Source organism: Microcoleus sp. (assembly GCF_041354475.1).
Taxonomy (GTDB): Bacteria; Cyanobacteriota; Cyanobacteriia; order Cyanobacteriales; family Microcoleaceae; genus Microcoleus.
On record NZ_JBGJZU010000042.1, the window covers coordinates 11,659 to 52,730 of the forward strand.

Annotated in this window: 36 protein-coding genes, 1 pseudogene and 1 CRISPR repeat array; of the genes and pseudogenes, 15 read left to right on the forward strand and 22 right to left on the reverse strand. The window is 44.7% G+C overall.

Annotated elements, in window-relative coordinates; genetic code table 11:
* The first annotated feature begins 562 nt into the window (after nt 1–562).
* Nucleotides 563–1,867, forward strand: coding sequence for an aspartate aminotransferase family protein (locus ACBR23_RS16485; RefSeq protein ID WP_371116652.1), 1,305 nt, complete (start codon nt 563–565; stop codon nt 1,865–1,867).
* 203 nt (nt 1,868–2,070) lie between these two features.
* Nucleotides 2,071–2,574 carry a YbjN domain-containing protein gene (locus ACBR23_RS16490; protein ID WP_371116651.1) on the forward strand — a complete coding sequence of 168 codons (504 nt, stop codon included), beginning with the start codon at nt 2,071–2,073 and terminating at the stop codon, nt 2,572–2,574.
* A gap of 41 nt (nt 2,575–2,615) precedes the next feature.
* Here the strand turns inward: ACBR23_RS16490 and ACBR23_RS16495 are convergent, their stop codons facing one another.
* From ACBR23_RS16495 to ACBR23_RS16510, 4 genes are all read right to left on the reverse strand, one after another.
* Nucleotides 2,616–3,218: a Uma2 family endonuclease gene (locus ACBR23_RS16495; protein WP_371116650.1), complete on the reverse strand. Its 603-nt coding sequence runs from the start codon at nt 3,216–3,218 to the stop codon at nt 2,616–2,618.
* A gap of 236 nt (nt 3,219–3,454) precedes the next feature.
* The gene (locus ACBR23_RS16500) at nt 3,455–3,913 is read right to left on the reverse strand and encodes a divergent PAP2 family protein (RefSeq protein ID WP_341739150.1); all 459 of its coding nucleotides are present in this window, start codon (nt 3,911–3,913) and stop codon (nt 3,455–3,457) included.
* 14 nt (nt 3,914–3,927) lie between these two features.
* Nucleotides 3,928–4,854, reverse strand: coding sequence for a geranylgeranyl diphosphate synthase CrtE (crtE, locus tag ACBR23_RS16505; RefSeq protein ID WP_371119994.1), 927 nt, complete (start codon nt 4,852–4,854; stop codon nt 3,928–3,930).
* 274 nt (nt 4,855–5,128) lie between these two features.
* Complete coding sequence (locus ACBR23_RS16510; RefSeq protein WP_371116649.1) at nt 5,129–6,001, reverse strand: LysR family transcriptional regulator; 873 nt, start codon at nt 5,999–6,001, stop codon at nt 5,129–5,131.
* 345 nt (nt 6,002–6,346) lie between these two features.
* On the opposite strand from ACBR23_RS16510, the gene ACBR23_RS16515 reads away from it, so the two are divergent.
* The 3 genes and pseudogenes from ACBR23_RS16515 to ACBR23_RS16525 all read left to right on the forward strand — a co-directional run bounded on the left by ACBR23_RS16515 (nt 6,347) and on the right by ACBR23_RS16525 (nt 8,947).
* A complete protein-coding gene (locus ACBR23_RS16515; RefSeq protein WP_371116648.1) occupies nt 6,347–7,117 on the forward strand; it encodes a trans-aconitate 2-methyltransferase in 771 nt (256 codons plus the stop codon).
* 56 nt (nt 7,118–7,173) lie between these two features.
* Nucleotides 7,174–7,956, forward strand: a pseudogene (locus tag ACBR23_RS16520) (class II aldolase/adducin family protein); the annotation flags it as partial.
* A gap of 109 nt (nt 7,957–8,065) precedes the next feature.
* Entirely contained in the window at nt 8,066–8,947 is an 882-nt protein-coding gene (locus ACBR23_RS16525) for a TauD/TfdA family dioxygenase (protein WP_341739133.1), read from the forward strand.
* A 182-nt stretch (nt 8,948–9,129) separates the two neighbouring features.
* Here ACBR23_RS16525 and folD read toward each other — a convergent pair whose 3' ends face one another.
* A complete protein-coding gene (gene folD / locus ACBR23_RS16530; RefSeq protein WP_371116647.1) occupies nt 9,130–10,002 on the reverse strand; it encodes a bifunctional methylenetetrahydrofolate dehydrogenase/methenyltetrahydrofolate cyclohydrolase FolD in 873 nt (290 codons plus the stop codon).
* Nucleotides 10,003–10,247: 245 nt separating this feature from the next.
* On the opposite strand from folD, the gene ACBR23_RS16535 reads away from it, so the two are divergent.
* Nucleotides 10,248–10,577: a DNA-binding protein gene (locus ACBR23_RS16535; protein WP_371116646.1), complete on the forward strand. Its 330-nt coding sequence runs from the start codon at nt 10,248–10,250 to the stop codon at nt 10,575–10,577.
* Between the two features lie 108 nt (nt 10,578–10,685).
* The gene (locus ACBR23_RS16540; protein WP_371119988.1) at nt 10,686–11,129 is read left to right on the forward strand and encodes an NUDIX domain-containing protein; all 444 of its coding nucleotides are present in this window, start codon (nt 10,686–10,688) and stop codon (nt 11,127–11,129) included.
* Nucleotides 11,130–11,273: 144 nt separating this feature from the next.
* Here ACBR23_RS16540 and ACBR23_RS16545 read toward each other — a convergent pair whose 3' ends face one another.
* The 5 genes from ACBR23_RS16545 to ACBR23_RS16565 form a co-directional block, all read right to left on the reverse strand.
* Complete coding sequence (locus ACBR23_RS16545) at nt 11,274–12,359, reverse strand: fatty acid desaturase (protein ID WP_371119987.1); 1,086 nt, start codon at nt 12,357–12,359, stop codon at nt 11,274–11,276.
* Between the two features lie 460 nt (nt 12,360–12,819).
* Nucleotides 12,820–14,286 carry an amidophosphoribosyltransferase gene (gene purF / locus ACBR23_RS16550; RefSeq protein ID WP_371119986.1) on the reverse strand — a complete coding sequence of 489 codons (1,467 nt, stop codon included), beginning with the start codon at nt 14,284–14,286 and terminating at the stop codon, nt 12,820–12,822.
* Nucleotides 14,287–14,725: 439 nt separating this feature from the next.
* Nucleotides 14,726–16,138: a cytochrome c biogenesis protein gene (locus ACBR23_RS16555; protein WP_371119985.1), complete on the reverse strand. Its 1,413-nt coding sequence runs from the start codon at nt 16,136–16,138 to the stop codon at nt 14,726–14,728.
* A 222-nt stretch (nt 16,139–16,360) separates the two neighbouring features.
* Nucleotides 16,361–17,092: a cytochrome c biogenesis protein CcdA gene (locus ACBR23_RS16560; protein WP_341734219.1), complete on the reverse strand. Its 732-nt coding sequence runs from the start codon at nt 17,090–17,092 to the stop codon at nt 16,361–16,363.
* Nucleotides 17,093–17,254: 162 nt separating this feature from the next.
* A complete protein-coding gene (locus tag ACBR23_RS16565; protein WP_371116641.1) occupies nt 17,255–17,986 on the reverse strand; it encodes a pentapeptide repeat-containing protein in 732 nt (243 codons plus the stop codon).
* Between the two features lie 458 nt (nt 17,987–18,444).
* Here ACBR23_RS16565 and ACBR23_RS16570 point away from each other — a divergent pair, with 458 nt between their 5' ends.
* Nucleotides 18,445–19,101, forward strand: coding sequence for a tetratricopeptide repeat protein (locus ACBR23_RS16570; RefSeq protein WP_371116640.1), 657 nt, complete (start codon nt 18,445–18,447; stop codon nt 19,099–19,101).
* Nucleotides 19,102–19,159: 58 nt separating this feature from the next.
* Here ACBR23_RS16570 and ACBR23_RS16575 read toward each other — a convergent pair whose 3' ends face one another.
* Nucleotides 19,160–20,494 carry a peptidylprolyl isomerase gene (locus tag ACBR23_RS16575; RefSeq protein WP_371116639.1) on the reverse strand — a complete coding sequence of 445 codons (1,335 nt, stop codon included), beginning with the start codon at nt 20,492–20,494 and terminating at the stop codon, nt 19,160–19,162.
* A 130-nt stretch (nt 20,495–20,624) separates the two neighbouring features.
* Here ACBR23_RS16575 and ACBR23_RS16580 point away from each other — a divergent pair, with 130 nt between their 5' ends.
* On the forward strand, nt 20,625–21,176 hold the full coding sequence (locus ACBR23_RS16580; protein ID WP_371116662.1) for a peroxiredoxin: 552 nt from the start codon (nt 20,625–20,627) through the stop codon (nt 21,174–21,176).
* A 122-nt stretch (nt 21,177–21,298) separates the two neighbouring features.
* On the opposite strand, the gene ACBR23_RS16585 is transcribed toward ACBR23_RS16580, so the two are convergent.
* Nucleotides 21,299–21,793, reverse strand: a complete 495-nt coding sequence (locus ACBR23_RS16585; protein WP_371119984.1) for a phosphate-starvation-inducible PsiE family protein — start codon at nt 21,791–21,793, stop codon at nt 21,299–21,301.
* A 799-nt stretch (nt 21,794–22,592) separates the two neighbouring features.
* On the opposite strand from ACBR23_RS16585, the gene ACBR23_RS16590 reads away from it, so the two are divergent.
* Both ACBR23_RS16590 and clpS read left to right on the forward strand, forming a co-directional pair.
* Nucleotides 22,593–23,195 (forward strand): superoxide dismutase, encoded by a 603-nt coding sequence (locus tag ACBR23_RS16590; protein ID WP_340521726.1) that lies wholly within the window; start codon nt 22,593–22,595, stop codon nt 23,193–23,195.
* A 230-nt stretch (nt 23,196–23,425) separates the two neighbouring features.
* Entirely contained in the window at nt 23,426–23,719 is a 294-nt protein-coding gene (gene clpS, locus ACBR23_RS16595; RefSeq protein ID WP_340521737.1) for an ATP-dependent Clp protease adapter ClpS, read from the forward strand.
* A gap of 32 nt (nt 23,720–23,751) precedes the next feature.
* On the opposite strand, the gene ACBR23_RS16600 is transcribed toward clpS, so the two are convergent.
* Both ACBR23_RS16600 and ACBR23_RS16605 read right to left on the reverse strand, forming a co-directional pair.
* Nucleotides 23,752–24,249 carry a plastocyanin/azurin family copper-binding protein gene (locus ACBR23_RS16600; protein WP_341739142.1) on the reverse strand — a complete coding sequence of 166 codons (498 nt, stop codon included), beginning with the start codon at nt 24,247–24,249 and terminating at the stop codon, nt 23,752–23,754.
* 120 nt (nt 24,250–24,369) lie between these two features.
* A complete protein-coding gene (locus ACBR23_RS16605) occupies nt 24,370–25,485 on the reverse strand; it encodes a tocopherol cyclase family protein (RefSeq protein WP_371119983.1) in 1,116 nt (371 codons plus the stop codon).
* Between the two features lie 152 nt (nt 25,486–25,637).
* Between ACBR23_RS16605 and ACBR23_RS16610 the strand changes: the two genes are divergently transcribed.
* Entirely contained in the window at nt 25,638–26,219 is a 582-nt protein-coding gene (locus tag ACBR23_RS16610; protein WP_371116638.1) for an Npun_F5749 family FMN-dependent PPOX-type flavoprotein, read from the forward strand.
* 194 nt (nt 26,220–26,413) lie between these two features.
* On the opposite strand, the gene cysE is transcribed toward ACBR23_RS16610, so the two are convergent.
* The gene (gene cysE, locus ACBR23_RS16615) at nt 26,414–27,220 is read right to left on the reverse strand and encodes a serine O-acetyltransferase (protein WP_371119982.1); all 807 of its coding nucleotides are present in this window, start codon (nt 27,218–27,220) and stop codon (nt 26,414–26,416) included.
* 393 nt (nt 27,221–27,613) lie between these two features.
* Here cysE and mrdA point away from each other — a divergent pair, with 393 nt between their 5' ends.
* Complete coding sequence (gene mrdA / locus ACBR23_RS16620) at nt 27,614–29,437, forward strand: penicillin-binding protein 2 (protein ID WP_341739146.1); 1,824 nt, start codon at nt 27,614–27,616, stop codon at nt 29,435–29,437.
* On the opposite strand, the gene ACBR23_RS16625 is transcribed toward mrdA, so the two are convergent.
* The gene (locus ACBR23_RS16625) at nt 29,427–29,573 is read right to left on the reverse strand and encodes a hypothetical protein (protein ID WP_371119981.1); all 147 of its coding nucleotides are present in this window, start codon (nt 29,571–29,573) and stop codon (nt 29,427–29,429) included. The two genes, mrdA and ACBR23_RS16625, sit on opposite strands and share 11 nt — an antisense overlap.
* A gap of 3 nt (nt 29,574–29,576) precedes the next feature.
* Nucleotides 29,577–31,313: a DUF3352 domain-containing protein gene (locus ACBR23_RS16630; protein WP_371116635.1), complete on the reverse strand. Its 1,737-nt coding sequence runs from the start codon at nt 31,311–31,313 to the stop codon at nt 29,577–29,579.
* A gap of 186 nt (nt 31,314–31,499) precedes the next feature.
* On the opposite strand from ACBR23_RS16630, the gene ACBR23_RS16635 reads away from it, so the two are divergent.
* Nucleotides 31,500–32,108: a chorismate lyase gene (locus tag ACBR23_RS16635; RefSeq protein ID WP_371116634.1), complete on the forward strand. Its 609-nt coding sequence runs from the start codon at nt 31,500–31,502 to the stop codon at nt 32,106–32,108.
* Nucleotides 32,109–32,204: 96 nt separating this feature from the next.
* On the opposite strand, the gene ACBR23_RS16640 is transcribed toward ACBR23_RS16635, so the two are convergent.
* Entirely contained in the window at nt 32,205–33,509 is a 1,305-nt protein-coding gene (locus tag ACBR23_RS16640) for a cytochrome P450 (protein ID WP_371119980.1), read from the reverse strand.
* Between the two features lie 337 nt (nt 33,510–33,846).
* Here ACBR23_RS16640 and hpsP point away from each other — a divergent pair, with 337 nt between their 5' ends.
* On the forward strand, nt 33,847–35,025 hold the full coding sequence (hpsP, locus tag ACBR23_RS16645) for a hormogonium polysaccharide biosynthesis glycosyltransferase HpsP (protein WP_371119979.1): 1,179 nt from the start codon (nt 33,847–33,849) through the stop codon (nt 35,023–35,025).
* Between the two features lie 12 nt (nt 35,026–35,037).
* Here hpsP and ACBR23_RS16650 read toward each other — a convergent pair whose 3' ends face one another.
* From ACBR23_RS16650 to cas1, 4 genes are all read right to left on the reverse strand, one after another.
* Nucleotides 35,038–37,002, reverse strand: coding sequence for a TerD family protein (locus ACBR23_RS16650; RefSeq protein ID WP_371119978.1), 1,965 nt, complete (start codon nt 37,000–37,002; stop codon nt 35,038–35,040).
* A gap of 203 nt (nt 37,003–37,205) precedes the next feature.
* The gene (locus ACBR23_RS16655) at nt 37,206–37,613 is read right to left on the reverse strand and encodes a DUF4359 domain-containing protein (protein ID WP_341739413.1); all 408 of its coding nucleotides are present in this window, start codon (nt 37,611–37,613) and stop codon (nt 37,206–37,208) included.
* 469 nt (nt 37,614–38,082) lie between these two features.
* A CRISPR array of direct repeats spans nt 38,083–38,975; the repeat unit is 35 nt; unit sequence GTGCTCAACGCCTTACGGCATCAAAGGTTTAATCA.
* Nucleotides 38,976–39,242: 267 nt separating this feature from the next.
* Entirely contained in the window at nt 39,243–39,536 is a 294-nt protein-coding gene (gene cas2 / locus ACBR23_RS16660) for a CRISPR-associated endonuclease Cas2 (protein ID WP_340523593.1), read from the reverse strand.
* 9 nt (nt 39,537–39,545) lie between these two features.
* Complete coding sequence (cas1, locus tag ACBR23_RS16665; RefSeq protein ID WP_371119977.1) at nt 39,546–40,967, reverse strand: type I-MYXAN CRISPR-associated endonuclease Cas1; 1,422 nt, start codon at nt 40,965–40,967, stop codon at nt 39,546–39,548.
* Nucleotides 40,968–41,072 lie beyond the last annotated feature (105 nt).

Below are 41,072 nucleotides of genomic sequence, written 5' to 3' on the forward strand. Positions count from 1 at the left end.
GCTCTGCCTGGGAACCCATATCACTCTTGCTCTGCCTCGTCGTATACCGACTAAAATTGGGAGGCAGAGCCTCCGGATCTGCGTTACTAGGCAGAGCCTAGTAACGAGTAGAAGAGGAAGATATAGCAATCCTAGAAATAAGAAAAAGCTCTTTCTTTTCTTCCTTCGCGCTATGAGCGTCTTCGTGGTTCGTTCAAATATGTTATTTTAGAAAATAAAAGCATAAAAAAACCATGACAAATATGGACGCTTATTGGATGCCCTTCACCGCAAACCTACAGTTTAAAGCGAGTCCGCGAATGTTGGTTACCTGGTTACCTGGTTCCTAGGCTCTGCCTGGGAACCCATATCACTCTTGCTCTGCCTCGTCGTATACCGACTAAAATTGGGAGGCAGAGCCTCCGGATCTGCGTTACTAGGCAGAGCCTAGTAACGAGTAGAAGAGGAAGATATAGCGATCCTAGAAATAAGAAAAAGCTCTTTCTTTTCTTCCTTCGCGCTATGAGCGTCTTCGTGGTTCGTTCAAATATGTTATTTTAGAAAATAAAAGCATAAAAAAACAATGACAAATATGGACGCTTATTGGATGCCCTTCACCGCAAACCGACAGTTTAAAGCGAATCCGCGAATGTTGGTTTCGGCAAAAGATATGCACTTTACTAGCGATGATAATCGCTCAATTCTCGATGGTACTGCGGGGCTTTGGTGCGTGAATGCCGGACACGGGCGGGAGACAATTGCCGAAGCGGTTAAACAGCAGGTTTTAAACTTGGATTACGCGCCTCCTTTTCAAATGGGACATCCCGCTGCTTTTGAATTAGCAGAACGTTTGGTAAAAATGATACCCGGCAATTTCGATCGCGTTTTTTTTACTAATTCTGGTTCGGAATCGGTGGATACTGCCTTAAAAATTGCGATCGCCTATCACCGAGTTAAAGGCGAAGGAACACGCCAAAGATTGATTGGTAGGGAACGGGGTTATCACGGTGTTGGTTTTGGGGGAATTTCTGTCGGTGGGATTGGTCCAAATCGCAAGTCTTTCGGCAGTTTGCTGACAGGAGTAGATCATTTACCTCACACTCATAACCTAGAACACAATGCTTTCAGCCGCAAACAGCCGGAATGGGGGGCGCATTTGGCGGATGAATTGGAACGGATTGTGGCTTTGCACGATGCGTCGAATATTGCGGCGGTAATTGTGGAACCGGTGGCGGGTTCTACGGGAGTTTTGATTCCGCCAAAAGGTTATTTGGAAAGGCTTCGCGCGATTTGCGACAAGTACGGAATTCTGCTGATTTTTGATGAAGTAATTACAGGTTTTGGGCGTTTAGGTTCGAGTTTTGCCACTGAATATTTTGGAGTAATTCCTGATATCGTGACGGTGGCAAAAGGGATAACTAACGGTACTGTACCCATGGGGGCGGTATTTGTTAAGGAAGGTATTTATGATGCTTTTATGAATGCTCCTGAAAATACCATAGAGCTGTTTCATGGCTATACTTATTCTGGGCATCCACTGGCTTGTGCTGCTGCTTTGGCGACGCTGGATATTTACGAAGAAGAAAAATTGTTTGATCGGGCTGATAAAATATCCGATTATTGGGAAAATGCTGTGCATTCTTTGAAAGGAGTGCGGCACGTTATTGATGTTCGCAATTTGGGACTTGTGGCGGGGATTGAGTTGGAATCTATGGCTGGGAAGCCCGGTAAACGGGCTTTTGATTGTTTTTTAAAGTGCTACGAAAATGGGTTGTTGATTCGCACCACTGGGGATATAATTGCTTTGTCGCCGTCGTTGATTATTGAGAAAGAACATATCGATCGCCTTGTGGAAATTTTGACGGCGGTTTTGCAGGGGATGGAATAAATCCCCGCCACCAAAATCCCCACGCTAACCACAAGTGGGCCTGGACAAATAATCCCTAGGACTTCATTAACAAGTTTAGTATCAACTGCTACATTTTGCCCAAAGCTCCGAGAGACCTAAGAAATCTACTGGTTCCCAGGAAGAGCCTGGGAACCAGGAACCTGGTAAAATGATAGTGGAATAGTTTCCGTCAAATTACAATCATGACTACCAGCGAACCCAACCTAGAAACAGTTTCTCCAGAAAGCATTTTAAGTGAAAGCGCGATCGCCGATGCGCAAGTCGAAAAAGCCACAGCCGTCACCTATGCAGAAGAAATTGAAACTGTCATCGCCAGCATGGCTGTAGATCAAAAAGTGATGGTAGGTCAAAATGAGGCGGGCGGACATCTTTGGAAGTTTAAGTACGGTAGTGTCGAAGTGTTGGTGCAACTCACTGGCGAAACGGAAGATGATACTTTGACTGTTTGGGCTTTTGTGCTTCAGTTGCCGGCGAAGAATGAAGCTGAATTAATGCGCAAACTCCTAGAAATGAATTGGCTGTCTACTTTGGAATCTCATTTTGCGATCGTGGATAATCAAGTTGCGGTAATTTCGACTCGGACGATAGCCGAAATCTCGACTGGGGAAATTTCTCGCGCTATTACGATTGTCGCGACTATCGCTGATGATAATGACGATATCTTGCAAGCTGAATACGGTGAGTAGGCAGTAGGCGGTTGGTAGTAGTTATTCCAGCAGACAATGATTCACCAGATTTTTGCCATCCGCAAGACAAATCCTGGTAACTCTGGATCGCCGCTCACTGTTTCGGGATTATCCAAGATTTCCGGTTCTTTTTCGGGGCGGTATATGTAGACTTTTCGGTTTTTGCGATCGATCAACAAGCCGAGTGATGCACCGTTGTCAATATATTCTTGCATCTTGTTTTGCAATCCCCTGAGAGGATCGCTAGAAGACCGTAATTCAATCACAAAGTCTGGACAAATCGGTGCAAATGAAGCTTTTTGTTCTTCAGTTAAGGCATTCCAACGCTCTAGTTTAATCCATGAGGCATCGGGGGAGCGGGTTGCTCCATTGGGCAAGGTAAAGCCTGCACTGGAGTCAAATGTTTCGCCTGTTCCGTCTTGTTCTGCCCAGTTCCCCAGTTGTAGGGCTATCTTGAAGTTGCGGTTTCCTGTATCTGAAAAGGCTGGCGACATAATGATAACTTCGCCACTGGCAGTACGCTCAATTCTCAAATGGCCATTGGCTAGACAGAATTCATAAAACTGTTCAACAGTCATCGATTTGATAGCAGGGAGATTGACTGTCATGGGGACGCTTTGGGTTTGAATTAGCAGCGTCGTCATTGTTTTTCCTCAGTTGGTTTAGGCGTAAAGTAGTGACAGAATACCTTGAACTTATCCGAGCCTAACTGATAGGGGTTTTAGTCCTGACAACTTTTTTAAAGACCATCGATGGGACAAAAGCGCAATTGTGAACTTTTAGTTAAGAATTTTGAGTTATTTCAGAAGTAAAATAGTTAGAAAATATTGATTATTCCTAATTTTTTGACATTCACAACTTAAAACTCAAAACTCAAAACTTAATAAGCAGGCCCGGCCAACCACGAAATAGTTATTCCCAGCCCCAAACCGACAAACACTTGAAAAGGAGTGTGTCCTAGCAACTCCTTGAGACGAGCCTCATTCAAGTTGTGGTGTTCTTCAAAAAACTCATCAATAATTTGGTTGAGGATTCGAGCTTGTTTGCCGGCAGCTTGGCGGACTCCAGCAGCATCGTACATGACAATTATCGCAAAAATCGCCGCGATCGCAAACTCTGGACTCTCCCAGCCCAAGGTTTGTCCCACCCCAGCAGCCAAAGCACCTACAAAAGACGAATGAGAGCTAGGCATTCCTCCGGTTGTTACTAAATACTGAAGATTAAACTTCCGATTTTTGATTAATTCGATCGGCAATTTCAATACTTGAGCAGCCAGACAAGCGATTAGAGAAACCACGAGTACATGATTGTTTAAGATGCCGCTGCAAATTTCCTGCATAGTGTTTGGCATTTCTAGTTACTGCGACTGGTAATATAATCTGCGATCGCCAACAGCGGTTGAGCTTTATTCCCAAACACTGCCAATTGAGCCTGAGCATCAACAATCAATTGTGAAGCTTGACGCCTGGACTCCTCAATTCCCCACAAACTAGGATAAGTCACCTTTCCAGCTTGAACATCTTTGCCTGCGGTTTTGCCAAGTTCTTCAGCAGTAGCAGTAATATCGAGAATGTCATCAATAATCTGGAAAGCCAATCCAATATTTTGAGCGAAACGAGAAAGCCGCTGCAAATCCGCAGCCGATGCCCCAGCCAGAATTGCCCCACAAACTACGCAGGCTTCTAACAGCGCGCCGGTTTTGTGAGCGTGAATGTAGTTCAAAGTTTCTAGAGAAACATCTTTCAATCCTTCCGATTCCAGGTCAACCACCTGACCGCCTACGAGTCCAGCAGCCCCCGATGCCCGTGCCAAATGGGCGATCGTCTGCAATACCAGATGGGGGGGTACGTTCTCAGTTTTAGTAGCGATAAATTCAAAAGCATAGGTCAACAAGCCATCGCCAGCCAAAATGGCGATATCTTCGCCGTAGACTTTGTGGTTAGTCAGTTTGCCACGCCGATAGTCGTCATTGTCCATTGCCGGCAAATCGTCGTGGATCAGCGACATGGTGTGGATCATTTCCAAAGCGCAAGCTGTGGGCATTGCCATTTGGGAAGTGCCACCGGCGAGTTCGCAGCCAGCCAGACACAGGATTGGACGTAGCCGTTTGCCACCTGCTAGCAGGGAGTAGCGCATGGCTTCGTAAATTTTCTCTGGGTAGATGACCGGCAGCGCACTGTCGAGAGCTACCTCGATCGCCTTTTTTTGCTCGACTAGGTAAGTAGATAAGTCGAAAGCGGATTCCGGTTGGGACGAATCCATTTCTGTTGCCAATACCATCCCTTGCTCTCTTGTACTTAATGTGACGAAAGGATACTTTGATTTATGCGGGTCGATCGAACCAACTTGTACAGTGGCGATCGCCCGAAATCTGAATTTCATTTAATCATTCTATGGGTGTGATTGCACAGAAACTTATTTTGAATTTTCAAAACTTTCTCCCACACAACTGAGGCGCGGGTAATACAACAACCAGATTTCCAAATAAATGTTAAGAGTTGCCCTCCCTCAGCTTGACTCCCAACCCAGTTCCTGCATCAGTTTTAATTCCCAATCAACTCCTGTGTGTGGCGACTTCCAAAAACCGCAGCAGCACTGGTGTGGGATTGTCGCACCAAATCAGAGCGATCGACACGATCGGGCTTGGTTCTTGTAACTGTTTGTAAACAACACCGCTGCGCTGGAAATTTTGCATCGACTCCGGGACAATCGCCACTCCCATGGAGGCGGCGACTAGACTCACAATGGTTTGCATTTGAATCGCTTCTTGAGCGGCGATCGGGCTAAAGCCTGCTTGTTGACAAAAACTGATGATGCGATCGTACAATCCCGGAGCCAGGGAACGCGGAAACAGGATAAAAGGTTCGGCGGAAAGTTGTCTCAATTCTACCTGGGCGCGATCGGCCAATTGATGCGTTTGCGGCAAAGCCACGATTAACGGTTCCCGAAACACAATTTCCGAATTTATCCCCTCATCCACCGGAGGGCGAATGAAGCCAATGTCTATTTGTCCTTCTCGCAATTGATGTAACTGTTGATTTGTGGTCATTTCTCGCAATTCGAGCTTTACCGTTGGATGCAAAGTGCGAAAAGCCTGCAAAATGGCCGGAACCACATTATGAGAAGCAGAGCTCACAAAGCCGATCGTCAATTGTCCCAATTCACCCCGATTTGTCTGTTGGCCAAGTTGAATAGCGCGATCGAGTTGCAGCAGAATTTTTTTCGACTCCTCAAAAAAAACCTGTCCTGCTTCCGTTAGTGTTACCGTCCGTTTGGTGCGCCGAAACAATTGAAACCCTAACTCAGTTTCTAACTGCTGGATTTGTTGGCTCAGCGGAGGTTGAGCCATATGCAGTTTTTCGGCTGCGCGAGTGAAATTCAATTCTTCTGCAACCGCAATGAAATAACGCAAATGTCGTAGTTCCATAATTTTCCATTCATTAATATTTTAAAAGTATAAGTTGTTAATTAAACAGATATTGGACATTTTGATAATTAGCAATTGATAATTGGGGAATAGGTAATGGGGGAATTGGTAATAGGTAATGGGGAATAGGTAAGGGGGGAATTGGAAATAAGTAATTGGAAATTTAATGATTTAATTGTCAACTTGTGTTATCTAAAAAATGGAGAATTCAGAAATGGCAAACTTAGATATTAAGGTGAGAAGGGTTTGCCGAATTGAGGGGGAGGCAATTTCTATGCTTGCTGGTCAGTAATTTAGTAACGAACCGCGAAGGCGCTAAGGACACGAAGTGAAGAGGAAAGAAGGATGTTACAAGATTTTTGGAATTCGGGGCTTTATGAGGGAAATCATGGTTTTGTTTGGCAATACGGCGAATCGCTTTTGAAATTACTCGCTCCCAAGGCTGGTGAACGGATTTTAGATTTAGGTTGCGGTACGGGACAATTAACCGCAAAGATTGCTGAAAGCGGAGCTTTTGTGCAGGGGATTGATTCATCTTTGTCGATGATTGCTAAGGCTCGCTCTAATTATCCTCAGCTTGATTTTGCTGTGGCAGATGCTCGTGATTTTGAAGTTGTTGCACCGCTGGATGCTGTTTTTTCTAATGCTGTTTTGCATTGGGTTAAGGAAGCGGATGCTGTGATTAATTGCGTGGCAAAATCACTGAAACCGGGTGGGCGTTTTGTGGCTGAGTTTGGGGGTAAGGGCAATGTTGGGGCTATAGTTGGGGCAATTTTGAGTGTTTTGTCGGAAATTGGTTGCGAGTCGCCTGCGTCGCTTAATCCTTGGTATTTTCCGAGTGTTGGTGAGTATGCTGGGCTTTTGGAAAAGCAGGGTTTTGAGGTGCGTTATGCGGTTTTGTTCGATCGCCCGACTCTTCTCGAAGGTGGCAGCGCAGGTATGGTAAATTGGATTGAAATGTTTGCTGGTGGGTTTTTTTCGGGGCTATCTGAGGAAGTGCGATCGCAGGTAATTAAACAAGTTGAACATCGTTTGCGATCGACACAGTATCATGATGGTACTTGGATTGCAGATTATCGCCGAATTCGCGTAGTTGCTGTCAAAAATTCCTATTGACAAATATCTTGTCTCATATTTAAATTTTGTAGGAAGATCAAAATAATGTATCAGAAACACAATCTATGCCTACATTAAAAGAACTCCCAGTCATCTTTGAGCCTCCGACTTTTGCTACGATCGAGGAAGAACGCCGTCATCGCCAGCAGCGCCTGGCAGCGGCCTTACGTCTGTTTGGACACTTTGGGTTTAGTGAGGGCATCGCAGGGCACATTACTGTCCGCGACCCCGAATACCCGGAACACTTCTGGGTCAACCCATTGGGTAGGCATTTCAGTCTGATCCGGGTCAGCGACCTGATCCTGGTCAACCGTCACGGTGAAGTTATAGAGGGCAACAAGCCTATTAATACGGCAGCTTATGCCATCCATTCTCAAATTCATGCAGCCCGTCCTGATGTCGTAGCAGCAGCACACGCTCATTCAATTTACGGCAAAAGCTGGTCTAGCCTCGGTCGTCTCCTCGACCCCCTCACCCAAGATGCCTGTTCCTTCTACGAAGACCACAGCCTGTTTGATGACTACACGGGAGTAGTTCTCGAACTTGAGGAAGGCAAGCGCATCGCCCAAGCACTAGGTCAGAAGAAAGCCATGATCCTACGCAACCACGGTCTACTCACGGTGGGTCATTCAGTTGATGAAGCGGCTTGGTGGTTTGTGGCAATGGAACGTTCTTGTCAGGCGCAGTTGTTGGCAGAGGCGGCTGGCACACCCATCCTCATCGACTCCGACAATGCTCGTCTGGCGCAGCGCCAGGTAGGCTCACATCAGCTAGGCTGGTTTAGCTTTCAACCGCTTTACGAATTAATCGTACATCAACAACCTGAACTGTTGGAGTAAAGCAGGTTTGATGAATTTTGAATTGAGGACTATTTAGAAATCTCAAGGAATCGGCACTAATTTTTTCAACCACACTCTGTACAAAATAGAAAATAGCTAGGAGATAGAGATGAAGGTAAATACACAGCTTTTATCAGAAAATTTTTCTCAACAAATCATCAATAGGGATAATATCAATATTTTAGACCTGGACAGGGAAGAAATTATTAACCAGTTTAAATCTTATGGTTTCTTACTTTTTAGAGGTTTTGAAAATAGTGTTGACACTTTTACCGAATTCACTAACTCCCTTAGTAAAGATTTTATGGATTACACCGGCGGCGTGTTTAATCGCCGAATAATTAATGGGAATGCAACTATTTTAACGGTCAATGATTTTAAAGATGAGATTAAACTGCATGGAGAAATGTACTATCAGAAAGATATTCCGTTGATGCTTTGGTTTTTCTGCGCTCATCCAGCATCAGAAGATGGTGAAACAATACTATGTGATGGCAGGCAATTGTTTAATGAGCTCAGTAGTCCACTCAAAGAGTTATTTAGGAATAAAAAATTAAAATTTTTGGGTCATTTGGATAAGGAGCGTTGGCAGACACAATACAAAACTGATGATTTAAGAGTAGTAGAACAGACCTGTAAAAGCAATAATTTACTATTGCAAATCAACGAAGATGAATCAATCGATCTTCAATTTATCTCTCCAGCAATACACTCAAGTAGATGTGGAAAATATCCGACCTTTATCAACAGTTTATTGCCAGCAATACATAGATATAAAAACGTAGTTTGCTTTGATGATGATTCAGAAATTACTGATGATATTGTTTCTGAGCTTAATGAATTGGCGGACAGAATAACTACAGAAATATCCTGGAAAACAGGGGATATTCTAATGGTTGACAATACTAGAATCATGCACGGCAGAAGAGCTTTTTCTGATAATCAACGGGAGATTTATTTGCGGTTATGTTCTCCAGCGTTTCCATTCTAAATGGTATTTGGATGGTAGATTACCGCAGAATTCGCGTTGTTGTTGTCAAGCCGTAGGGTGCGTCGCCATCAACAATATTCAAATCCAATCTAAAATCTCACAGCGACGCACCCTACAGTGGTATAAGGTGCGTCGCCATCGATAATATTCCACTACGATATAAAATCTGACAGCGACGCACCCTACTTCTTGAGGCTGTAACTCGAAACGGTATTTTCCAAAAGCATCGCCACAGTCATTGGCCCGATTCCTCCCGGCACTGGTGTGATAAATTCCGCTACTGTTTTAACAGCATCAAAGTCCACATCTCCCGCCAACCGGCTAGTACCGTCTGGATTGACAACGCGGTTAATACCGACATCGATGACTACGGCCCCTGGTTTGACCATATTAGCTGTAATCATTTCTGTGCGCCCGACGGCGGCGATTAAGATATCGGCTTGGCTGGTGATGGATTCTAGGTTTTTCGTCCGCGAATGAGCTACTGTCACTGTACAATCGGCTTCTAATAGCATTAGCGCCATCGGTTTACCTACCAAAATACTCCGCCCCAAAACTACGGCATTTTTTCCTTTTAAGTCAATCTGGTATTCTTGCAACAGTCGCATGACTCCGGCGGGAGTACAACTGCGTAAACCTTTTTCTCCCCGTACCAGGCTGCCTAAATTTACAGGGTGGAGTCCGTCTGCATCTTTGGCGGGGGCAATTTGGTAGAGTAGGGAAATTGCGTCTAAGTGCTCTGGAAGTGGGAGTTGTACTAAAATCCCGTCTACTCGATCGTCCTGGTTGAGTGCATCAATTGCAAGTTCGAGTTCGGCTTGAGTTGCATTTGCGGGATAATGCTGACCAAAGGAAGCTATGCCAACTTTAGCGCAGGCTCGTTCTTTGTTTCGCACGTAAGCTGCGCTGGCTGGGTTGTCGCCCACCATCAGTACCGCAAGTCCCGGAGGACGCCCAATCTGGGTTTGTAGGGAACGAACTCGATCGCTCAACTCGCTTTGAATCTTTGTTGCTAAAGCTTTGCCATCTAGTATTTGAGCAGTTTTGGCTTCCATTGTAGGCTGTGGGTTAGGGGCTGACGATTTTAGATTTTAGCTTAACCGTCGCCAAGGACTATAATGTCGAAGTTGCTTAGTTTCGATCGATTCTCAGGATTCTGGTTAAAGTTGAGTCGTATCTCACATTTCAAATCATTTGAAAGATGACTAATGCAATCAAGGAAGTTTGCCTTCAAAAGTTGTCCATGGGTTGTTTATTCCTCGCGCTCACTAGCGGTTTACTAAGTTGTGCAAATTTGCCGGTGTCTAAATTTAATTTTGGTTTTAATGTTTCCAAAATTAGTGCTATTCAAGAAAAACGGCAAGTGGATACGGAGGTTTATCTCCAGGGAAAGGTGGAAAATCGCGCTCCTTTTGTGGGGAATGCCGCTTATCAACTTCAAGATGCTAGTGGTAGTATTTGGGTTTTAACGAAGCAGGCTTTGCCACAGCTAGGAGATGAAATCATGCTCAAGGGGCAAGTTCGCTATAAAAGTATTAAGCTGAAGGGTTTGGCTGAAGATTTAGGTGAGGTTTATATTGAAGAAGTTGAACTGCTTGAACGTACTCCTGCTGCCGTAAAGGGGAGATAGTTATGGGAAACTAGCGTTACTCTCGGATTGGAGGCAGAGCCTCCTGATATGTATTCCCAGCCTGTTCCTGGGAATAACCAATAACCAATAACTAATAACTAATAACTAATGACTAAAATTCACGTTGCGATCGCTATTTTGTACCGAGAGGGCAAGTTTCTGTGCCAGTTGCGGGATGATGTGCCTCATATTAGATATCCCGGACATTGGGCTTTGTTTGGTGGCCATATGGAACCGGAAGAAACGCCTGAAGTTGCTGTCCTACGGGAATTGAAGGAGGAAATTAGTTATGCTCCTCCCAGTGTTGCTTTTTTTTGTGGGGATGTAGAAGGAGATGTTATGCGCCATGTTTTTCATGCACCACTTGATGTCGGTGTCAATGATTTAGTTTTGCTTGAGGGTTGGGATCTGAAGTTGTTGACACCGGAGGAGATTCGGGCTGGAAAATGCTTTTCGGAGCAGTCAGGAGATGTGCGACCTTTGGGTGTTGCTCACCAACGTATTTTGTTGAATTTTATAGCAGATGTTGAAGGAAGAAGTCAGAGGTCATAATATAACTATTTTAAATATAAAAAATAATATCAATTCCGATGTAGCCGGAAACGATATAAAAAGCCCGGTTTCTTCACATTTTTATCAATTTGAAATGACAAATTTAGGTTCAGAAACCGGGGTTTTTGGTAAGTCCTAGTGGATTTACTTCACTTGGGTAGAACTCCGACTGTTAGGCGATTCGTAGTACACTTTAGATCCTGTATCGGAAACAAAATGACAATCCCAGTAAGAGCGAATAAAGCTCTTCCAAATTGGCTCGCTTGACTTGCGATAATAATCGCCCAACACTGGCTTGATGGCTTCGGTTGCTTCCTTCAAGTGATAGTGTGGCATTGTCGAGAAAATATGGTGGGCTACGTGGGTGCCGATGTCGTGATGGATAGGATTGATGATGCCATAATCCCGATCGATCGTTGATAAGGCACCTTTCAAGAAGTACCAATCATCTCCACGATACCAGGGGATATCCGGCTCAGTGTGGTGCAGGAATGTTACCAAATCCAACCACATCACGAAAATTACATAGGGAACCAAGTAGAACTTGAGTAAAAACAGCCAACCAAATTGATAGGTTAACGCACCCAAAAATCCGACCATTACTACTAAGGATGCTGTGCTGGTTAATACATCCCATTTTTCGGAAGGACGGAAAATCGGGCTACTGGGCATGAAGTGAGAACCTACCCGATCGGGCGATCGACGAAACAGATAAATTGGGTAGGCAAATAACATCAAATAAAAGCGTCCGAGCTTTTCATACCAGGGCATTTGATTGTATTTGCTCTCGGACACTGGATACCAGCTTTCGTCAGTATCTAAGCTACCTGTATTGGCGTGGTGGGTTCTGTGGCTGATCCGCCAACCGTGGAAGGGTACGAGAATTGGAGCGTGGGAAAGGTGTCCGATCAGGTTGTTGAGCCATTTGCTCTTGGAGAAGGAACCGTGTCCACAGTCGTGGCCGACTACAAACAATGCCCAAAACATGGTTCCCTGCATTAACCAGAATATGGGATAAAAGAACCAGGAATCAAGGGTATAGGCGATCGCATATAAACCTGCGATGATTCCAAGATCCAAGAAGAAGTAAGCAAGGGATTTCCCAACCGAGGGTTCAAAACAATGGGCTGGAATGGCTGATTTGATATCAGCAAGAGTAAAAGGTAACTCTGTTGTACGAGAGGATGAGCTTTTATCGCTCGGCTGATTGAGAACTGTATTTAATTGCACGAAGTTTCCGATTTAAGCTGACTTGAGAAACCGCATTTCGTTACTTATCAGTCACTTTGGCTCCAAGGAGCCATAATTTATACTCAGTAAGGGTTTCTAAAGTTATTTAGTTCGCAGGAAATCATCCGTCGGCGATTCTCCAGCCCAGTGGCTTGGGGAATGCTGGTAGGGGGAAAATTTGTGCGATCGACCCTGTTATCTGAAAAAATCTCCTGTGCCCGTTGGAAGTGCGAAATGCGACTTCGATCTGAGAGTGAGGTTTTGGAGGGACTATCTCCAGTCTGCCAGTGGCAGAGCTAAGTTAATTTAACATTTCTACACACAGTCTGGCAATAAGTTATGGCAGAAGGGCATCGGGCACCTGTGCTGAGCGTAGCCGAAGTATTGGGCATCGGGCATTGGTAGCAATTAACAAATGACTAATGACTACTGACTACTGACTACTGACTAATGACTTCTGCTAAGTTGCAGCTTTTTCTAATATTAGCTTCGCTCGTTTAATCAATTCTGGAACCTCGATCGGATAATCGCCCGTAAAACACGCAGAACAGAAACTGTTCGTATCTTCATTAGTGGCTTTCAGCATTCCTTCCCAACTCAAGAAAGCCAAAGAATCTACCTCAATTTGAGCGGCGATTTCAGCGACAGACTTAGTAGCAGCAATCAACTGATCTTGATTGTCGGTGTCAATGCCGTAGAAACAAGGATGAGTCACAGGTGGCGAAGAAATTCTCATGTGAACTGCGGTAGCACCAGCATCCCGCAAGGCTTTGACAATTTTGCGACTGGTAGTGCCACGGACGATGGAATCATCGATAATGATCACCCGTTTTCCTTCCAACACATCTCGCAGAGGGTTTAGTTTCATGCGGATTCCTGACTCCCGCATGGTTTGAGTAGGCTGAATAAAAGTGCGTCCGACGTAGCGATTTTTAATCAATCCTTCCGCGTAGGGAATGCCGGAAGCTTGAGAAAAACCGATCGCCGCTGGGATTCCCGAATCAGGAACGCCGATGACTATATCAGCATCTGCCGGAGATTCGGCTGCTAATAAACGGCCGATTCGTAGGCGATAGCTGTACAAACTTTCACCTTCCATCATGCTATCGGGTCGAGCAAAATAGATCATTTCAAAGATGCAAAGTTTGCGTTTTTGTTGCTGACTCCAGTGAAAGGAAGCCATACCTTCCTCTGTGATCCAAACTAATTCTCCCGGTTCTACGTCGCGCAAAAATTCCGCACCGATAATATCTAATCCGCAAGTTTCCGATGCCAAAACATACCGTACCGGATTTGTCGGGAGAGTGCCAATTACCAAGGGGCGCACTCCGTGAGGGTCGCGGACACCCATGACACCTTTGGGGGTGGCGATGGTCAAACTAAAGGCTCCTTGGCACATCCCAAAGGCACTGATGGCTGCTTCGAGCCAATCTTTACCCTTGTCTACCTGGGAACCGATCGCCACGGCGATCGCCTCTGAATCAGTCGTGCTCACAAACTCGCAGTTCCGAGACAGCAATTCTTCCCGCAATTCTTTGGTATTGACAAGATTCCCGTTATGTGCTAGAGCCAGACTTCCCAAACGAGTTTCGACGACCACAGGTTGAGCGTTGACAACCCGCGACGAGCCAGTAGTAGAGTAGCGAGTATGACCTACGGCTAAATTACCGGGCAAGTGACCTAAACTAGATTCATTGAAGACTTGGGAAACCAGTCCCATGTCTTTGTGCAGGTATACTCGATCGCCATCAAAGGTGGCAATGCCTGCGGATTCCTGGCCTCGGTGCTGCAACGCATACAAACCAAAATAGGTCAACTTGGCGACATCTTCACCAGGTGCGTAGATACCGAAAACGCCGCAAGCTTCCTCGGGCTTGTCAGGTTTGCTAGAATGCTCGTCAGCCGCGAAGGAATGGTTGGGAATCATAGATGGGTTGGCTCCTAATGGGAACGGTGGATTTGCGGGACTATTGGTGCGGGAAGTTTTGTTTGCGAAACCGTCGCATAACTTAACAATTCCTTAATATTGGCACGGATCGAACATTAATTTCAATTTTTTTGGCATTCTAGCAGCCACTGTGGGACATTGAATGGGATTGTAGTATCGATCGCCTATATCTTTAGATGTTATGGGAAATTACCGGAGAGCGATGGGGCGATCGCCCCCCGGTAACATCGGATACCCGCCCTCAACAACTTCGCAAGCTAGTTCAGCAATAGAATCAAAAAAAGAGGATTTAGGCAAAAAACCCGGTTTCTTCCACAAATATTCCCTTTTTCCATAGATGTTGATGGAGAAACCGGGTTTTTGGTCCCCGTGGGTATGTCCTGAGAAAGCCAGAAAGTGAGCGTTAGTGGCCCTAAAATTAGTTTTGATTAGCTAAAGAAGTCGGGGCGATCGCACTTGGTTCAACCTGTTGTTTCGATGCAGCTAACTTATCCAAAATCTCCACAACCTCTCTTTCAAAAGTCACCTGAGCCCGATTAGTCCGGCCACCAACATAAAGTTTGCCCTCTGTTTCCAAAGCCCAAATCTGGGAGTGAGACAGATAGCTCATCAGCACGCTCAACATCAGCAACCCAAAGCCAGTATAAACAATCGGAATTCCCGGATCGGCTTTAATTTGTAATCCCGTGCTACCAACAACTTCATCAATTGTCAGCATCACTCCATTAACTTCTATAGCACTACCAGCGCGAACAGTAGTTAACAACTTGCCATCCATGCCATAAACTAACATAGTTCCTTGCAAGTCTTTAGCTAACAGAGAAACACCAGCACTCAAATCAGGTTTAGTAGGAATCCAAGCGCCCCAAATCCGGCCTTTACCTTGAGTATCTAACTGAGCCATTGGTAGTTGCAAAACCGGGCTTTTGTTGAGGCGAACCCGCACAGCAGCGATCGACCAATCTGCTTGATAAAAAGTCACTCCTCGGTATCTCAGAGGCTTGTTAACATGAATAGTTTGGCGATCGACCTCTTGACCTGCTTTGTCCAAAACTGATAAATCAGAATAAAACTGGTCGATCGCACCACTAGGAGTATAATCGATCCAGAACCGATTGACACGCATCGACCAATCCTTCGGTATTTGCGGCCCCGCCCAAGGTCCCGTATCCGTGATATTCTGCACCTGAAAATTTTCACCACTCGGAACCATTTCTTGAGCCATAAAACCAGTCATCGTACCCCAAATCGCCCCAGCTAAAATAATCAGCATACTAGCGTGAACAATAATCGGGCCAATTTTACCAATTATGCCCTTACGAGCATAAACTTTCTCTCCTTCTCGAAACACCAGATATTTTTTTTGCTGCAAAAGTTCTTCTAAACAAGTTAAAGAACCAGTTCCCAACTCCGCACTCAGGGCTAATTTTTCAAACTGCTTCGGTTCTTCATAAAATTTCCAGCGACGGGCGGCTTTTAGCGCCGGAAACTGTCTAGTAAAAGTACAAGCCGTCAAGCTGCTTCCGAACAAAATCAGGATTGACAAAAACCACCAAGTGCGGTATACATGATCTAATCCTGCAATTAGTAAAACTTTCCAAGTCAGGAATCCAAAAAGAGCCGGGTGTTCTGGATAATTGGACTGATAAAAAGCCACAGATTGACCTTGCTCGACCACAGTGCCAGAAATACTAAAAAAGGCGATCGCCAACAACAAAATAATTGCCAACCGCAAATCAGCCAGTACGGGTAAAACTTCTCGCTTAAAAAACCTTTGAGGAGCAGTCGCCCAGTCCGATAACTTAGATAGAAATAATTCTTTAGATGTCATTGGTAATTGGTAATAGGTAATTGGTAATTTTTAGCTAACGCACCTCAACTACTTGAGAACCGCTAGATTATTTGGCTCAGACAAATCTATCAACTTACATTTCCTACTCTTTCCTTTCTTCCTTCGTGTTCTTCGCGTCTTCGCGGTTCGTAAAAAAAACTTCACCCATGCCGCCGTGATTACTATATGTTGAAACCCTAGGTCAAATCCTGACTAAAAAACTCAAGCAGGAAGTAAGCGAGAAAGCAGAGAAAAAACGCCAAATCCTACCAATAAAATACCACTAACAGGCGTAATCCAACTAGACCAACGGCGCAATTCCAACAACTTTTTAATACTCGCAGTAAAAGTTCCGGCTATAATCAAAGGAGCCACATAGCCCGCAGCATAAAACAGTAACAAAACACCACCTAAAAATGTATCTCCAGTCTTGGAAACCCAAGCTAAGAGGGTAGCCAAAACAGGAGTGCTGCACGGAGAGGCTACTAAACCAAAAGTTAAGCCCAATAAGTACGATCGCACTCCAGCGGGCAAATTCTTCGGCACCAAAGCCACAGCGTCAAAAGAGGGCATTTGCAAAGGTAAAGCTTCCAGTAAATTCAGCCCCATTAAAATAGCAATAATGCTGACAACGATCGGCAAACCTATGCCTATTTTGCCATAAACCTGCCCAGCAAATGAAGCTAAAATACCCAAACCAGCAAGAGTTGTCGCCAATCCTAGGGAAAACCAAGCCGACTGAGTAGCAGCTTGGAGACGACTTTTGGCTTCGTAGCCACCGATATAGCCGATGGTAATCGGCAACATGGAAAGCATACAGGGAGTTAAGCTCGTTAGCAACCCAGCCAAAAAGATGACTCCGACGCTAACGAAACTGAGGTGTGTAAGTTGAGAGTTGACTAAAGTATTAGCAAATTGTGCTAGTTCGTAAATTTTGTTTTGCAGGGTTTCCATTACGAGTGTTTGGTGCTGTTCTGGGTTTATTTAAAATTGTAACAGATAGGGTGTACTTCGGTTAAAAAATATAAATCTTAGATAAATTGATTGACTACCTAACAGGAAAAAAGTAGACCGCACCCCAAAAAAGTGGCACTGGTAGCTTGGTTATTATCGACATTAATCCCAGGAACTAGACTTGAAATTAATCGCAACTTCGTCATTAATAGAACCGTCAGGCATCACCGCCCCCGAAAGTAAGACACCTTCGAGATTAGCTCTCGTTAAAACCGCACCTTCTAAATTAGCATTACTGAGGTTCGTTAGTTGTTTATAACCTCTGAACAAGAAGCTTTGCAAGTCCGCACCCGTTAAATTACTGTCAGCCAAATTGGCATATTGCAAATCAGCGCCATGGAGCGTAGCATCAGTTAAATTAGCTTTGGTGAGATTTGTTCCCCAGAGTCGAGAATCTAAAACATTCGCATTTTTTAAATTTGCCATAGTCAAATTGGCTAAAGTCAAATTTGCATCCCACAATCGACTATGATTTAAATTAGCTGCGGTCAAGTTAGCTTTACTGAGGTCTGTGCCAAAAATATCACAATTTGCTAAGTTGGCACCAGTGAGATCGGCATCAGAAAGGTCGGCATTTTTTAAGTTAGCGCCGGACAAGTTTGCTCCGCTTAAATTAGCACCGCTGAGGTTAGCGTCTTGGAGATTAGCACCGCTTAAATCAGCACCGCTTAAATCGCATTGCTTCCACAAAAAGCTGACGCACCAATTATCTTTTTCTATTTGACTAATATCCTGAGCATTAGCCGCCATCGCTGGAGGAGTTAAACAAAGAGTGAATAGGGCGATCGCCCCTATTGTCACCACGATTTTTTTTAACTTCAGAACTATTTTCATTGACACTAAGTTGAGCAATAGATTCTTAAGGAATAATTAAATTATAGCAAATAATGCGCAACTTTCATCAGAAATTTTACTGAAAAGTAATTCTGCTGTTATATCCCCGAATTCTGTAAGCACTAGGATATCTGGGTATTCTGTTGGTTGAGGTGTGTAGATGGATTGCAGCACCCGATCGGACCCATTACCTGCAAAGGCTAGACTAGATAGTCTCTGGGGGAAATTGCCCTGAGTTGTGATCTGCCTCACTCACTAAGGCCAAATCTCCTCACACAAGTCAATACCCAACCATCACCGCATCTCATCAATATAATCACCATCCTGACAGTATTAATATCACTGCCTAAAGCTACAAAATCGCAGAAAATAAAAGAGTACAGTTAAATCCTCGCTTTCCTATGCCCACTATCGCCATCCTTCCCAGCAGATTAATTGTCACAAGTATTGTAAATTCGATGGATTTTTTAGGATTAACTAATCTGGCGGACAAATTATTGTCTGACTGTACTTCTGATTCGCGAAAGTCAGAAATCTTAAATGCTAAGACTAAAAATTTTTACCTTGATGGTTTGAAAAATTTAGAAGACGGCGACTTGCACGGTGCGGTAAAAAATTTTAGCTGCGCTATGGAAATAAATCCTGACTTCGCTCCCGCTTATAATGACCGAGGCATAACCCGTTACAAATTAGGTTATAAACTATTAGCTTTAGAAGATTTAACCACAGCCATTGGTATTAATCCCGAACGAGATAAGTATTACAACAATCGGGGATTTATGCTAACTCGCTTAGAAGATTATCCCGCAGCTATCGCCGATTATAGTTTAGCTGTGCTACTTAATCCCTATACAGGCAAAAGTTACTTTCGACGTGGCACTATCTACTTAAAAATAGATGATTATGTGGCGGCAATGGCAGATTTTGATTCAGCAATTCGCATCGCACCTGATTTTGGTAAAGCTTATTTTAACCGTGGAATAGCTAAATATAAATTGAAAGATATTCCCGGAGGATTTGAGGATTTTCAGAAATCAGCAGAGCTGTTTAAGGCTCAGGATAAAATAGAAGATTATCACGAAGCAGTTGCTAAAATTACAGAATTATGGTACTAGATTTACCTACATCCCCGACTTCTTAAAAAAAGCCGGGGTTCTCAGAGCGATCGCCAACTTAGCCAATTCTAAAAGCTGCATCACCGACTGGCAAGTCATTGGGACGAGAAATAGTAGCAAAGTTAATGGCAAACGCCGCGTTTTGAACTGCGGTAGGGGTGGCATTTTGAACTGTTGCCAAAGTTGCCCCTCCCAATTGAATCAGAGTGTTGCTTCCAGAGGCAGTAAATGCAATGCTGGATAAACTGCTGGTAATGCCAATGCGATCTTCTCCTGGTACAAAATCAAGAATTAGATCGCTCGTATTATCCACAGGTATATTGTTACCAGTAATTAGAACAAAAGTATCACCACCTGCACCACCGGTCAGGGTATCAGCACCTGCATCTCCAATTAAAATATCGTTGCCATCACCACCAATTAAAACATCGTTACCTTTGCCACCTCGCAAAAAGTCGTTACCAGCATCTCCATTGAGATTATCGTCACCCAGATTTCCAATCAAAATATCGTTGCCAACACCACCGCTAATTAAGTCATTACCTTTGCCACCTCGCAAAAAGTCGTCACCAACTTCACCACTGATGGTATCATTGCCTTGGCCACCATTAATTGCATCATTGGTTGGTGAACCAGTTATGCGATCGCTGGCACTACCTCCCAGTACACCGCTGGGATTTTGCTGAAAATCTTGGGAAGTGACTTGATAGTTATTGGGGGTGTTGGCCAATTTGAGCGATCGCAAAGGCAGATTGACCAGATTGGTAGTATTAACGAAATTGTTCAGTAAAGTAACATCGCTAATGATACTAGAAACCCGACTGGGGACGATTCCTTGAACAACTTTAGCGCTAGAAATGCGATCGCCCTGCTGCACCGCATTTACCGTATTAAAACCTTGAGTAACATAGCCAAAAACAGCATAATTACCATCTAAAAACGGCAAATCATCCAAAGCAAAATAGAACTGGGAAGAAGCCGTATTCAAAGCAGTAGCACGAGCCATGGCCACAGCCCCGACAGTGTGCTGTAACTGCGGAGTTTGGGTAAGAACTTGGTTGTAAACAGGTTCGGTAGCTCCTTGGGGCTTAATTTCCAAAGGAATAAAACGGGCCTGATTGGTATCCGGGTCAATAAAATTACCCGTTCCTAATTGACTTGCCGGAATTGTGGTATCTTTGCTGCGCGGATCGCCACCTTGCACCACAAAAGGAGTGGGTTGACGCACAACTCGGTGAAACATCACCCCGTCGTAGATGCCACGCTCAACTAAGTCTACAAAATTGCCTGCGGTAATTGGGGCATTAGTGCCATCAACTTCGATCGCAACGGGTTGACCATTAATTACCTGGACTACAGTAGCTTTGCCTGATAACGGGAGTGCAGCGGCCATAAGTAAATTGCTATTTTAGTGAGTGATATTTAGCTTTTCGGAACAATCTAGGAATAATCCACAAATTGCCCCTACCTATTTAATCAGAAAACTGTTAACTTGTGTTAAGTACAGTTCTAGTTCTAAAATTATGCTCTCCCGCCGCTACTTTTTTAGCACTTTCGTGGCAATTTGTCTAGTTGTTTTAAGTTTTAATTTTGCAGCCCCCGCTGCCGCCCTTGGTGGCAAGCTTCCCCAGGTGAATCAACCAGCACCGCAGTTTACTTTACCGACTAATAGCGGTGGCGGACAAGTCTCTCTCTCCGATTATCGCGGTAAGTGGCTGGTAGTTTATTTCTATCCCAAAGATTTTACATCCGGTTGTACGATAGAAGCGCGCAGATTCCAGCAAGACTTGCCCAAATACTTGGCGAAAAATGCTCGCATTATCGGCATTAGCGCTGATGATGTCAATTCCCACGCCGAATTTTGTGATTCGGAAGGTTTGAAATTTCCCCTGTTAGCTGATACGGACGGAAAAGTGAGTAAAGCTTACGGTTCTTGGATGAGTTTTATCTCGGCACGGCACAGTTTTATTATCGATCCAAAGGGCATTTTGCGGGCAACTTTTGTGAAGATTAATCCGGCAATTCACTCTCAAGAAGTCCTGGCAAAGTTGGGTGAGTTGCAAGCTCAGAGATAATATTGTATTACCTGGAATCATACGAATTAAATAGGTTGCTAGTCAAAAATTGAGCATTCGAGACTCAATCCCTGACTAGCAAAGCGATCGCATCCAGGACAAATAGGTGCGTAGTCAGGATTTTATTCCTCGTCGTAAAGATTTCTATTGCTCCTAGACATCCGCCGTTCTGGGTCAATTCCCTCAAAGGTTGGCGGCAACCAGACTCGGATTACCAGCAACATTCCTAAAACTAGCAAAAATCCACCTGTAGATAATATCTGAACCCAGGGTGTCTCCAGCACTCCCCGCACGATTACTTCTCGCAAAACTGATACAATACAAACTTCCACAGCAACACCAATGGAAACTCGCTGCTCTTGCAAGTAAATAATTAATAATCGAAATAGTTCAACTAAAACTAATAGAAATAGAATATCAGCAGTCACTTGCTTGAAATTCAACGGAGGCAACAGGGAGAAAAACATTTCTCGAAGTTCCAGCACCATGAAGCAGAACAAACCGATACATAAGGAAATTACAATTAAGTCTTGGACTGTTTCCAGAGCGCTAACAATTAGTTTCAGATTTAACCATGGTGAGGTCTGGCTCGTGGAGTTGTTTAAAGGCTTTTGCATGGATGGCTCCTGCGACTTGTTTGACTTGTTTACAGCTTAAGTTAAATAGAGCTGATATTTGACAAGACAATGGTTTAATTTATTTATAACCATGATAAAACTTGCGTCACTTTAAAATTTTACACAAACTTTTAGGTACATCGCAGGTGGGTTGACATTTTGGCAAGCTTTATGGTATTCAATGCGGGCGTTTGAAAGTTTTTACAGGTAAAAGCCAGAACTGAAAATGCTTAAATGCTGTAATTGTTATCAAAGGAGTCGGGTCTAAAACCCCGTCCTTTTAGGACGGCTTTAATTTATTCCTAAAACTTCTGCCAATTCCAGTAATCGTAGTATACTGCAATAGTCGAGGTTAAACTCCTTTGCCATCGTGAAACGGGACATGAGACACACTTTTAGGCATAAACGGGGGGGCAAAGAGCGGCGAAAACTCTTTAAACAGCTAGAGGCTTAACACAGTCTCAAAACCAGAAAAACAAACTATTCTAGTCTTGTTAAGTAGGGTGGGGCACACCCAAACTCTAGGTCAGTATCCTAGTAAGCTTTTGGAGATAGACCCTCTGGGGTGGCTGCGAATCAGGCTCGTTAATTGGTGGAATTTCCACGGTTAAAAGGTTTGAGTATTGCCGAAAGGACGTAACACTTAAAGGTCAGTCGCTGAATTAAGAATCCCCTCGCCTTTAGGCAGGGGAGTGTCAAATAGCTTGATCGACTCAGGCTAGGGACTAAAGGCTCTAATCATACAAAAGCCTGAGAGTCAACCCAAAAACTAAAAGTAATCCAGAGAGGATTGAACACAATGGCATTTGAACTTGCACCGTTACCCTTCGCCGCTGACGCTCTAGAGTCAGGTCATATGTCGGCCAATACCTTTTCGTTCCATCACGACAAGCATCACGCTGCTTACGTGACCAACCTCAACAAACTGATTGAAGGCACTGAACTTGCCAGCAAATCTCTCGAAGAGATTGTCAAGGAATCTGCCAAAGACTCATCCAAAGCAGGCATTTTTAACAATGCAGGTCAAGTTTGGAACCACAATTTTTTCTGGAATTCTCTCAAACCAGGTGGTGGTGGCACTCCGACGGGAGCTTTAGCTGACAAAATCACCGCTGACTTCGGCAGCTTCGATAAATTCAAAGAAGAATTCAAGGCTGCTGCGACAACTCAGTTCGGTAGTGGCTGGGCTTGGCTGGTTTTAGACAATGGCACTTTGAAAGTTACCAAAACTGCCAACGCCGATACTCCTTTGGCCCATGGTCAAATCCCATTGCTGACTTTGGATGTGTGGGAACACGCTTACTATTTGGACTTCCAAAACCGCCGTCCTGACTACATTGCTAATTTCTTGGATAACTTGGCTAATTGGGATTTTGCAGCAGCAAATTTGGCTGCGGCTTAGTAGAGGTTTTGCCCTCGGCGATCGCGCTGTTGGCAAAAGTCTAAAATAGTCCTAGAGGCAGTCACTCTGTAAAAAGTGACTGCCTTTTTGTCAACTTCACAGCCACGCAGATTGAGCCGTGGGAGTAATTGTCCAATCTCAAATTTAAAATTTAAAATCGGCTGAGATCGTGTTAGAATAGTAAGGGTAAATTTTTTATGCTGTTTGTAGTTTCAGTGGCTGTTCGCGCGATGACTTCTTCACCGACCATAGCTCCAGTTCGATCGAGTCAAGTTACCCGCAAGCCTTATCCAAATTATCGGGTAATTGTTCTCAACGATGATTTCAATACATTCCAGCACGTTGTTGAATGTTTGACCAAATATATTCCAGGGATGACAAGCGATAGAGCCTGGGAACTTGCTAATCAAATCCATCACGAAGGACAAGCTACTGTGTGGGTTGGCCCACAAGAGCAAGCAGAACTTTATCATATGCAGTTGAGCCGCGCTGGACTGACGATGGCACCGTTGGAGTCCGCTTAAGTGGATGTTAACATTAACTGGGATATGGGATTTCAAGGGGCGATCGCAATTTTGCCAATCATTCCCGCCTCTGTATGTCCGGCTACCGTACATCGAAGGTTGTAAGTTCCCGACTTCATGGGGATAAATACCCATTCTGCCATAGCTCCGGGTTTAAGTTCCAACTCGTGAATAGCTCCTTTAATTTCCACTTTCCCAGCTTCTACTTTTTGTGTCCAACTCGCATCAGCAAAGTTTTTAGCAGTAAAATAATGTTTCTGCGAACTGGGATTTTTCAGAACTAACTTATAACGTTTCCCAGAATCAAATTCTAGCAGATTGGGAAAAAATTTGAGTTCCCCAGTTTCACTGCCCAAACTCACACTAATTTCGGTGATGGGTTGGCGTGATAAATCTCCTGCATTGGCAATTGTCGCAGGAATTAATAGAGTGCCAAAACAGAGAATTAACCCTAAAATTAGCTTTAAGGTTTGTGGGAACCGCTGGCTGCGGTAGAATTGCACTAATTGCGATCGAAATGATTTGAGCATGGGATTTAATTATCAGGTAACTCTTACTTAATTATGGCGACTGTAAGTCGCTACTATACAAACGAAGTGCGCCTACGCGCACTGGGAGAAAATAGGCTTATAAATTCTGCAATCTCAAATCTAAAATTGCCAAACTTCATCCCAAGGCCCGCCCCCAACTTCCAAACCACACAAAGAACTTTCAGCCTCTAAAATAATTCTAGAACGCTGCTTGCCACTTTTGTCAATATTTCCCCCCAAAAATTCTCGCAGTTGTAGCCGCAATTCACCGTGCGTCGTATCCCGGCAGCAAAAAGCCATCCCCTTGGCTGTAGGAGTTCGGACATAGGTACCTAGAGTATTGGTAGTGCCAATTAACTCAACTTCAAATTGACTATTTTTTGCCTGCATTTTCCAGTATCCCCAAGGTTCAATATGCCAACTAACTTGGGAATTCCAAGGTGCAAATTCATAGAATTTTCCTCGATAATGGATACCAATCATTGCCACCGATTCCATCCACCACAAAACGCCTCGTTTGCCACCACCGGCAGTTAAAGCTAAATCTGATTCGCCTTGAAAACAATTGCAATTAATCCAAAACCATTTTTGAGGGAAAGCACCGCCCCAATTTTTTTCGCTGTAAGCTGGAACTTCTGTAAAGTCATAGCGTTGGTCGTTCCAATCTATCCAGCCTGTGGCTAAACCGTGGGACATTAAAATTTGCCAACCGGGTTCAAATATGGGCAGAAAAGATAGCATTCCTGCGGTAGATTTCTGGATGGAATCGGAGTTTCCCCAGCCGTAAATTGGTTTAATTTCATACTGCCAATAACAGTGTTTGCCACTTCCTGGGTCGTGTAAATAACCTTGATGCAAGGTGGCTGTAGCTTGATAGCCTTCTTCGATGTGGTTATCAAATGCTTGTGGTGCTAAATATTCGGGTTTGATTTGTAAATCTGTTTTGCCCCAATGTCCTAATCCCAGTTTGTTTCTATCTGCCCAAAATTTGTTTACATCGGGGAAAGTGCGACACAAATATTCGTCTTTGGGGCCGAGAATTTGAGCGACACCGCCGCTGTAAGGTTGACCGCCTCTGGGGTCTTCGATGGAGTACATGAATGCAAAGGATTGTTGGTGGATTGGTAAGGTGATGCGATAGTACCAACCTTCAAAAAAGCGACGGTAACTGCCGTCCCAGTGATAGCCGCTGTGGGGAGTTTGAATACTTTTGTATTTTAAGAGTGAATTTGACATAAAATTATGAATAGGAGGATGGTAAATTTACAAAAACTGTATTTTTATTTTTTATTCTTATCGACTCACCTTTGCTCAAGGGCTTGATTCCTTCTTCCCGCTTCCTGAGCGTAGTCCAAGGACCTTCTTCCTTCTTCCTTCTTCCTTTTGTTATGACTTTAGCACCTTGGCGATCGCATCTTGCTGGTACTCTCCATCGCAATCGGAGTCTTCCTGTTTCCCGATACTTACAACTAGCAACAGTCCGGGCTGACGGGCGTCCAGCCAACCGCACGGTTGTGTTTAGAGGGTTTTTGGAAGATACCAACCAGTTACAGTTTATTACAGATATTCGGAGTCAAAAGGTAGAAGAAATTAATTTCTATCCTTGGGGGGAGATTTGTTGGTATTTCCCGCAAACTCGCGAACAATTTCGGATTGCTGGAAAGCTTGTGTTGGTAAGTGCAGAACATCCAGATTCTGCACTTTGTGCGTCGCGTAGAAGGGCTTGGCAGGAAATTTCTGAGGCGGCGCGGGTGCAATTTGATTGGCCGCATCCAGGGGCAAATAGGGCTGTTTCCAGCGCTTTTGAACCTACTGTCCCAGATGCGATCGAGCCTCTGTCTAATTTTTGTTTGCTGTTGTTGGAACCGGAAACTGTGGATTTGTTGGAGTTGCGAGGTGCCCCCCAGAATAGGTTGCTTTATGGGCGGGATGGGGAGGGAAATTGGTCGGCGCGCGAGGTTAATCCTTGAAAGAATTGGTTATTGGTTATTGGTTATTGGTTATTGGTTATTGGTTATTGGTTATTGGTTATTGGTTATTGGTTATTGGTTGCTTCCAATGCCTAATTCTCTTCCCCCCTTGGGGGGAGGTTGCCCAATTCCCAATGCCCAATGCCCAATGCCCAATGCCCAATGCCCAATGCCCAATGCCCAATGCCCAATGGTTAGATGCCACTGCCGTCGAAAAATTCTTGAATTGCTTTATCTTTTAACTGACAAGTGCTAGCAACAGCTAATTTAGTTGTTTCGGCTAGGGCTAAATTAGTGGTTTGATGTAAAGTTGGGAATGTTGAATGGAAATTGTGAGAATTTGGTTCGGATTTGAAGGAAACAGGCTGTTGAGTTTGCAAACTTTTAAGTTGCTGTTCGAGGGATTCGATGCGATCGACTAAAGAGCGAATCACCACAGCTTCAGAATCTGGTAAACTACCGTGTTCTAGGGGATTGACTCGTACTCCCGATCGATAAACTATGCGGCCGGGAATCCCTACCACTGTACAATCAGATGGTACGTCCCGGAGCACGACGGAACCTGCGCCAATGCGGACATTATTGCCAATTTGAAGATTGCCCAGTACCTTAGCACCAGCACCGATAACTACGTTTTCGCCGACAGTAGGGTGACGCTTGCCACTTTCTTTGCCAGTACCACCGAGGGTAACTCCTTGGTAAATGAGGGCAAAATCGCCGACTATCGCGGTTTCGCCGATGACTACTCCCATACCGTGGTCAATGAAAACGCTTTTACCGATTGTTGCCCCAGGGTGAATTTCAATTCCGGTAAAAAAGCGAGCCAGGTGGGACATCAAGCGGGGGATGAAGGGAATTCCGACCAAGTACAGCCAGTGTGCGATGCGGTGGAATACCAGGGCCTGAAGACCAGGGTAGCAAAACAAAACTTCCAGCCAGTTGCGAGCAGCAGGGTCTCGATCGAAAATAATACTGAAGTCAGCTCTAAGAGTCTTTAGCACTTTCGGAGTTACCAATTTTGGTTAAACACGCCATTTTATTTTACCGGATGGGGGAAGATAGCTGCCGATGGTGTAAACCGAATCACCAAATATTTGACCATTCAACAGTTAACAGTGCACCAAAGATCCTGCTTTGGATACTTTTGGGCTTGTTTTGAGTGCTGAGTTCCTGATTAACACAACTTTTGGTATTATTACTTATGGGTGGCACGAGAGGGCTTAATCCCCCAAGGGTGAAACCCCGCTGTTAATTTTCCTGGCTATTTCTGGCTATTTGGGAAGTTATTCATTTGTCAGGAACCCGCAGTCAGTAGTCAAATTTCCCCTGCGGGATCTTTCATAGTTAATAATTAGTTATCTAACATCTAGGATGTGACATCTACCTATATAATTATGCAACGACAAATTTCTGCCATATCTGGATTTCGCGCTTCTGACCTAACCCTGGGGGAAACTCCTAGGAAACAGTCCCGTCCGATACAGCGGGCGATCGTCTTGATGTTGATTGCAACAGGTTTGCTGAGTCTGCACGTCGGTAGGCTGGTGCAATTGCAACTGGTGGAAGGGAAACAAAACCGGGAACGAGCCGAAAACAATCGAGTTCGGGAAGTGCCAAAACCAGCCAATCGCGGACATATAGTCGATCGCCAAGGTAAACTGCTAGCTGCGAACAATTTAGCTCGATCGATCTATTTGTGGCCCAAAGAACAAACGCCGGAACAGTGGAAAGTAACAGCAGACAAGTTAAGTCCGCTGCTGAAAATCCCAGCCCAGGAAATTCTCGAAAAATTAAAACAAGTCGATCCTTCATCCTACAGACCGGTACGACTTAGACAAGCAATGCCGCCAGAGGTATTTGTGCCACTAGCAGAACTGGTGGGACAAATGCGAGGAGTGGAAGTGCGCCCCGAAGCCAGACGCTTCTATCCAGAAGGCAGTTTAGCTGCTCACGTTCTCGGATATATTGGCGAAGCTACCGAAGCAGACTTGAAAACTCATCCAGAATATCCGATGGGAATGATTGTGGGTCAAATGGGCATAGAAGCGAGTTCTAACAGCAAGATTGCCGGAGTTTGGGGCTATCGACTGATCGAGACGAATGCCCAAAATCAAGAACTGCGCCTGATCGGAGAGACACCTCCGAAACCAGGTGAAACAGTGCAGCTAACTATAGATTTCAAGATGCAAAAAGCGGCTGAAGACGCCCTGGGGAATCGACGGGGGGCAGTAGTAGCCCTGGACGTGAAAACTGGTGCAGTATTAGTGTTAGCCAGCCACCCTACTTTTGACCCCAATCTGTTTACGCGAAAAATCACCAAGGAAGATTGGCAAAATCTCCAAGATTTGGAAAATCCCTTCTTGAATCGAGCCATGCAAGGCTATCCCCCTGGTAGCACTTTTAAAATTGTGACTTCCGTCGCTGGTATGGAATCGGGTAAGTTTTCACCGGACTCTATTTTGAACACTTCGGCTTACATTACTGTGGGGGGAATTGATTTTAACGAACACAGTGGTGGTTACGGTGACATCGGCTTTCGGGAGGCTTTGGCTTTTAGCAGCAATACGTTTTTTTATCAAATCGGCATGAGTGCTGGGCCCGAAGCAATTGCTAAGTGGGGACACCGCTTGGGAATTGGCAAGGATACGGATTTGAAGCTTTTGGGCCTTGGTGGCGGAGATCACGGTCAAATGCCGACACCGGAAGAAAAGGAGAAAATTTATAAGGAACCTTGGTATGCGGGAGATACGGTAACGATGTCTATCGGCCAGGGTTTGGTGTTGGTGACTCCTTTGGAAGCCGCGGTGATGGTGAGTTCGATCGCCAATGGTGGTAATCGTGTCAAGCCCCATCTTTTGACTTCGATGACTGGTAAACCTGAAACAAAACCGGTGCCTACGGGGATTAAACCTGGGACGATTGAGGTGATTAAGCAAGGACTGGCGGCGGTGGTGACGGAGGGTACGGGACGGGGACTCAATGACGGTTCCATTCCGCTGACTGCGGGCAAAACCGGGACTTCGGAGGTAATCGGACAGAAGGATCACTCATTGTATGTGGCCTATGGACCTGCGGAGAAACCAGAAATTGCGATCGCCGTGGTTGTGGAAAATGGTGGTTTTGGTTCTATAGCGGCGGCCCCGATCGCCAAAGACGTGTTTCAAGCTTATTTTGGTAAGCCAAAAAAGGTGGATGAGTCAGTAGTGGTTACTCCTTAGTTGTTGGTTGTTGGTTGTTGGGAGCATCCCGCTCCCAATTCTCAATTTCCAATTCCCAATTCCCAATTCCCAATTCCCAATTCCCAATTCCCAATTCCCAATTCCCAATTCCCAATTCCCAATTCCCAATTGCCAATAACTAATACAATCGCATAAATATGGTAGCTTTGCGAATGCCTGCTGTTTCTCCGGTGCTAGTAATTGTGAGCGATCGCAAATGGTCGAACAATGGTCTTGCGGAAAGTTCAATTAACCTCAACAGCGGAATTTGTTTTTCCCAAATTCCTCTGCTTGAGGGCCAATCTAAATAAAAATAGCCGTCATTAGATGGCGGTAAGGGTTCGATACTCGTTTGAAAGTCTTGATTTGCCACCAAAGAACCTGTTTCAGCAGCTTTGAGAGCTTCGTCCATTGCTTCTACTGAGGTTGTGAAAATTTCGTATTTACCAACTGTGGCTCGGACTCCTTTTGCCTCGGTTTCGATCGCACTTTTCCTCTTTGTTTCCTTACCATAATTTTGGGTAGTTGTCAACTGCGTCCAAGCGGTAATTTTTTGGTTTCTGAGAGTGAAACTGCCTATGCTGTATTCTTTGCTGCGGGCAATTTCGTCCAAGCGGGCGATCGCCTGTTGGGAATCAGCAGATGTTTCAGCCACAAAAATCCAATCGCTGCTGTTTGAGGCACTTGGAAGCACTGCTAAAGCGTATTCTCCTTTTACCCAGTTGAATATGTCTTGGGGTAAGTTAATGCCCCAAGCTGTCTGAATATCTGCGAGGGTGCGATCGACTAATTTTGACACTTCTGCATTGCCAGAAATAGCCGCTGAAAATTCAGTCCAAAAATTGTTTAAACTGGTGCTAGCCACTGCCAAAGGGCTGGCTGAGGGAATGTATTGTAAGGCTTGTACAGGTTCTGATAGTGTGGGAATTGCGTTGTTTTGGCGATCGGTCACTAAAGCAGTTTCGGCCACTAATCCCCGTCTATTTACTCCCACAGCCACCCCTAGGGAAGAAAGGGAAACATCAGATTTTTCCTTGGTTTCCGACTGGGGTAGATTGAAAAATGCTAAAGCTATTCTGCCTTGTTTTAGCTGCTGCAAAGCTTTTTGATATTCTGGCTTATTGTTAAGATTGAGGTTTGCCACTTCTACGTTATCTATGGCATCTCTAAGCACCTGCGGATGATTAGCCAATAAAACAAAACTTTGGTGATTCTTGCCATCTAAACTGCCACTGAGTAAAGCCGTAGCAAAGCTTGAGGGTAAACTGGAACTTGGCAAAGCAAGGCGACTCAAAGGTGAGATCGGCTCAGTTTTTTTCGGGACTGCGGGTAATTGTTTATAACTGAGTTTAACGCCTTTATATTGCTCAAACTGACCTTGTTTTTGCCAGTAGGAATCGAGAAACTGCTGGCTGCGATCGGGATTTTGGGAGGAAAGGGCTACCAAAAACCCGGCTTGTTTGCCATTTTTGCTGTCGCGATCGATATCTGGTGTAGCGATCGCGAAGGTAATTTCGTCACCTATCCAAGGTTGGATATCTCGACTGTAATTGAGGTTTGTATTGGCGAGGAGGCTGTTTTTGATTTGTTCAAATTCAGCGTGCGATCGGCTTCTTTCTGCGGGAGTAGCAAAAACCTGTCGCAGGGATTCCAGGCGATCGGGATTTACCAGCATTGACGCTAACAAAGGTGCTTGTTTCGAGACAAACACAGCAGCAGCCGGAGTAGTTGTCGGCCCGCCCTTGAGTAAATTAAGGGGAGTGTGAGTTGTCAACCAGTAAAAACCGCCTGCACTCAGGGCTAACAGCGCCAAGACACCGACAATTAGAAAATAGAAGAACGATCGCAACTTCATCAGCAAATGACAAATTACCACTGTCTACTATTATACACCCAGAACCCCGACTTTTTTCAAAAGTAAGTTTTTTGGGAAGATGGTTAGTTTTTAATTCGCTATTTATGGCAATCTAGAGATTAGTTATTCCTGGAATAAATCAAGCAATATAGATTTTAGATTAGAGAAACGTTATAATAAACAAAAAATTAAGTTTTGTAAAGACCCTTGACTGCAACATTCACCCCCAAAAACAGCCGAACCTGGCACGCTCTCAACCCCCTGTGGCAAGGAGCAGAAGACGCAGTACAGAAGGGTTTACCCCACACCAAGCTAGCACCAGCATGGCAAATACTGCTCCTGGGCGACGGTTCCCCCACCCGTCACCTGCAACTGCTGACGAGAGAACCCACAGAAGTTGATGTCATTGATATGTCCTTAGTGGGTGCAGATGCAGATGGCGCGCCGGAACAGATTGTGGTGGTTCCGGGGCCGCATCTGCGCCGACAAGTGTGGCTGCGGACTGCTTCTGGACAGCGTTTAGCCTATGCAGCTTCTTGGTGGGAAGCCAGTCACGTAGACGAATATTTGGAAAATAAATCTTTGCCAATTTGGGCAAGTTTAGCGCGGCTGCGGACGGAATTGTATCGGGATGTGCAAGGCATTTATTTGGGTAATTCGGCTGCTTTGGAGTCAGCATTTGAACAGTCGGGGCCTTTTTGGGGACGACACTATTTGTTTTGGCATCATGGTAAGCCACTGACTCTGATTTATGAGGTTTTTTCTCCTTATTTAACTAAGTATTTGGGACCGATGCAATTGGATGTTGATTCATAAAATGCGATCGCTCTTAGAGCTCCTTGTTAGATCAAATCCGTTTGACTGGTTCCCAGGCTGAAGCCTGGGAACCCATATCCAGAGGCTCTGCCTCTTCTACTTCTTTATAATTATTCGCTGAAATTTCACTCGCAAACCGTCGCGGGGATGGGGAGTTGGTACTCTGATTAAATTCAAATCTTGATCTGGTAAAAGTTCCCAGTCGCATTCCCGAATCATCCTCGCTGCAAACAATTTCATTTCTAATCTGGCAAATTCTTTGCCCAAACATTCTCGCAAACCGCCGCCAAATGGCACGTAGGTGAAAGGTTTAGCCGATCGCTCGGAGTTAAATCGATCGGGATTGAAGCGATCGGGTTCAGGATAAACTGTGGCATCTTGATGGGTTTGATTTATTTCATAAAGCACGCTCCAACCTTTAGGAATTTCATAGCCACCGAACTCACAAGCATTAATTACTGTCCGAAAACCACCTCCCACCGGTGGCACTAAACGCAGCACTTCTCGCAGCACCTGTTCTAAATAGGTCATTTGTTTGAGTTGCTCTAAGGTTAGCGGTTCTGTAGTGGGGAACTGCTGTTGTTCGGCTCGCACTTTTGCCATCACGTCGGGATGTTGAGCTAGGAGAAGACAAAAAGAGGCGATCGCCGAAGTTAGAGTCTCGTGTCCCGCAAACAACAGCAGCAGCACTTGGTCTTTTAACTCCTCCACACTCAAACTATTTCCCTCATCATCGCGAGCCGAAATTAGCAAACCTAAAGCATCATTACCACCTGGGATTCCTTGTTGGCGATCGCGAATAATATTTTCCAGTTCTGCTAACAGTAAATTTCTGCTATTCTTAGCTTTTCCAAACAGAGTCCAAGGGACATTTAAAGGAATAGAAAATAAACCATTACACCAAGTTTCAAAATAATTTCCCAGCGCCGTTTCCGAACCAGAATCAATACCAACTAACAACTTACCAGCAACATCAAAAGTATAATTTCTCAGTTCTGGATACCAGGCGAACTCGCTCATTTCCGTCCACCTTTCCAAATAGCGCTGAGTGATATCTTCCATGGCCTCAATGTACCCAGCCAGGGCCCGTGGCTGAAATGCTTGGTATAGCAACTTACGCCGATTTTGGTGGTCAGCACCAGTTTGCAGCGCCAAGGAAAGTGGCCCTAAAAGCGCTTTCGTGCTGGGAGGCCAACTCACCACAAAATATTGATTTTCATGGCTTAAAACAAACAAATTCGCCTCCTGACCGCACATAAAGACTGTAGGCTGTCCGAAAATGCTGGTTTTGAAAATATTTCCGTACTGCTGGTGGCGTTTTTTGGCAAATTGCGAATCTCGCAAAAAGTTGAGGGTATCGCCCATGAGTGGTAAACCGAAACTGCCGGGAGGTAATGCCATGTTAGATTTTAGATTGGAGTAAAGGGAATTGGGAATTGGGAATTGGGAATTGGGAATTGGTCAACCCCCCCTGCCCCAGCAGGGTGGATTTATAGTCGAAAAGATAAACTAAGCCGCTAGGGCAATTTGAGCATACTATGTGAAGGATTTAACTGGTTTTTCTCGATTAGACCAATCGAAAAGTAACTCAGAAACATTGATAAGTTCATCCTCTGACAATCAATCCACTCTGCCTTGGGGGGGCTGGGGGGTTTCTTGCTTGGGGGGTTCTTCCTTAGCCTCAAGAGCGCCTTCGGGGCTCATTTAATCTTACTACCTATAGCAAAAAGTGCTAACAATGCGAATTCTACAAATTATTCCCTCCATTTCCCTCGTCTACGGCGGCCCAAGTCAAATGGTACTCGGACTTTCGGCAGCCCTCGCTGCTAAAAACATTGATGTCACGATTATCACCACAAATTCTAACGGAGATATCGGTCAACTTCCCTTAGAGGTTCCTCTCAATCAACCCCTAGAACAAAACGGCTATCAGATTATTTATTTTCGCTGTTCTCCCTGGCGCAGATATAAATTTTCCCTCTCATTATTGCAGTGGTTAAATGCTCATGCACACAAATTTGACCTAGCTCATATTCATGCTCTTTTCTCACCAGTAACTACCCTCGCTGCTACCATTGCTAGATATCACCATTTGCCCTATATTATCCGTCCCTGCGGTATGCTCGATCCGGCGGATTTACAGAAAAAAAAGCTGTTAAAACAGATTTATGGTACTGTTTTAGAACGTCCTAATTTATCAGGGGCCACCGCTATTCATTTCACCAGTAAAGAAGAGGCTAAGATCTCAGCAAGATTTGGTTTGGATGGCCCAGATAAGATGCCTAGGCCACTGGATTTGGTGATTCCCTTGGGGGTGACAGCAGGTTTGTTTTCTCATAAATTGCGAGCATCTTCAGTACCTACTATCTTATTTATGTCGCGCATTGAACCGAAAAAAGGGCTGGATTTGCTACTTCCGGCTTTAGAAAGTATTTGGAAATCGCACATCAAGTTTCATTTTATTTTGGCTGGTTCAAATCCCCAAGATGCCGATTATGAAACAGGAATCAAACTAAAAATACAGAATTCTATTTTAGCACAATGTACAACAATTACGGGCTTTGTGAGCGGTGATTTAAAAATTGCACTATTGACAAATGCTGACTTATTTGTATTGCCTTCCTATTACGAAAACTTTGGTATTGCTGTAGCAGAAGCAATGGCTGCTGGTGTACCTGTGGTGATTTCCGATCGCGTTCATATTTCCGCAGACATACAGCAAGCAGAAGCTGGTTGGGTTGGCCCTCTGGAAGTTGGGGCGATCGCCCATTTAATCAAATCAGCACTTCTCGATCCAGATGAGCGCCAACGGCGGGGATTGAATGGCAGAGAATACGCTAACAAGCATTATAATTGGGAGGCGATCGCCCAACAAACCATCGATGCTTACCAGCACATTTTGTCACCTATTAACTAACGGGACTGAAATCTACCTCTTACTTCTTCTCCGGCTGCGAGTTCTGGTACTACTGGTATTAGAAGTATCCGGTGATGAATTGATGCTGCTCTTGCTTTTAACATCAGTAGATTCAGTGTTTGGTGAACTGTTGGCAGATTTTCTTCTAATGATAACCGGAGGGTTAAAACCTCGATTGCAGGGTCTTCCCAAGGAGTCAACATTCCTGCGATAATCGCAAATTACCACGTCGGCACTGGATTCTTGACAATCATTGATAAAGGTTTTTGCTAATTGGTAATTGTTGTCATCTCTCTGCTGGGAAAACAGTTCCTTAGCTTGGTTAAAATCCGCTACTGCTTCCGATTTTGTACCCAACATACAGCGAATAGCACCTCGTTCCAAATAAGCCAAACCATAATTAGGATTAACGCGAATAGCTTGTTCGTAACTGCCGATCGCCTTTTGTTTATCTCCCAATTCATAGTATACTTGACCGCGACCAAAATAGGCTTCTGCCAAGTTAGGGTTAAATTGCAGCGCTCGATCGTAATTGTAAATGGCCTGCTGCTTGTTTCCCTGTTTTGAACTAGCGATTCCCAATCCGAGGTAAGCTTGAGGTATGTTGGGATTCAAATCTAAAGCCTGATTAAAGTTGAAAATAGCCCCTGAAACATCTCCCTTCTGAATTTTCAAAGAACCTTGATTGCTGAAATTTGCAGCTTTTTGAGCGATCGCAACTCTTTGATCGATCGCACCCTGATTCGCCCGGTAACTGGATAACTTATTTTGAGCTAGACTATAAACAGGTGTACGTGGATCGATCGCTTCTAAAAGCGCGATCGACTGCTGCCATTTAGCTTGGGACTGATGCCAAACTTCCACAGCATGAGGAGGCTTTTGCACAACCACAGCAGCCTCCATCGCCAATTTTTGCGCCGTTGCGAGACTTTCTGCGGCTTGTAAATTTTGCTCAACAGGAACCAAAGTCTGGCTAAGTTGCAGCAAATCTGCCCTTGCTTGTTGATACCCACAGCCAGGTAAGTTAGGAATTTTATCTAAAGAAGCGATCGCTTCTTTAAGGCGTTTATGGAAACTTCTCAGCAGATTGACATCCGTTGCTGTCACAGCATTCTGGGTTTCAGTTAGCAATATTTTCGATTGCTTCAGTGTGGAATCGGCTGCTTGAGTTAAGGCGATCGCACCGGCACTGATTCCCAACACCAAAACCCCTAAACTTGCGGCTAACGCTAGGGGTATTTTAGGAATTACCCAATTAACTTGATTGTGAGTGGGCGATCGCACCGAGAGCCCCTCGCCGGCAGTTTCCGCCTCTGACTCCACCTCCAACTCCCAAGCCGGAAACTGTAAATCATCCCCTGCTGTTACCGCCGCCAATTCATTAGTAATTGGAACCTGATTATTCCTATTTGTAGGGCGATACTTGTCAACCAAACCCTGCAATCCTACTTGATATCCTTGGGATACCCCATGAAATATCCACTCTCCATTTTTTCGAGACAAATGGCCCAATTCTATAGCCGTCTCTTGCTGCCAATTCTCGGTTAATTCATATCGAACCAGTTCTTTTCCCGTATCCAAATTTAAAATTTTGATTGCCGCACTTTTGATGTTGCTAAAACTTGCATTAATTTGCTGTGCACCGTGAATTGTGACTGCAAAAGTTATGGCCTGAATTTGGGGATTAATTTTATCTAAAATCACCCCATAAGTCGTCTTATTTTTTTTACCTCCTTTGTGGCGATCGGGAATAGATTGCAGTACGGAACCATCACAGGATTTGAGATTATTGTAAAAGATAAAATATTCATCATTAGGTATTTTGCCATCAGCACCTAGCATGAACGCCGAGACATCAATATCGTAGTTTTCTCCTGCCTCTGTCACCTGCCAACCAAGGGCGATCGCCATTTTTTTTAAATCCGGGGCTGCTTTAGAGAGATTAAATGTTGCACCCTGAGCTAACTGCACTGCCATCTGCTTATTTGTCAACGATCGGATTTAGTAGCGACCATCTTAATATTAATTTCCACTATAAATGTTGACTTGTAATAAGTTTTAATATTTTGAATAAGCTAGGGTAATTAGCGTAATTTAGGGAGACTTACTTACATAGAATCACCTACGTAAAAACCGGGCTTTATCCAAAACCCGGTCGATAAAATGGATTGAATTTGATGCTAATTTTGAGCTGATTTCGTAGCAGGCGGTAGACTTACAAAGTTACCAAAGACTCCCACTGTTTGATAGCTTTTTTTGCCGACTTCAGTGGTGTAAATACTGACTACCCCTAAATTTTCTCGCTGGGTGGTATTGTCGAGCAATTGTTCGATGGTACTGCGCTGGGAAGTCAGCAAATTTTTGCAACTGCCGATCAAAGTATCTGTAACACCGGTTAGAGCTTTAGGAATGCGAGAATCTTTACAGACAGTGCTTTCGAGTTCTGTTTCCAGTTTACCAGAAGCATAAGTTAGGTATTTGTCTCTGGGAGGATTTGTAAAGGCCATACCGGCGGCGAGTATTGTCAGGGCGATCGCGACTTTGCCTACATTGCCAAAAAAATTAGAAGTTGGCTTTTGAGTATTCATTGGTTTATCAATAATCATTTTTTACCTAGCCCGGTTGAGTTATAAGCTTATCTTGATTTAAACTACACTTTCTAGGAAACGGATTTCAGAAAGGAGAGGACAGTTTTTAGATTGGAGGCAAGTTGGGAGTATGTCTCTAGCCATTGGTGTGAACTTAAGGTATAACTCATAGTCCGGCAGGGGTTGAAACCCCTGCCGATGGAGCGAAAGTCCTCTTGCATAGGACTCAAGAGAAGAATTTTCAACTCATTAGTCCTCTTTGAGAGGACTTTAGCTATTAGACAGGGGTTTCAACCCCTGTCGGACTCGCGGGATGACCAACGAACTTGGCGGGCTGACAGCTTAAGTTGACACTAATGGTTTCTAGCTTGTCCACCTTCCTTGTACCTTCCTCCTGGTGGCAAATCCGCATAAATCCCACAGATTGTCTCGATGGGTGTCAAGGAGACGAAAATTTTAAAATGTGCAGGTGCTCAACGCCTTACGGCATCAAAGGTTTAATCACATGCGTGCACGCGCGTAGCACATAACCGCTTAACTTGTGTGCTCAACGCCTTACGGCATCAAAGGTTTAATCACTAGGGCTGGTAGTGTAGTTGCAGCGGGTCAGATGTGCTCAACGCCTTACGGCATCAAAGGTTTAATCAGAATTCCTGGGTTAACCGCTGTTAAAATTGATGTCGCGTGCTCAACGCCTTACGGCATCAAAGGTTTAATCAGTTGATAGGCACGGCGGTCACGCCCGAAGAGGTATTCAGTGCTCAACGCCTTACGGCATCAAAGGTTTAATCAGAATCTAAAAGGTAATCGCTTATCGGGCGGTATTGAGTGCTCAACGCCTTACGGCATCAAAGGTTTAATCAGTCTTAAAAACAATGTTTTGCCCTTTACCACCGGAAAGTGCTCAACGCCTTACGGCATCAAAGGTTTAATCAGACGTTACCAGTGTTTCTAGGCTGTCTCGACAGTGGTGGGTGCTCAACGCCTTACGGCATCAAAGGTTTAATCAGAGTTTATAACGGGAGACCCAATCGATATCGAGTAGTGCTCAACGCCTTACGGCATCAAAGGTTTAATCAGATATTCAACCAAACCTTCTTAGCGAAATATTTGGTGTGCTCAACGCCTTACGGCATCAAAGGTTTAATCACCTGAGATGAGTCGCCATTCGACATCGCCTCGGCAACGTGCTCAACGCCTTACGGCATCAAAGGTTTAATCACGTACGATGCCATCAAATCAGTTATAAAAAATTTGGTGCTCAACGCCTTACGGCATCAAAGGTTTAATCACTTGTTTTTTCGATTCCCAAGTTTTGAGCAATTACGTGCTCAACGCCTTACGGCATCAAAGGTTTAATCACAGCGGTTCCTGAAACCCTTATCAGATAACCATCCCTAGTCGATTTTACAAGCACCTCCCGCTTAATAGCAACAAAATCTCAAAAAAAGCCAAAAACTAGCCATAAAACCCAAATCCCAATTCCCTCAAACCCTTACCCTGTCTAACATCCAGAGTTTTGCAAGCACCTCCCTAACCCTAAAAAAGGCTGAAACCTAGATAGGACAAGGGTTTGCAGCCATACAACCTCAAAAAAAAATTCCACAAGCAGAGGTGCTTGCATTTTCCTCAAACCAGCCGATAGGAATCTCCCAATGGGGGCCAAGCACCAGGGCGGTTGTAAGCACAAAGGGTACTCGCACACTGATGAGACAAACGGACAAGCAACAAACTATCCTCCGATGCCAACACCTTCTCCAACTCCCATCGTAACTTTTCTCGCTCCCGCTGACTCAGCCAAGCACGAAAAATCGAATATTGGATTCTTTCACCATAACCTTGCAGCAAGCTATAAGCCTTTCGCCAGCGTTTTTGGCAACGAATATCGTAGGTAATTAGATACCAATTTTTTGCTTCAGCCATTGTCACACCTCACCGCACAATCAATTGACCAAATAAACCACCCTCACCCATCCATTCCTTTTCCAAAAGACGCACTTCTAACTCCAACAAACGACGATAGGTAAGAGCATAACCAGTCACAGGATGCTTGCAAGTTTCCTGCTTACGGCTTTCGTATAAATCCACTATCCTGCGTCGCCCCGCGTCACTTAACCAAACTTGTTCTCCCCTCACCTCAAAATCAGTTTGGGGTTGCCATTGCCCTCGGTTAATTGAACCCATAACCACCATATCCACCAAAGGAACGCGGAAAATTTCCATCAAATCTAAGGCTAAAGGTGAGGCTTGAGAACGAGGTTGGTGATAGAAACCTAAAGCTGGTTCTAAACCCACACTGAGGATGGCATTCATCACATCTTTCAGGAGTAAAGCATAGCCAAAACTCAACAAAGCATTAAATCGATCCTTGGGCGGGCGACGGTTACGACCACAAAAATGCAACAGGGGAGAAACATCATTACCAATCAAATAAGGTAAGGCTCCAAAATATAGCGCAGCCAAGTTTCCTTCTAATCCTAATAAGTTTTCTAGACCTTTGGCTTTGGGAACTTGAGCCAGAACTATTTTCATTTGATTAATCGCTTTTTTTAGCTCCTCTGATGCTTCCTTGCCCCGTCCACCGCGCATTAAAAATTTGCGCTGTCCTTGACCCCGACAAATAACTAATTTTCGGGCTAATTCCAAACATTTTTCCGAATTACTCAGTGCTGCATATTGACGAATTCGACGCTGAATGCTACCACCACGAGCATCGAAACTTCCCACATAGCGTCCCCCGCCAGAAACAAAGTGAATTCCGATCGCCTGTTCGGTGCAAAAATACAAAGCTTGGGTGGAAATTTGGGAGAAACTATGGAGGACAATTTGACCAATTTGCCGGCCTGGTAGGATTTCTGTAGGCTGATGGCGGCGAGATATTTTGATTTGTTCTCCGCAGCGCCCTACTGCTGTTCCTGGTTCTAAAACATGAATAATTTGTCGTTCGTCGTCTTCAGGAAACAAGCGAATGGGCTGCCATTCTCGATTATGGGCAAGTCGAGCTTCTTCTGGCAAGCAAACTGGAGCAAGGGAGCAGCGGGTACAGAGGCGCTCGTTGTCGGTGACTGGTGGGCGACAGGGGGACTGGCGGAGCGATCGCGCTTGTTCTATAGCCTCTCTCACCGCAGTGCGCCCTGCATCATCAAGGGGGACGCGCACCATCACATTATCAGCGTGGTAGCGGATGCGCCCTTCTGGGACAGAAATACCCTTGGCTAATTCAATCAACCAAGCATAACTGAGAATTTGCAGGCGATCGCTCTCCCAAGCTTGGGGCTGATTATGTGCATCTCGGTGACAGCGCCCCCGTTTGTGCTCGTAGGGAATGGTTTCCGCTCTGTTAAACCTACCCAAAATTACCAAAGTCTAGACTTAGCTGGACATTAGAAATTTTGGTGTTAACTTCCTGATTCATCGTAGTCTCAAGATGACTCTTGAGAGGTTTGTCTACTCCACAGG

Excerpts from the sequence above, each read along its gene's own strand:
- ACBR23_RS16655 (WP_341739413.1), bottom strand. The coding sequence starts at position 37,613 with ATGAATACTCAAAAGCCAACTTCTAATTTTTTTGGCAATGTAGGCAAA.
- crtE (WP_371119994.1), bottom strand. The coding sequence starts at position 4,854 with ATGGTATTGGCAACAGAAATGGATTCGTCCCAACCGGAATCCGCTTTC.
- cas2 (WP_340523593.1), bottom strand. The coding sequence starts at position 39,536 with ATGGCTGAAGCAAAAAATTGGTATCTAATTACCTACGATATTCGTTGC.
- ACBR23_RS16555 (WP_371119985.1), bottom strand. The coding sequence starts at position 16,138 with ATGACATCTAAAGAATTATTTCTATCTAAGTTATCGGACTGGGCGACT.
- ACBR23_RS16570 (WP_371116640.1), top strand. The coding sequence starts at position 18,445 with ATGGATTTTTTAGGATTAACTAATCTGGCGGACAAATTATTGTCTGAC.
- ACBR23_RS16565 (WP_371116641.1), bottom strand. The coding sequence starts at position 17,986 with ATGAAAATAGTTCTGAAGTTAAAAAAAATCGTGGTGACAATAGGGGCG.
- hpsP (WP_371119979.1), top strand. The coding sequence starts at position 33,847 with ATGCGAATTCTACAAATTATTCCCTCCATTTCCCTCGTCTACGGCGGC.
- ACBR23_RS16650 (WP_371119978.1), bottom strand. The coding sequence starts at position 37,002 with ATGGCAGTGCAGTTAGCTCAGGGTGCAACATTTAATCTCTCTAAAGCA.
- ACBR23_RS16575 (WP_371116639.1), bottom strand. The coding sequence starts at position 20,494 with ATGGCCGCTGCACTCCCGTTATCAGGCAAAGCTACTGTAGTCCAGGTA.
- ACBR23_RS16540 (WP_371119988.1), top strand. The coding sequence starts at position 10,686 with ATGACTAAAATTCACGTTGCGATCGCTATTTTGTACCGAGAGGGCAAG.
- ACBR23_RS16515 (WP_371116648.1), top strand. The coding sequence starts at position 6,347 with ATGTTACAAGATTTTTGGAATTCGGGGCTTTATGAGGGAAATCATGGT.
- ACBR23_RS16640 (WP_371119980.1), bottom strand. The coding sequence starts at position 33,509 with ATGGCATTACCTCCCGGCAGTTTCGGTTTACCACTCATGGGCGATACC.
- ACBR23_RS16500 (WP_341739150.1), bottom strand. The coding sequence starts at position 3,913 with ATGCAGGAAATTTGCAGCGGCATCTTAAACAATCATGTACTCGTGGTT.
- ACBR23_RS16585 (WP_371119984.1), bottom strand. The coding sequence starts at position 21,793 with ATGCAAAAGCCTTTAAACAACTCCACGAGCCAGACCTCACCATGGTTA.
- purF (WP_371119986.1), bottom strand. The coding sequence starts at position 14,286 with ATGATTCCCAACCATTCCTTCGCGGCTGACGAGCATTCTAGCAAACCT.
- ACBR23_RS16510 (WP_371116649.1), bottom strand. The coding sequence starts at position 6,001 with ATGGAACTACGACATTTGCGTTATTTCATTGCGGTTGCAGAAGAATTG.
- ACBR23_RS16495 (WP_371116650.1), bottom strand. The coding sequence starts at position 3,218 with ATGACGACGCTGCTAATTCAAACCCAAAGCGTCCCCATGACAGTCAAT.
- mrdA (WP_341739146.1), top strand. The coding sequence starts at position 27,614 with ATGCAACGACAAATTTCTGCCATATCTGGATTTCGCGCTTCTGACCTA.
- ACBR23_RS16490 (WP_371116651.1), top strand. The coding sequence starts at position 2,071 with ATGACTACCAGCGAACCCAACCTAGAAACAGTTTCTCCAGAAAGCATT.
- ACBR23_RS16560 (WP_341734219.1), bottom strand. The coding sequence starts at position 17,092 with ATGGAAACCCTGCAAAACAAAATTTACGAACTAGCACAATTTGCTAAT.
- ACBR23_RS16525 (WP_341739133.1), top strand. The coding sequence starts at position 8,066 with ATGAAGGTAAATACACAGCTTTTATCAGAAAATTTTTCTCAACAAATC.
- ACBR23_RS16600 (WP_341739142.1), bottom strand. The coding sequence starts at position 24,249 with ATGCTCAAATCATTTCGATCGCAATTAGTGCAATTCTACCGCAGCCAG.
- ACBR23_RS16580 (WP_371116662.1), top strand. The coding sequence starts at position 20,625 with ATGCTCTCCCGCCGCTACTTTTTTAGCACTTTCGTGGCAATTTGTCTA.
- folD (WP_371116647.1), bottom strand. The coding sequence starts at position 10,002 with ATGGAAGCCAAAACTGCTCAAATACTAGATGGCAAAGCTTTAGCAACA.
- clpS (WP_340521737.1), top strand. The coding sequence starts at position 23,426 with ATGACTTCTTCACCGACCATAGCTCCAGTTCGATCGAGTCAAGTTACC.
- ACBR23_RS16590 (WP_340521726.1), top strand. The coding sequence starts at position 22,593 with ATGGCATTTGAACTTGCACCGTTACCCTTCGCCGCTGACGCTCTAGAG.
- ACBR23_RS16605 (WP_371119983.1), bottom strand. The coding sequence starts at position 25,485 with ATGTCAAATTCACTCTTAAAATACAAAAGTATTCAAACTCCCCACAGC.
- ACBR23_RS16485 (WP_371116652.1), top strand. The coding sequence starts at position 563 with ATGACAAATATGGACGCTTATTGGATGCCCTTCACCGCAAACCGACAG.
- ACBR23_RS16610 (WP_371116638.1), top strand. The coding sequence starts at position 25,638 with ATGACTTTAGCACCTTGGCGATCGCATCTTGCTGGTACTCTCCATCGC.